Genomic DNA, 57671 nt, shown 5'->3' with positions numbered 1-57671 from the left:
GTCGCGTCTAAATACACGCATACGTAACGATTGTGCAAAGGACGGTTATTAAAGGCTTCTACCGTTTCTGAAACAGCCTTTGTCATATTCGAAATCGTTTGCGGCGTATAGTGATGCCCATACATTTTCTCAATTAATTGCGCAATTTCCGCCATCGTAATGCCTTTTTTGAACAAGTGAATGACCGTTTCTTCCAGCGTATCGTTCGAGCGCTTATATGGTACCACTGTCTGTTGTTTAAACTCACCGTTGCGATCCCGCGGGATTTGAAGCGTTAAATCGCCGTACTCCGTGTGAAGTGTACGCGAATAAGACCCATTGCGAGAATTGCCTGAGTTGAACCCGATACGATCGTATTTTTCGTAATCCAAAAATTCCGTCAGCTCTGTCGCCAGTAGCGAGTTGATCGCCATTTCCAAGTGCGAACGAAAAACCTCGGTAATATCTTGTTTTTTGACTAGTGCATCGACAATTTCTGTTGTAAACTGATTCATAGGGAAGACCTCTTTTCTAGGATTGGTTGTGGTGACTTAATTCTACCAAGAAAGGGTCTTCCTTTTTCTATGGAATTTTCTATTTACACAAAATATTTTATACTCTCCAAATTTCTCATTTCATTTATATTCTATTTAACTATTCTAATATTTTCTCCATTTACTCAAATAGAGTATATAAACCTACATCAAAACTCAGAAAAGCAACCAAAAACCTATTAATATCACAAACATAAAGGGTTCTAAATACCCATATAATTTTCATACAAAATTTACAACCCTTTAAGTTCCTGTAATAATCGAGCTGCTTCTTCAACACCTGCATCTGCCGCAAGACGATACCACTTAAGCGCCTCTTTTATATTTCGAGCAATGCCTTCTCCTTTATTATAAATATGTCCAAGCTGTAGTTTCGCCTCTGCATCACCTTGCAATGCTGCCTGTTTAAACCAATGGATTCCTTTTTCAACATTGCGTATACCTGTTAGGCCATTACTCCATATATAGCCTAAATCATAAAAAGCATCGACATGATATTGCTCTGCAGCTTTTTCATACCAAACTAGGCCACGGTTTACATCTTTCACTTGCCCTAAACGTCCTTCTAAATAAATGCCACCAAGACGATATTGTGCTACTACATAACCTGCCTCAGCAGATTTTTTGTAAGCATTAAAGGCTGCTTCTTGATCCACCGTGACACCTAAGCCCTGTTCATAGATAATCCCTAGTGTAAACATTGCCTCCGCAACTTGATGCTGTGCTGCATATTCAAACCATTTTTTGGCTAATATATAATTCTTAGGGACACCTTCTCCATTAAAGTACATATCCGCTAAATTATTAGCCGCATCCGCATGCCCCTGTAAAGCAGCTTTTTCATAAAACGACAAGGCAAGCTTCTCATCCTCTTTAACGCCAATCCCCTCAAAATAAAAATTCCCTAGCATATACTGTGCATCTACATTTCCCTGAATAGCTGCTCGTTCAAACCATTTTAGGGATTTTTCTGGTTGAAAATGTTCACCTTCTGTAGCATTATAGTATTGCCCTAGCTGATATTGTGCATCTGGGTCCTGCTCCTCAACTGCTTCTTTATATAGGTCAATCATCGTTTCGTAGTCTAATTCCTCCTCACTTAATACCTTGACTTGTGCATCACGGTGCTGACAATACCAATCAAGAATATCAAGTACGTCATCTACTACCTCATTACTGCTCGCTAACTTCTCTAATGAAGAAACCTGCCAAATAAGAATATAAATAGGATGTGGAATGACATCTCGCAACACATCATCATATTCTGCTAACAGAGTCAATACATTTTCCTGAATGGATTGCTCTGCATAGACAATTTGTAAATAACGTTGCTGCTGTTCCTTTAATAGGCCTCGGACTACCTGATACAATATTTTTTGCAAGGCTACTACATTTACTTCAGCAAATACTAATAAATTGATATTTTGAGCAAACCATGAATTTTCTGTTTGTATAAGCTTTTGCAGGGACTCCATTCGTTCTTTATTGCGCTTTGCTAATAGTTGCTCGTACATTATTCTCCCTCCTTGCACATTATGTAAAAAATGATTGACCTTTTTTTATTTCCCACTCGTCATGTAATTCCAGTCAGCTTACATTCCACAGACGCTAAACGAAAAACTGCCTTACCACTATTATATGGAAGACAGTTGAATTTTGGTTACACATCTATTCTGGATGGTAACCGCACATATAACATCAGTATAAAAACATTGTATAGCTAAATACGGCAAACGCCTAGAAGAAAAATACAGCGAAAATCATATTAATTTCATGGAAACCACTATAATACTTAGTTTTATAAGGAAACTGCAACGTTCATACAAAGCCATTTCTTACCTCTATTTTATAATTTATTGTCCTATTACCCTTGTACTGCTTTATTATTGTCACTGCTTATTCAAATTTTTTATTATCCTGTATTTCCTGACAGCGTTTATTTTATTTTTAAAGAAAATTCAGGTACTATTATTATAGGAAACTAATTTATAACCAAATGACATTGGAGGAATGTACGTAATGAAAAAAATCCTTGCCGCTCTTTTTGCAGCGACACTCATCTTTTCGACTGTAGGTGCAACATTGTTGATCTCAGATACGCCAACAGCGGAAGCAAAGAAGTCTTATAAATCAGGAAAGAAAGGCTTCACCAACAATAATAACAGCTCAAATATCCAAAAATCGCAGGATAATTCTAAGGACAATAATGCAACAACAAATAAAAGTAATACAAACTCAACAAATAAAGCGGATACAGCTAAAAAAGGCGGCTTTTTCTCTGGTGGTCTTATGAAAGGCTTGATGCTTGGTGGATTAGCAGGTTTATTATTCGGTAGCTTATTTGGTGGTATGGGGATACTTGGTAATATTTTAGGTTTATTAATCAATGTAGCAGCCATTGCTGTTATTGTGATATTAGTAATGAAAATTGTGAATATGTTTAAAGATAAAAAGCGCAAAGAGGAAACACAATGGCACAAATAATTAATGAGCAAGATATTATTAATGCTATTTGTTTATCCCAAGCTTATTATAAAAATATCCGCCCAGAGGATGTTCTTGTTGAATTAACATACGATGATGATGCTGGCTTTGGTGCTGAGGTTGATGTAAAGGGTCAAATTGAAATGCTCAATACAGCAGCCATGATTGGCGCCTTACGTGTGTGGATAAAGGATGTTTTACATGGCGACCCATTCTCAACAGGTATTGAGCTTGTGTTAGAGGATGAACAGGGCATTATTGCCATACTATCCTAAAAAAATAACCGTACAATGAGTCCTCTATAAGATTCATTGTACGGTTATTTCACTTTTCCAACCGTTTTTTCATTTCTTCTTTTTCATCTTCATTAAGGGAAAAATCAATGATAGAACGACCAAGTATTAATAGCATAATAAACATAACGCCAGTACCAACAATTAAATAGATCATGGTAAAAATTTTAGAGTAGGTAGTAGTTGGATATAGCCCTGTTTCTACGCCTGTTGGAATTAAGCTAATTACCGCAAAGTACAAGGCATCCAACCAATGCCATTTCTCCGCCCCACTGTAAAATAATGTGCCAGATAAAATAATTAAAAATAATGTGGTGAATAACGGAAGAAAATACGGACGTTTAAAGGATCGCCACAGCCCTGTTAACAATCTTTTTACAGATAATATAAACGATATCATACCTTTCCCTCCTTCTCATTGCTTGCTTATATGTACTTTACTCACAACCTGCACATAGCCTAGGAAGACTATACTTTGTTTATCATAAAGATGTCAAAAGGTAGAAGCTTTTATCGCTCCTACCTTTTTCTAGTTATTGAGTAATTAGCTGACTGATATTAACGAGGATTTTTGCTGCTTCACTACGTTTTGTTGGAGCTGCTGGTAGATATTTTTTTCCATCACCTGTTACAATGCCTAGCTCATACAGCATCTTGATTGCTTGTTGTGTTTCAGCATCATACGAAGCAATATCTGTAAAAGGTAGCTCACTTCCTGTAGCTATAGACGGTTGATTGACTTGTTGTTCATAAGCACGATAAAGCATTAATGCTAATTGAGCACGTGTCACTGGCTGTGCTGGATTGAATTTTCCATCTGCTGTCCCCTTAATGAGTCCATGTGCGTAGGCTGCTGCAATTTCTGACTTTGTTTTAGCATCATAATTCGCAATATCCGCAAATGGTGCTTGCTCGTGCGTTGTTAACCCTAAACTTCTTACAAGTATTGCTGCAGCTTGCACACGTGTTACTTGATGCTCAGGTCTAAATGTACCATCTGGATAACCATTCATAATGCCTGTAGCGGCTGCTTGTTGGATATACTCTTTTGCCCAATGTTTGTCGATATCTGTAAAGCTTATTGCTCCTTTTGTTGTAAATGTGACTTCTGGGCTTTGAACACTTTCATTACCAGCTGCATCAACCGCTTTTACCGCAACATGATAAGCTGTGTTTTCTGTTAACTTATCAAGTGTAATCGACGTTGTCAGAGCGTCCACTGTTGATGTTAGTTGGTCATTAACATAGACATGATAATTTGCCACGCCTACATTATCCGTTGCTGCTTGCCAGTGTACCTCTACCGTCGTTTGATCTTTTATATTTACGTTAATTGCCTTTGATACATCCCATAAAGGGCTTTTCTTCATTATCGGTAAAAATGCCTCATTTGCTACTGCTAAATAGCCAGCCTCACTTAAATGAATATTTTCTGGATTTGGTAGATAGCTTGGAACATCCTTTGCCACAATATCATAGGTCGGCACAAACGTTGCTCCTGCTTTTTCAACCGTTGATTTTAATGTTGAATTAAGTGTAGCCAGCAGCACTTTAAATTGCGCTTGTAGCTTTTCCTCATAATAGGGGAACGAATTATAATAGCCCATTACATACACTTCTGCTTGTGGATTCAGTTTTTTAATTTCTGTTAAAATGGTTCCAATATTTGTGACAGCTTCCTTTGTCGTCTTGATAATGGCCGCTGTATTAATGCCTGTTTGCTGTGATTCTTTTAAAATAGGCAATAAATCATTGGCACCAGCCGTTAATGTAATTATTTCAGCATTTTTAATAGCATCACGTAGCTTTACTTGCTCACTTGTATAACCAAAACCTGTCACGACTTTTTCTACATTATTGTGGATATCTGTCAAAATATTTGTCGTTGCATAGCCAGACATCGCAAAGCCCTTATTATAGGAAGCTAAGAAACCCTCATGTTGCAACGCCTGAGCTACAAAATCTGTATAGCCTAGCCCAAGAATACCTAGCTCATTTATCCCTTGAGCTAATGAATCACCAAGTGCCAGATAATCTGCTTGAACGACCCAGCTTGGTGCTATATTGTCACTTTGCTCCTCTGCATTAGCTGCTGTAGGTGCCATGAGCTGTAAAGTAAGTATACTCGCAGCTAAAAAACGAAATTTCTTTGATAATTGCATACACTTCCGCCTCCATCTATAAAAATAGTACATGTATTGACCATTTTACTAGAGAAAGGTTAAAAATGGGTTAAATAATAGCAATTTTTTAATTTCTATTCCTTATTTAGTCCGCCTGTATCTTTCCATAAATGCCACCACCTCCAACGGCAATCGCTAATTGACCTGTTCTTGCTTGGTCTATTAATATTGCAATTTTAGAGGGCACAATTTGTTCAAGCTGCTCTAGGGTTACATTGTGTAAAATATTCATCTCTGTACCAAATGCTTGGAGTAATCGTTCCAGCATCTTAGGTCCAATCCCAGGAATAAAATCTAACGGTACTTGATGAATATAAGGAGGTCTCTGTCGTGTATTCGAAAAATCCTCCGATAGCTCCTGAATGCGTGTTGCTACACCCTTTATAATTTGTGTACTTCCACAATTTGTACAGTGAATTGCTTGATTGACAAGCTGTTCACCACATTTTGCACAGACGGTTTGATGGTATTTACCAAGTAAAGGATTTAATCCATAATTTGCGATGACTGCACGACCTTGCTGTTCATGAAGAGCCTTTTTTAATTCTGCAAAATTGGCTGCTGCTAATCGGAGTTTTTGATATTCACGTGCTATTTTCCCAAGGGAATGAGCATCAGAATTACTCACAAATGTATACGCCTGTAACTCTTTTATCTGATGGACCATCATTGTATCGGAGCTTAATCCTAATTCAATGGCATCTATCATGTTCGGGTCAAATACCTCTGTTAAACTACGTTGCACACCTTTGCCAAACAGACTTTTAAAGGGTGTAAAGACATGCGCCGGAATAAAAAGTCCACCCAATTCATAAACTTTTTGCTGTAATGTCCGTCCATTACAATAGATTCGCTGTGAACTTAAATGGATATTTTTCATATGCTGAGACATCCAATTTGAAAATTGCTTCATTTGCAACAGTGTAGGAAAATAAGCAAGCACATGAATAGGACCATGACAAAATTGATCATAAATCTCAATTTCTGAACCTGGGATGAGTGTCGTATCCTGAAAACGTAGCCCTCCCTCTTCTAGTTCCGTCAACTCTCCTTGTGTTAATAACCTATTTATTTCCTCTATAACCTCGGGTGAATGGCAGTCAATAATACCTACTATATCCAAGCCTTTTCTTGTACTGGCCGTCTCTAAAATTTGTGTTAATGTTAGTGTTTTACTACCTGTAATTTTAACAGCTCGTCCACTGGTAGTACGACCAATATGAATATGTAAATCTGCATAAAATTCTTTCATGTTTAGCACTTCCTTTTGTATGGATTAAAAAGAAAAGTACCTTACATTCCTGCAAGGCATTTTATTGTTTATGATGATGTATGATTGCTGGTAGAGCTAGAATTTGCTTCATAGCCATCTGATCCTTGAGCTGGCATCGCTGATGAATCATACGCTATTAATGTAACACCTATAGCCTGTTCTAGCTCATTAATTTTTGCAAGTTGCTGCTGGTCAAGCTTGGCAAATTTCATTTCTTCCATTGTTTATCATTCCTTTCAACCATACAATTCCCCAAAACTCAGCTATCTATACAAGAAAAGGACTATCAAGAAAGTGAAAATTTTCTCGATAGCCCGTTATGTATCCAGTTACATCACCTTACGTTTACTGCACCTGCTCGGTCTCTGATATTTTTCGTAAATTGTTCTGGAACATATGTAAGATATGGCTTACCTGTCAATGCATGTGTTTGGATATCAGCATACACACCAAATACTTTTTGCAATAGCGCAGGTGTTAACACTTCCTCTGGTGCTCCATAACATACAATCCGACCATGCTGTAACACATAAATTTGATCACAGTACATGGCAGCGATATTTAAGTCATGTAAAGCAGCCACTACCGTTAAATGTAAGGTCTGAATTAAATCCATGAGTTGAAGCTGATGTTGAATATCTAAATGATTCGTTGGCTCATCTAATATTAATACCTGCGCTTGTTGGGCAAGTGCTCGTGCAACCATTACGCGCTTTTTCTCCCCCCCTGAAAGAGAGCTAAAGCTTCGTTTCTCTAAATGACATATACCCGTTTGCCTAAGAGCATCTTTAACAATTCGGAAATCTTGCTCTTGATCAAGCTCTAACAGCTTTTTATGTGGTGTTCTGCCCATACTGACTAAATCATGCACAGTAAAGTCAAATAACACAGGTGTTTCTTGACTCACAACAGCCAGGTTTTTAGCAATCGCTTTACTTGATTGCTTTAAAATATCCTGCTCATTTAACAAAATTATACCATTTTCAGGCTTTAATAAACGATACATATTTTTTAGCAACGTGGATTTACCGCTACCATTAGGACCAATTAGCCCAACAAATTGCTTTTCCTTTATGTGAATACTTACTTCATGTAATATGCGCTGATCGTTAATGGAGAATGATACTTGCTTTGCTTCCAATGTCATGTCTATTAATCTCCTTCACCGAAAGAATAATTGTTTCGACGGAGTAGCCAAATAAAGAATGGTCCGCCACAAAAAGCTGTAATAATACCAATTGGCATTTCCTGAGGAGCAATAATAATTCGAGCCACTGCATCTGCCCAAACTAAGAAAATTCCCCCTAATAAGGCACTAATCGGGATAACGTATTTATAATTGGACCCAACAATTAATCGTACAATATGCGGAATTATTAATCCTACAAATCCGATAGAGCCGCTAACAGCAACAAGCACACCTGTTAACAGCGAGACAAGTAAGACTAGCTGGATACGAAATTGCTGAAGGTTTACACCTAATGTTACGGCAGCCTCTTCGCCTAATAATAGTAGATTTAAGTTTCGATAATAGAGCCAAAGCACTATAAGTACGACGAAAAGTACGATCGCTGGCACAATAATATTCGTCCATTTAGCACCAGCTAAGCTACCAAGCATCCAAAACATTACGGCCTTTAATGCCCCCTCCTGCTTAGCCATCATTAAAATAAAATTCGAAACGGCTGTTAAAATAAAGGACACAGCCATTCCTGCCAACAACAGACGGAAAATAGAGATCCGTCCACCAACACGTGATAAGAAAAATACAAGCACAATGGCAAGCAACGACCCTAAAAATGCAGATACAGAAAGAGCATATATACCTAAAAATGAAAAAGCACCTAAAATAATAACAGAGGTTGCCCCCACCGCTGCGCCTGAAGAAATGCCTAAAATATAAGGATCCGCAATAGAATTTCGCACAAGCGCCTGAATAGCAGCTCCCGCAATGGCTAAACCTGCTCCAACAATAGCCGCTAGTATGACACGTGGCACTCTTATTTGCCAAATAATAATTTCCTGTGAGCGACTCCAATCAGGCTCTATAAAGCTTTGTATAAAAGGGAGCTTTGAAAGAATAACCTTCCAAACATATAATGGTGTTACAGATACAGACCCGACCATTACAGCAAATGTCATTGAAATAATTAATACTAGAACAAGTATTAATGAAAAAAATATAAATTTTTTATTCATCCGTTTAAACTCCTACAAATTTGATGGATGAAGCAATTAATCACACGTAGTTAAACCTGTAATAGTCGCTAACTATTTATCTCAACACCGATAAAGTTGCATCAAAATAAAAAAGGCATTCTATACAAAATTATGCATAGAAATACCCTCGATTAAACAAAGTCAGAAAATAACCAGCTATTGTCCGTAATTGCTTGCATCCTCGTGGGCATTACAGGTCTTACTAATTGGCAGGTCTCCTGGCTTCGATTCTACATCCTTATGACAGCCTTCCCATTCTTCAATAGTGGCATGAAATAGCATAGGACTCCTCGTTACAGTTGCGGGACAGCGTCGGTCTTTCACCGACTTCCCTTTTAAGTGACATAAAAAAGATGTCACACCAATAGTAGCGAATATTATAAAATGATCACGATTCTATCATACAGTTTTATAGCTGGTTAGTCTATAAGGAGCTACTATTTCACAGTCAACACTTTTGTTAACTAAATATAATTTTAAGTTGACACAAATACACTAGTTATTTACACTATCATTAATAACTTTATAAAAACTAGAGGTGAAAGCATGGCAACAGTTACAGAACACACGCATCATAAATTAAGAACCGTAGATATCGCTTATATTGGCTTATTCTCTACACTAATGATGATAGGTGCTAATATTACTTCCTTCGTACCATTTTTAGTAGTGGGTGGTGTCCCGATCACACTGCAAACTTTCTTTGCTATTTTAGCAGGACTTATTCTTGGCAGTCGAAAAGGGGCGCTTGCTTGTACCGTTTATATGTGTATCGGTTTAGCAGGAGCACCGGTCTTTGCTCTCTTTAGTGGAGGCTTTAGTAAAATTTTAAGCCCTACTTTTGGATTTATTGTGTCATATATTTTAGTGGCATTTATTGCTGGTCTTATTGTAGAACGAAGCGGCACAAAAGTGAGTTATATAGTAGCTGCATTAGTAGCATTTGTTATTAATTATTTATTTGGAACAAATTGGATGTATTTTGCGTATAAAATTTGGGCAAGTGCACCAGAAGGCTTTACTTATAAATTAGCGTGGCTGTGGATGGTTCCTCCACTACCAAAGGATATTATTTTATCTATCTTTGCAGGTATCTTCGCTCACCGATTACAAAAAACATTAAAAATCATTCCCATAAAATAACTTCATCCCTTCTTTAGTGACAGACTAAAGAAGGGCTTTTTATAATGACCTTCGATTGAAAGTTCCTGTTCATCATTTCTGCATATTTATTTGCTACAGTAAGGGCAAATAGTAAGGAGGATATGATATGACAGTTAAAGGAAGATGGTCTATTGTACTACTAACGGCAGTCATTTTGCTAGGTTTATCAGCCTGTACAGAGGATATGACAAAGCCTACATCAACTTCAAATGATCATAATGAAACGGCACAACATACAGAAATGGATCATTCTATGATGAACCATTCAAGTTCAGGAGAAGTGCCCGTTACGTTGAAAAATGCTGAAAATCCAAAATTTCCAGTAGGGAGTATAGCTATTCTTACAGATGGGCATATGGAGGGTATGAAGGGTGCTGAAGCGACAATTGTTGGAGCATATGATACAACTGCTTATATCATATCCTACACGGCAGCATCAGATGGTCGGCGAGTAGAAAAACATAAATGGGTTATTCACGAAGAATTAATTGATCCAGAGAAAGCACCGTTAGCTCCTGGTACAGAAGTAAAAACAGCTGCTACTCATATGGAAGGTATGGAAAATTCGACCGTCCTAATTGATGAGGCTATACAAACGACTGTTTATATGATTGATTACACTTCAACCACAAATAGTGAAGCCGTGAAAAATCATAAATGGGTGACAGAAGAAGAGTTAGCAATGCAGTAACACGAACAACCTCTCCCAGTATTTCTGGAAGAGGTTATTTTTCTATCTTTTATGTTTAAAAGGGTTTCTATCTACGGACTTATGCCATTTGTAGCCTATTCCCCAAACTGTTTGTAAGCAATCATCAACAGGGAAACCACTTTTCCGCAATTTTTCCCGTAAGTTACGGACATGCGAATCAATTGTTCGATCTTCAATAGGCTCATCATATCCCCAAACTGTAGCGATAAGATGCTCTCTTGAAAATACTTTATTTTGATAATCTAAAAATAATGTCAGTATGGAAAATTCCTTGGGTGTTAAAGGTATGGTCTCTTGTCGAAAATGTAATTCAAAGGATTCTTTATCTAAGCGTAGCCCTTCAAAGATGATAACCTCTTCTTTTGCTTTTGTTCTCCTTAAGACAGCATGTATACGTGCTAGTAATTCTTCCTCATCAAAAGGCTTTAATATGTAGTCATCTGCACCAATATTTAAACCTTTTACAATATCAGCATGCTCCCCTCTTGCTGTAAGTATAATAATAGGTACATCCGAAAACTTCCTTATTTCTTTGCAAACCTCCCAACCATTCATTTCTGGCATCATAATATCTAAAAGAACTAAATCTACATGCTTTTCATCTAAATAATCTAACGCTTCTTGTACAGACAATAGTGCTTTACAATGACATATGGGTGCTAAGTAAAGAGTGAGTAACTCTAACATTCTTGGTTCGTCATCTATGCATAAAATAGTTTTCATTTGATTCTACCCCTTTGAACGATAATGCGAAAATAGTCCCTTTATTTTCTTCACTACTAGCTGTCACTTCTCCTCCATGTGCCTGTACAAGCTCCTTCACAATAGCAAGCCCCAAGCCAGAACCACCTAATGCTCGACTACGGGATTTCTCTACCCGATAAAAACGCTCAAAAATATATGGCAGATCCTTCTTCGGAATCCCTTTCCCTGTATCTTGAACGATAATGGTTAATACGTCATTATGTTTTGTCACCTTGACAGAAGTCGTATCTCCTGATGCACAGTAAGTGAATGCGTTATTTAAAAGATTCATCATGATTTGTTCGAGTCTTGCTTGATCTGCCCATAAAGTTAACTCCTCTTCACAATGCACAGTAAAATGTATCTGTTTCTCTTGAAAAACAGGGCTTAATTTTTCTTTTAGGCTTGTAAAAAACGGATTTAAATGAAGACATTGTTTTTCTATAATAAAGGAATTTTCATCCATTTTGGCTAAATCAAATAAGTCTTTGATTAATCGAGACAGTCTATTCGTTTCTTCTATTATAATGGCTAAATATTTTTGACGATCCTGCTCCGGCAAATCACGTTTATAAAGAATATCCGTATAGCCCTTAATAAAGGTTAAAGGCGTGCGAAGCTCATGTGCAATGCTTGATAAAAATTCCTTTCTCTCTTGCCTTAAATGATTTAAATCACTGGATAATAGTTTTATAGCATTCGATAAATCTCCAAGCTCATCTTTACCATTCGTAGAAAGAGCAACTGTAAAATCACCTTTGCTCATTTTTAATGCAGCCTCTTTCATCTGAATTAATGGTTTGGCAAGCTTTCGAGATAAAATGATAATAACTACAATTGTTACAAAACCTGATACGATACCAACGATAAGAAAATGCTTATTTAAACGCTTCATCAAAGTATGAATAGAGTCTGTATTTTGAAACATATAGACATAGCCAATCGTCGTCTGTTGTTTTTGAATAGGACTAATAGTAGCAATAGATGCCGCCTCTTGCCAATTATCTTGTAAGACCTTCCCCTCGTAGGGAACATTTCTCTCAACCTTATTTATTATATTCTTAACTTCAGAATATAATTGAGAGGAAGCCAACACTATTCCCTCGTCATCGGTAATTACTACATCTGTATTTTCATCTGATTCCATAAGAACGACATGCGATAATGTTTCCTTATTAAAATTTTGTTCTAATATTGTTCTATGTGAGTTTCCCCTTGCTTGCAAACTCGTCAATTCTTCTTCAACCCTAGAATTGGTCAATGAAGCATGTAAAAAAAACATCATAAAAGTTTCTATACAAAATAATGTGATAAAAAAGATGATGCCTAGCTTAAGGGATAATTTTCTCATCTGTAACCACTCATTTTTCTTAAAAGTATACCGTGGAAATGTGAAGATTTCATGCAGACAAAAAATTCCCATAAGTATCTTGTATACTTATGGGGACAATTATTAATTAAATATATTTTTTTGCCCAGTCGATAAAGTTATCAATCACAACATCAAGGAATTTTACTGTACCTTCATCCGTTAAATTGCCTGCTGCATCAAACTTCGTATGCACAGCACCAACATAAACATCATTCCCGCTTAGTAATGGCGAATTGATGCCAGGAGAGAATAAAATATCACGTAAATGTAATTGTGCTTTTACAGTTCCTAAGTTCCCCATAGATGCACCCATCATGATGGATGGCTTGCCAATCATTACTTTATCTACACGAGATAGCCAATCAATGGCATTAACCATAACCCCTGGCACTGTACCATTATATTCTGGTGTAACCCAAAGGACAGCATCTGCGGCTTTCACTTTTGCTTTAAAATCCACTACTACCTGTGGTGGTTCATTTTCGATATCCTGATTATACATTGGTAAATCCTTCAAGTTTAAAACCTCAAGATCTAGCTTCTCTGCATAACGCTTTTGAATAAATTGAGCTAATTGCATATTATAAGATTCCTTACGGATACTACCAACGATGGCTACTACTTTCATGATGTTTCCTCCCAATTTCATATTAGTCATAGTATTTGCATAACTATTCTATTTTATATCACATTAATAATAAGTGGCAAATTCTTCAACTGGCTTACGATAGCCACGTAAGCGACGACTACTTTCTTTTTCTTTGCCAATCGTAATCATTAGAGCTATTTCATGTGTTTCTGGTATATTGAAAAGCTCACGCATTTTTTGATTATCAAAGCCAATCATTGGACAAGTATCCCAGCCGCGATTTTTCGCAGCTAGCATGAACAACATAGCAGACAAAGAAGCATTCCGAATGGCTTCATCTTTCATAAATCCTTCGCCACGATCTTTGTAAAACTTTGTATTCTCCGCTACAATATCCTCTAGTTCCCCAGTTGTAATTATGCCTAAATCCACCATACCTTGACTTAGCTCAGCAGTATTCTTATAGGCTTCCTTGTCTCCTAGTACAAGAATTACACCTGAAGCCGAATGCACTTTATATTGACCAAATGATGCCTCCCTTACCTTTTCCTTCATATCCTCATCCAATACAACGATATAATTGGCATGTTGTAAGTTAAACGCTGATGGTGCTAGCTTAACATCCTCTAAAATGGGACGTATATCTTCCTCCGTTATCTTAACGCCTTCTACAAAATTATTAGCAGAGCGACGCTTATTAATCAGCTTGGAAAATTCCATACATTAAACCTCCTATTACTCATATTCCTTATCAAACATAATGGAACTTCTTACAGTGTCAATCGGACGAACAAGACCTTCAATCTGCTCACGTTTTGGCTCTAAAAATGGTGGTAATGACAGTTTTTCTCCTAATGTTTCATATGGCTCATCGCCCATAAATCCTGGACCATCTGTAGCTAATTCAAATAAAATTTGCGGTGCAACTCGTGCGTACAATGATTCAAAGAAATGACGATTTACATAGCCAGAAGTGTGGAATCCAAAGCTTTCAAAACGTGCAGTCCATTCATCTAATACCGCACGATCCTCTACACGAAAGGCTGCATGATGAACAGTACCAAAACCTTGACGAGCAACGGGTAACACCGTGTTGTGTTCGACAATAATCTGGGCGCCATTTCCTCCCTCACCTACTTCAAATAAATGAAAGTCTCCTTCTTCTGCAATCTCTGTAAAGAGCATCACCTTTTCTAACACATCTTTAAAGTATTTAAAATTAGCGACACGGACAAATACTGGTCCTAAACCTGTAATGGCATATTCAAGTGGGATGGGGCCATCCTGCCAAGGCGTACCTGCTGCCACACCTGAATTGTGCTCATCAGAAATTAGCTGATAGTGCTGATTATCAAAATCTACAAAAGATAGTGTTTTCTTTCCGAACTGTTCTTTCATACCAGTATGCTTCACATTTAAACGATCGAAGCGCTTTACCCAATAATCTAAAGCAGCATCCGTTGGTACACGGAAGGAAGTCTTTGAAATTTCATTTGTACCATGTACCCCTTTTGGAATATTGGGAAAATCAAAGAACGTCATATCTGTACCTGCACTACCCTTATCATCTGCAAAAAATAAATGATAGGTTTGAATATCATCCTGATTCACGGTTTTCTTCACTAAACGCATCCCTAATACATAGGTAAAAAATTCATAATTTTCTTCAGCACTACTTGTGATAGCCGTTACATGGTGTACACCTTTTAAATGATTCATAGTATGCTCCTCCTATTTATCTCAATATCGAGATATATGCGTAAAATTTTTTATTGGTCAGTGGCGTTCTTGCCAACTTTTTTAAGTGATAAAATCATGTTGTCCAGCTCCTGAGCTTCCAATACTTCAAATATCTCATTTATTTTTTGTTCATGCTTAGGGAAAATTTCTTTCATCAAAGCCTGCCCCTCAAACGTTAGTAATGCGTACGTAACACGTCTATCTCTTGGACATGCCTTACGATGCACATAGCCTTTTTGCTCGAGCTTATCAATCACATAAGTAATACTACTGCTTGCAATTAATATTTTTTTACCAATCATTTGAATAGGTTGCTCTCCACGATGGTATAAAAATTCAAGAACCGAAAATTCAGTTTGATTTAAATCATATTGAAGTAAATCTTTTTTAGTTGCATCTTGAATCGTTTGATATGCTCGGAACAAGACCGTAAATGCTTTTAAGTTACGATTGTTTTGCTTCATACGACTCCCTCTTTTTACTTCGAATTTAATTATCTCTAATTCGAGATAATAATAACATATACATTTTTAAACAGCAAACATTTTGTTTCTTCATGTTTGCCATCTTTTCGTTCGGGTAGAAGGTAGTTGTAACTTATAAAGGAGGATTCTAAATGAAAAAAGATGTCAATCAAAAACAACAACAGCTAGAAGCATTCCGAGTAAGTGATAAAGATCAACCTCTTACAACCAATCAAGGATTAAAAATATCGGAAGATGAACATTCACTAAAAGCAGGTGAGCGAGGACCCACTTTACTAGAGGATTTTCATTTTCGTGAAAAAATGACCCACTTTGACCATGAACGAATTCCTGAACGAGTAGTACACGCACGTGGCTCAGCCGCTCATGGAATTTTTGAAACTTATGAATGTGCAAGTGATATTACAAGGGCTCAATTTTTAAATGGGAAAGGAACTAAAACCCCTGTATTTGTTCGCTTCTCTACCGTTGCAGGGTCTAAAGGCTCTGCAGATACTGTCCGTGATGCACGCGGCTTTGCTACGAAGTTTTATACACAAGAGGGTAATTATGATTTAGTTGGTAATAATATTCCTGTGTTTTTTATTCAAGATGCTATTAAATTCCCCGACTTTGTCCATGCCGTAAAGCCTGAACCAAATAACGAAATACCTCAAGCCCAAAGTGCCCATGATACGTTTTGGGATTTCATTGCAAATAATCAGGAGTCTGCTCATATGGTCATGTGGCATATGTCAGATAGATCGATCCCACGAAGCTATCGAATGATGGAGGGGTTTGGTGTGAATACTTATCGCTTTGTCAACGCCGAAGGAAAAGCCCACTTTGTTAAATTTCATTGGAAACCTGTACTTGGGGTAAAATCTTTAGTTTGGGATGAAGCACAAATCATCGCTGGAAAAGACCCTGATTTTCATCGCAGAGATTTATGGGAATCGATTGAACGTGGGTATTTCCCAGAGTGGGAGCTTGGTGTGCAACTTATTCCTGTTGAGGATGAATTTAAATTTAGCTTTGATATTCTCGATGCCACGAAAATATGGCCCGAAGAAGACGTTCCTGTACGCATCCTTGGAAAAATGACATTGAACAAAAACGTGGATAATTTCTTTGCAGAAACGGAACAAGTTGCCTTTCATGTCGGTCATGTTGTACCTGGTATTGATTTTTCAAATGATCCTTTATTACAAGGTCGCTTATTCTCCTACACAGATACGCAGTTAATAAGGCTGGGCGGGCCAAATTTCCATGAACTCCCTATCAATAAACCGATCTGTCCATTCCATAATAACCAACGAGATGGCTATGGCCGACAAACTATTAATGTAGGACAAGTTAGCTACCATAAAAATTCCTTAGCCAATAATACACCACATCCTGTTTCTGAAGCAGATGGTGGATATACGCATTATGAAGAAAAGGTTGAAGGGCATAAAGTACGTGCACGTAGTGAGAGCTTTAAAGACCATTTTTCTCAAGCAAGATTATTCTGGCTTAGTATGACAGATATTGAGAAAAAGCATATTATCAATGCCTTTAGCTTTGAACTTGGCAAAGTAAAAAGTAAAGCCATTCGAAAACAAGTTGTAGACATGTACGCTCATGTTAGCTACACACTTGCATCAGCTATTGCTGATCACATTGGTATAGTTCCCCCAAAACAAGTAGAAGTACCGCATATTCACCAAACTTCACCTGCTGTTAGCCAAGTAATCAATGCAACGGAAAGTGTCAAATCTAATAAAGTAGCTGTAATGGTGACAGAAAATAGTAATGAAAATTTAAATGAACTTATTGCTACATTTTTAAGTGAGGATATCGAAGTTGAACTAGTGAGTCATAAACAAGGCATAGTAAACGGCTATGAAATTCACGAAACATTAGCTACGACCTCCTCAGTTCTTTATGATGGTGTTTATGTTACAGGAGCCTTTCAGGATTCCTACCAGCAAACACAAGCAGAACAGTTTATTGAACAAGCCTATCAGCACTGTAAAACAATAGGTTATACAGGAAATGTTTCGTTTTTACAGCATATTGCCAATAAAAATGGTGTGACAAACGATCCACAATCTTTTATTCTTTCCCTTGCTAAGCATCGACATTGGGTACGTGAATGTAAATGAATGAAAAGCCAGCTAACGGATTGAATTCGCTAGCTGGCTTATTTCTATTATTTAATTCGTTTAAATTCCTTTTCATTTCCATCTACAAATTCGACTTCCACTTCAATGGATTGATAGTTATCTTCAATATTGAATACTTTGATTACTTGATCAATCACTTCATCATTAGGTGTTGTAGAATCAAAATTCAGCTGCTTAAATAATGGATCTAATTTTGTATATGCTTCATCACCCTGTAGCCTTATATTGTTACGATCATCCTCTAGCTTTGCCTCTATGCCAGACCTTTTATCCTCATACTCTACCTCATAAGATTCCGTAGCAGAATAATCTACATCCAATGAAAATTCTACAAAATTATAGGCTGCTTGATCTGTTACATTATCACCAGCCTGTTGTGCCGTACTTTGATCGGCAGGAGCATTTGTAGGAACATCCGTTACTTTCTCTTTATCATTACAACCAACCAAAAGACTTGCCATAACAGAAATTGTTAATAAATATTTGATACGCAATTTTTTCACTCCTTTCTGTATTAGTCTTTCCCCTTTCTATAAAAAATTAATCTAAAAGGACATCTCCTAATCATAAGAGATGTCCTTAGGTTTTGATTAATAATTGATATTAATATTATTTTCTTGAATAGCACGTGCTAGACGAAATGCTGAGATAGCTAAATCCGCATATGTGACCTTTGCTGTCGCATTAAAATTATTTTGCTGTGCATCTATTAAGCCCATCGCATTTGCTATAGCAATATAACCAGCATATTCTGGGCTAATAGAACTGGCATCTGCAAAATTCAATTTATAAATATCGTTATACTTTGCTGTATAATCTAATCTTAATAGCTTAATATACCATTCTGCAAGCTCCTGACGGCTTAATTGCTCCTGCTCTGCAAATTGATTAGCAGGCTTTAACATACCGATTTTTACAGCTTGTTCCACTACGCTATATAAAGGATGTTCTTTATCAATATTACCGAAGGATTGCTTATCCTCATCCACTCTGAAATAATGACCATATGTTAAAGAATTAAGTAAAATTTTTAATGCCTCACCCTTTGTCACAGCTTGATCTGCATTAAAGCTGGCAGGGTCCTTTACTTCTAAAATATTTTGCTGTAGCAAATAATTCAATTCATTAGCAGCTGTTGGATGTGAGATCGTGGCAACCTCTTTTGAATCATCCTCTGTTATTAACCACTTACCTGTTGTTGCATCAACCATATTATAGGAATTACCATTAAAATTCGGCGTATACACTAAATCATAATGCTGTTTATCCCCATCTGCATTTTGTTCAATATATTGTAATTTCAGTTTCAATGCCTCACTATATAATTCTTTTGCTTGTTCAGCAGGAATCACATTCTTTACGGATGGCCAATTTTGAATATTTGGGTTACTAATAAACATTGAACGTAATGAACCATCGTGACCAATAGTAACCGTTATTTCATCCCCATTCACTGGAAGTTCATTGACAACACGTGGGAATGTAAATGTATAGTCCTTACTATCACGATCTACAACTACCTCATCAATTGGCTTTGAGTATTTATGCAAAGAAGAAGGAGCATATTCTTTTAAGTAGTCAATTGCCTTTGTCAGGGCAGCATCTCTAGTGATCGTTGCTGCATTTTCATCTGACGGGGACAGTTCGTTACTTAAATCATAATAGTGAACAATCTCTCCTGTTGCCTTATCCATTTCTAAAGAAGTGCCAAAGCTATTGCCATTATCTTGTATATATGAATAATGAACAGAATAAATAATTCCACCCTTGCCATCTTCTCTTTCATCAACCATGTCAATTTCTAGCTTGCCCTTATCTGAGCTTTCTTTTAATAAAGATTTGACAAACTCTTCAACCTCAGCTACTGTCATATCCTTTTTACGTGGTGCTAATGGTTGAGCAGAGAGCTTTTCCACAGCCTTCACCTTTGGAACCTGAGAAGTGAAGCCATTTGCTGATTGCCACTGACCTGATAAAGCATGTACCCCATTAAAGCCTGATGATGGTACATAAACAAGCTTGACAACTTGCTCATCTTTTTTATAATCATAATCAATTGTATAGCGTAACTCTACTGATAAATTTTCTTGCAGTTGAGCAAGTATACCGGCTTCATCTTTTTTCTGATCAACAGGATCAAATGTAGCTTGACGAATAGGCATTGAATAACGATAGAAACTAGAAATCTCCCCATTCGCAAGAACATCAATAGAGATTTGCTTATTCATAATAGGTACATTATTATGTGTTGGCGCATACATAAAGGAATAGGTAATTGGCTCCGACAATGGTCTAGCTATATTATAGTAATAGCTATAGCCATATACATCCTGCTGTAGTTGGTAACCCTCTGTGTTTGGAAGCTTTTTCAGGAAATCATTTGCAAGCTTTTGAGCCTCTGCTTCAGAATACTTTGCTGGATAAATAGCTTCTGCTATATTTGCCGGCTGATAATAGAAGCTTTCCAGCTCTAAATCATTCCCCATAAAGGTAAAACTACCATAAAGATCTTTATCATTCACAGTTTTATGGAAGCTAAGGTCATAACGAATTGTTTTATCATTTCTAAAATAATGACCTCTTCCTAAATGAAAATCATTTTCTGTTACAAAATCAAACTTTCCTGGAAATAGTTCATGTACCTTTTTGATAAGTGTACCTTTTGTAACGTTCGTTTCTGCTGAAGCAACCTTAATTTCAATTTTTTCTGCTGGCTCTTGCACATTGGCAGAAGCCTGAGAGATTGGTGAAAGTAAGCTAACGGTAAATGCTGTAGATGTTAAAATAATCCCTAAGTTTTTAAATTTCCCCACAATAATCCTCCTACAATACGTTTACCATAATTATATTATAATTACCTAGATTTAGAAATAACCTTTCCATTTATTTCACTATTTTTTTACTACATCAAAATTTGCCCCTATTAATAGCCAATTTTGTGGGAATGGCAATCCTAGTTTCCAATAACCAATGCCTCGCAGATTATATTGCTTAATCAGATTAAATTTCGCTTGAATCGACCGAGCATCTTCAAACCACACTATATGTGCCCTCCCTTGTTCATCGTAGTATTCAAAAAATGGCGCTTGGGCTCTCCAATCAAATTGAATAGCCGCATGATAACGTTTGGCTACTTCAATGGCTCTTTGGGGACTAAGTGCCTCTGCATAAGGCCCTCCCTGGACAAAAGGCAATGTCCAATCATAGCCATATAAATTTTGGCCAAGCATAATTTTATGAGCAGGTATCTCACTAACTGCATATTTCACAACTGCCTCTACTTCAGGCAGTGGAGAAACAGCCATTGGTGGCCCTGCAGAATACCCCCATTCATAGGTCATCAGCAGCACAAAATCCACAATTTCTCCATGTGCCTGATAATCATGTGCACCTGTCCACTGTCCTGTGGTGTCATCCCTCGTTTTAGGTGCTAGTGCTGTAGATACGGTATAACCTTGGGCGTGAAACTTTTCAACAGCTCTTCTTAAAAAATTATTATAGGCTTGTCGCTGATCAGTAGGTAAATTTTCAAAATCAAAATGAATATCCTTTACGCTGCCTAAACGTTTTGCCTCTGCAACAATATTATCAAATAGTAAATCTTGGACGGCTGTACTTTGAAAAATATCTCTTGCTAGCTCTCCACTAAACGCAAAATCCTCCAGATTGGAAATAACCATTGCAAGAGAGGCTCCCGTGTCATTAGTGATTTGTGTAATACCTTGACTTGGTGGTCTCTGTAAGCTGCCATCTCGTTTCACTTCATAGCTAAATAAAGCTAAATAGGTTAGATAGGGCCCTGCTTCCCTAGCCTGCTCTAAAAGTGCATCACTAACGGTTGTTCCTCTTGGCTCTAAATAAGCCAACGTTTCGGCTGTTGTTTTTGGCGGCTGTGGAATATAGAGCCTTAGCCCCACAGATAATATTTGATTGGGATGAATACCATTTACTTGAGCAAGTGTTAGATAGTTAATACCAAAGCGTTGACCAATTGACCATAAACTATCCCCTGGCTGTACATAATAAAAACTCCCCACAATCGGAATAACAAGAGCTTGCCCCACCACTAATTGGTCTGGCTCTGGAATTTGGTTGGCATCTACAATACGTTGAACTGTAGTCCCATATGCCTGGGCAATTCCCCATAAAGACTCTCCAGCTCGTACCACATGGATTTGAATGATTTTGCCTCCTTCTAGCGTGATAAAATCATACCTATAAAGCTTATGACGCAGTAAAAAGAAAGATGCTATCGTCTAATAAAAAGAGCAGTTCTAAAAAGGAAAGGCCCATCGCTTATTGCAGTGTATGAGCCTTGTTTGTATTAATTTCTTTATAATATTTATGACATGCTCTGTAATACCATGTAAATAATAGATAAGATAGTAATTGCAGAAACAAAGCTATAAGATGAAGATGCTCTCCTATGCTTCTATCAATATTCATGGCAAATGCTTGAATGACAAATGCGCTAAGCATTAATATCATAAATCTTTGATAGGTTTTAAAAGTTTTCATTTCTAATGGTAGGTTATGATGAATATGGAGTAGCAATTGGAAAACATAATACATAAAGGCGATGAATAAAAACTGCATAAGCTGTATCCCGATTTCCCCAAACACCTTATAAGCCAGCCATTGATCTAGCTCCACAACAATTGACAGCACCATTAACATGAGCGCGAATTTTTTTGACCAACGCTTTAAGTTATGGGAAGAGGGTAACAAGTGAATACCAATGGCAAAAGAAAGATAGCCAAGAAAATCTGCTAGGATATCTGGTAAGCCAAATAAACTCATATCAAGAAAAACAAAGCCTAAACCAGTCACTAGATAAGCATAAGGATTCTTAAAATCAGTCATTGCCCTTCCCTCCTTTTGATTTTCTCTTGAACCTCGTTTAGCGGCACTTGCCCTATTAAAAATCGATCAACTGAAGCATCCTTAATTTTATCTAATTCATACAAAAATAATAATTGGCTATGGGCTTCATCAAAAAAATCGCTATGGCTTGGTTGCATCGCAGGATCATCTAATGGCTGATGCTCTGCATAGATTAGGTTCCCCACCCAGACGATAAAGGACAACGAAAAAGTCATATAGACTAGCTTTCCTTTTGTATATCCCTTGTGATATACAAATGCAATAAAGAGGATTACCCCAAGCATTAAAACAATGCACAATACATTTGAGAAGATATGCCCTTGATTGTCGATTACCTGTGCTGCTTGTTTGAGCTTCAATGACTGATCAGTACTAACTATCACTAAAAAAATAATCACAACGCATGTGACTAGCATGGTGACAGTCGTTGTCATAGTAAATCGTTTAGCCGTTTGAGGCTGCTTTTTTAAGAGTTTTTCCCGTAGCTGATATGAAAACTTTCTATCTGGCTCTTTATCAGGACGACTTTTTAGTGTCTGAAATAATTCACTTTGCCGTTTCTCCATCAATCAACCCTCCCTACTTTTTTTCGAAGTCTTGCCATCGCTCGATGAAAATCCACTCGCACCTTCACTTCCGAGATGCCCAATATCGCTGCTGTTTCCTGAATCGTGTAGTCCTTTAACATGCGACAAATAATAATTGTTCGATCATGCGATTTTAATGTCATTAATGCCTCCTGAAGAAATAGCCATTGTTCATGCTGTTCGACCATTTCCAAAGGCTTAGGCGCTTCTTTTATAGGTGGTTGCCAGCTAATTTTCTCGATTAACAGACGCTTTATTTTTTGCTTTCTATGTATATCTACTGCTGTATTACGAGCAATGGATAAAATCCAAGTTTTTACTTTATCTTCATTCTTCAGCTTATCCAATTGTTTAAGCACCTTGAAAAATGTTTCTTGTGTAATATCCTCCGCTTCCTCCCGACTATTTGTATAATAAAGAGCAAAATGATATACATCTCGATGATACAATTCGTATAAATGTTCTATTTTCAATCTATTCTTGTGCAACGCTTCACCCCCTTGTTACCTTACAAATAAGTCGCAGCATGATCTTTTTTGTTACACATTTCCTAAAAGTTTTTTTCGTAACCAGCGTCATATACTTTATGCTGTTTATAATGATGTAACATTCTGTTAGAGGGTTTTTCGGGGATTTAAAACAAAAGAAGCCCTTTCGTATGATGTTTGAATGTCAACAGCCATTGACTCATCCATCTATAAAAGGACTGCATTTTATGAATTCTAATAAGTATATATAAATTATTCAGCAATTAGCTGGCTATTCTTCAAATCTAATTTATAGTACCCTTTGTTTGTATCTTTTTCGGATGAACCCGCTCCAACAGGAGGATAAACCTGTAATATGTCATCCTTTACAGTAGGAAATGGGCTTGCCTCACCGTAGAGAAGTGTTTTAGATTTCCCTTCATTTTTAACAATATTCACATGAAAAGCATCTCCATTCGTCTTATCAATTGCAAATACATACCCTTCAACCCCATGCCCTGTTTGATATTGTGGAGTCAGGATATGAACATCTGCATCAGAAAAGCTCAGCTGCTCAAAGATTAGTTTTTTATCAGTTGGCTGGACAAACAAATAAGCGGGTAATTCCAATAATACTTTCTCTTTTTCTCCTTGCTGATAGATAATGGAGTAGTTACTTTGGAAGGTCTGGTCACCCTCTTGTCCAAGCGTACTTGAAACAACCAAATGACCACGCTCTTCTTTCCCATTAGCAATCATTAGTAACGTTCCCTTGCCTACCTGTTGTTCTGCTCGAACTGAATCACCTTCACTGACTGAATCAATGACAATCGATGCTGTTAGTTCTGATGTAGGAAACATACTAGAAATTTCTTCTTTTAAAGTATTTTGCTCATCCTGAGATGCAGCAAGCTTTACATTTTGTTCATCACTCTTACAACCAACAACCACGCTACATAACACTGCTGCTAAAATCACTAGCAATATATTTTTTTGATAATATTCCTCTCGCTTCTATAAATATTTATATAAAAACAACATTCACTAATCCCTTAATTTAAGGCTGATCTGATATTGCTATACTAGGCTAAAGATCTCCTTATAATCTAAATTTCCTTGCAACATGCTGTAGCTCCATTGCCAGTTCTGATAGCGCTACTGTTGATGACAGGACTTCTTCCATTTTTGCAAGCTGTTCCTCTGTAGAAGAAGTCACCTCTAGTAAGTTTTGCTCTGACATATTCACAAGTTCTCCCATAATCTCATTCATGATAGCCACAACTTCTTGTGTGCCTGCTGACATTTGTTCTGAAGTAGCTGAGATTTCCTCCATTTCAAGACCAAGGTTTTTCATGCTTTCTAAAATCCGTACAAACTTTTGTGCTGTTTCTTCTGTAACGTGAATACCATGCTCAACATTTTCATTTACTACTCTCATCGCTTTCACCGAATTCATCGTATCCTTTTGAATGGTTGCAATAAGCTCTGAAATTTGGATAGTTGAAGCTCTGGATTGTTCAGCTAACTTTTTTACTTCTTGTGCAACTATTGCAAATCCTTTACCATGCTCGCCAGCTCTCGCAGCTTCAATTGAAGCATTCAATGCTAGTAAATTCGTTTGTTCTGCAATATCTGTAATCATGCTAAGAATATTGCCAACTTCTTGAGAGCGGTCACTTAATCCTTGAATGATTTTACTAGACTCTGAAACAGTTGCCTGAATAGTGGTCATCTGTTCAACTGTTTTGGTAACAGATTGATTTCCATCAATCGCATAACTTTCCGTTTCTTTTGTTAATGCCGTAATATGATTACTGTTTTCAGCAATCAGTTGAATACCATCAGACATTTCTCCCAATGACTGTGTGCTCTCAATAATACGTGCTGTTTGCACTTTTGTTCCATTGACCACCATTTCAATCGACTCTGATACGTGTTCAATAGATGCTGTTGTCTCCTCAGCACTCGCTCGTAACTCCTCACTAGATGATGCAACATACTCTGAACTTACTGTGATTTCCTTAACCAGTTCATTCAAACTTTCAACCATCTTATTGAATGAAATTTCGATACTGTGCATCTCATCCTTCGTATGAAAAGAAACAGTCGTAGCTAAATTTCCGTTCGCTACATCACTTGCTGCAATTCCTAACTCATTCACAACTTTTTTAATCATCATATAAAGGGCAACAAACATATATAATGATAATAATAAAATACTAGTTATAAAAGATAACATAAGTATGCGGTTGAATTTAAGCTCTTCTAACTGACTTGTCAATGTATCACTTAAAAACGATAAACTATCTTCGTACAATAGGAGACCCACATCAATCGTAGTCGTAGCAATATCCCAGTATTGGTCTGGTTCCATAGAAATTGTACTAGTCAACAACATTTCTTCCGTTACTACATTTAAAAAATAGTCACTTTGTTTGCTAAATGAAAGATAGTTCTCCTCAAGCGCAGATTTCATGGAAGGATTACCAAAAGCAATATTTAAGTCTGCTTCAATCTTTTTAAGGTTTTCTGTTGTCTGAATAAATAAATTATTGAGCACCCTATATTGCTCATCTGTCATGCTCTTACTACCAGCAATCTTCATGCCATTAGCACGCATCTTCCCTAAGCTCTCTGTTAAATTTGGAATTGTACTGCTCACACTATTGATTAGATTATAGCTTTCCTTCGTATCTGCTAGTAGTAATCCTGTATTATTTGTGACAATATTCATCGCGCCAATGATTTGCTCTGTTAATGCAGAATAGTTAGTTAACACTTCATTGTCATTTTGCCAATTTTTTGATTTGATTGTGGACCACTGACTTTCAATCTTCTTCATCTGTTCTTCCATTCCGTAGCTATTTGTTAAATTTGCTTCAAATTCATGTAGCTCTTCTAACGTATTCGTGATCTGGGTATGCCTGCTGGTAATTTCATCTTGCACTGACGTATTTCCGCTGACAAAGCTTACAGTTAACCCACGCGTTTGTTGTACTACTTTTAGTAGATCCTTCAAAATAAGATTGTATTCTATCCCCTCATTCCGCATAGTCATTTGCTCAATTTTACGGTTAATATCTATCGTCAACATTGTGGAGGTAAAAATAATAGGTATAGCAAGTATACCTCCAATCAAAATAAACTTCTGTGCATACTTCATTTTATTAAGTAGTTGACCAATGGGAACAAAAAGTCTAAACATATTTCCTCCTACTAAGTATGGCATTATTGGATCAGCTTCACTTCACAAAATAGTTTAATACCTTATTCAAGCTGTAAAACTTTATGAAAGTGGAAAATCTTAAGTAACTATTTTTAGAAATTTTGATATAATATCCTCTTTCTGAGACTACTAGATTAAAAGCTGCATGAAATTCCTAGTCAGCTAAAGAAATTAAATTCCTTCAACTTTAGATAGTAAAGTATTACTTATAATTATCATATTTTTGATATTTCAGAAATTTTTAATTATTTATATTCTATCACTCCTTTCACATAAATAAATTATATATTTCGAAGCACGAAGCAAAAAATTATATGGAAGCTCCTTCTGCTAAGTGAAGACATAAACACAAAAACACAGTCCTATTTTTAGTGCACTAAAAAAGGTGACGAGATCTATGCCACCTTTCTTATTGTCCATTCGTTTTAATCATGTCAAATAATAATGGTACATTCGTACCTCGCTGCAAGGAATGACAACCTTCCATTAAATATCTCCAACTTTTTCGCATTTTTTCCTTATAAGGTAGGTTTGGATTAACGGGAAGATAGGCTTGTAAATAGTCCTCAATCGTGCCTGATAAATTTTCGATAAATGCATCTGCTTTTTGGATTTTTTCTGTTGCAATTTCGTTACGCTCATCCCATAATACATGCTCTAAGTTTGTAGAGAAATAAAAAAGCTGATAAGGCACTTTAAAACGTTGAATGCTAAAATGGTCATGGGCAATTAAAATCTTAGCGTTCTTTGCCTTCATTTCATTGCGCTGCTCAATTTGCTCCTTGCGCTTAGCTGACTTTACCAATATCGCATCCTCTGTATAAAACAAGCTTTGCTCGATACCCCCATCTACCTTGACATATTCAGGCGCAATAAAACAGCCATCTGCGTCTGTAATATGCACAACTGCTGTTAAATCCTTTGCTAAAAACTTATATTTTTCTAAGTAGCTTTGAATCGCTTGTACAACACTATTTTTTATATTGGGTATGCGCTTATGCTTATCCCATTTTGTTAACATATCCTCACGCTGTACATCAAAGCGTATGGTTGAATTTGCAAAATGGGCATCTAAATAATCCTCTAAAATAACTTGCTCTGTTTGTCCTTCAACAATAATTAATAGCACCTTTTTAATCATGCTGCACCCCCGCTTTACGAAAGGCACGCTTTATTTTAAATGCTTTTGTTTCCTTATAAATCTCCTCATCCTGCCCACCAAGCTGAATAGCACGAAGGTAAGCATCTCTTGCATTATTTGCTTCTTTCACACCTTTTAACTGCATATACCGATGATTGTCATTAGTTGTGGTAAACCATAGATTGTTAATAGCTAACACCTCTAATACACGTAAATTGTGGGATGTAAAAATAAGCTGCCCTTTCCCATCCTCATCAATTACTGTTAACAGTTCACCTAGTAAATATTCAAAAATGCCCGAATCTAATTCATCAATCACCACACAAGCGTTGGGATTATTATAGACAGCGATAAGCACACTAAGAATGGAAATAATTTTTAAAATTCCCTCTGACTCTGTACGCAAAGGTAATGCTTGCTCCCCACGCTGCGCTAAAAACTCAAAGCGAATTCCTTGTTCACCATTATCCATCGTCTGCTTCGTAATCGCATTAATCTTTATCGCTAGCTCCGGAATAATAGCCGATAACACACGATTACTTTGCTCAATTACTTCACAGAGGGTATAAAATGCAGCCTCTGGCAATAAGGCAGGTCCCTTTAAATCATAAGGAATAAGACCTCTTGTTTTTTCCAGATGAATGCTAAAGGGCATCATTCGCTCCTCAAATAGCGGTGCAATACTTTGGGTATTCACAACATGTAAATCACGCTTAAAATCCATTGCAATATTGTGCAATAGCTGCATTTCCTGTTCAGAAAGCCGTTCCTGTACCAAGGGCTTTAAATCTTTATGGAATAGTAAAGATTGATATTGCTTTCTTGCTAATTGTTGAAGGACAAGGAGTTGAATACGTGCCGCTTCATTCATATTCGTTAAACTCGATTTTCGAATATGCACATCTTTCTCTGTTGCAGTCATCAAAATCTTAGAACGTTTACCCTTCGCATTTTCTTTATAGGAAAGTCGCTCTAACGCTGGATAGAGTCGATGCTGATCTTCCTGTAGCTCCACATAGTAGTATAAAAAAAATGTGCCAAACTGATTCTCCACTAAAAACTCAAAATCAAGGCTTGCCACCTGCTCTCCTGCCATAATCAAGCGCTTGTCCTGTGAAGGTAGCTTTTTATCACCTGAAAGAAGCGTCTTTAATAAAGCAAATGCATCCACAATGGTTGTCTTACCCGACCCATTTTGTCCATATAAACCAACAACATTTGCCTGTAAAAATGTGTCGAAATTCATTGTAAGAATAATCTCACCATGCCTTACATTTCGTACATTCTGTAGTGTTATTTTTTTAACTTTAATAATTGCCATCCACTAAACATCCTTCAGCTTTTTTCTCCCTAGTATAGTGAAAATCAGAAAGTTTTATAACAACGCTAGCCTTTAGCCTATAACAATCACCAGCATAGGCATATGTTAGAAAAAATGAAGAAAGGTGTGTTTTATTGGTTTATCCTAGATTAGCTCCTGAAGATTTTAACAGTCAATTCCATCCAGGTATGAAAATATGGGTGACACTTCCAACAGGTACGTATTCCGGGACATTGATTCGGACATTTGGAGCAAGAGGCAGAACGGCTGAAATCCAGTTAGATAATGGCCAAATGGTTACAGTTGATGTTAGCCAAATCACGGCAGCAGGTACAGGCGCACCACCTGGTAGCTCCTTTCCACCTCCATACCCACCACGCCCCTATCCGCCGCACTCCTACCCACCTCAACCTTATCCACCCCAGCCGCCAAGACCCTATCCACCACATCCATACCCAGGTGGACAATATCCTGGGCAATTCCCTAATTATCCACCTCCACTAATACCAAGATTGCCAAATATACTGCCAGGAATCTTTGGCAATCCAAGATAATGTAAAGAAGGCTTTCCTTTCGTTCAACATTAGAACGATGAAAGCCTTTTTTCATTAGACACGTCACCCTAAAGAAGGATGATAGAACATTTGTTGTCCATTGTATCTAGCCCTGATCCAGAAAAATTTATTGAAGCCAAATCTAGTTAGAGCTATAAACATAACACATTAAGTTCTAAGAAGAGCTATTCCAAAAATCAAAATAAACAACTTTATGAAATAGCTTTTTCGTCCATTATTTAAATAAATCTGGATACATTTCTTTTGCTAAAGCTTCCATACCGTCAATTGTGTTATAGCCGTAGCCAAACATATAATTATAATCGACAATATAGATTTGTTTATTTTTAATAGCCTTCATGCTTGAAAGCTTAGGATTTGCATAGATTTCTTCACGTACCTTTGTTAAATCAGAGCCGTCCCAATTTGGTAAAATTAACACATCTGGATCTGCTGCAATCAATGTTTCAACACTTACATCACCAGTTTCATCTTTGAAAATATTATTTAGTTTCACCATGTTGAAAGCATCATTAAAGAATGTTTCATCATGTGCTGGATAAACAAAAAGCTCTTTTGGATCATTTGTATGCAAATAAGCAAATGTTTTTTCCTCTTTAATACTTTCTAATTTTGAGGCAATATTTTTTTGGCGATCTTTTAATTCTTTTATAAAGTTGTCTGCTTTGTCTTGCACATTAAAAATTTCACCAATATTTTCAATATCCTTATAAATAGAATCATATGTGCCGCCTGTTACTGATGACTCTAAAACATATGTTTTAACACCCATTTCATTAAGAGAATCTACTGTTCCTACACCCCATTCAGCATTATCAAATAAGCCGCCACGACCGAATACTAAATCTGGATTAGTACCCAATGTAACCTCTTTGCCAACATATTCATCACTTAAAATGGGTAGCTTTGCGTATTCCTCCTCTACTGATTGATCAGGTGCACCAAAGTTCGCCCCAACACCTACGATTTTATCGCCTAAGCCTAGATGTAATAATAATTCTGCTGCCGGACGTGTATTTGCCATAATTCTTTCAGGTGCTTTATCAAATACCTGATCTTTCTTTTCCCATGCTGATCCACCTTCAGCCTTTGAAAAGTTTTCAACTGTCAGTGGATAATGCTCCTTTGTTTGTGTTTTCTCAGTTGTGTCCTTTGATGTGTTACCGCAGGCTGTTAATATTAACAAAGCTGCTAAACCAATTCCTAATAATAATTTCTTCTTCATGGTTTTCCTCCTATAGTCCATATGCAAAGCCTAAGCCATTTGTCACTGGATTCGTAAACGTTTGACATTTTATATGATATAAAGTTTCTATTGTTTCTGGTGTTAAAACCTCTTGTGGTGTACCATGTGCATAGATTCCACCATCTTTTACTGCATAAAGATAATCACAATAATGTGCTGCCATCTCTAAATCGTGCAGTGCTGCTAATACCCCAATATTTAAATCTTTTACACAGGATAATATTTCAATTTGATAGCGAATATCTAAATGGTTTGTCGGTTCATCCAAAATCATAAATTTGGGCTGTTGGGCAATCGTTCTCGCTAAAATCACCCGTTGCTTTTCGCCACCAGATAGTGACAGAAAACTACGCCCCCTATATGATTGTAGGTTTGTGCGTGTCAATGCCTCCTCTACAATATCAAAATCCTTTTGATTATCTGACTCTAGCATTTTTTTATGCGGTGTTCTGCCTAACATCACCATTTGCTGCACAGTTAAATCAAAGTGCATTTCATTGAATTGTCCAACTACACCTAAGTGCTGAGAAATCTTTTTTTCAGGACTTTTTAAAACATCTAAATCATCTAAGAAGACCATCCCTTTTTGTGGCACGAGGCTTTTATAAATACTTTTCAATAAAGTTGACTTTCCGCATCCGTTTGGTCCGATTAAGCCCACAAATTGTTGCTTATTCACATGAATGGATATGTTTTTTACGATTTCCTTTTTGCCGATTTTTACTTCTATTTCCTTTGCTACTAATTCCATTGTTCTACCCTCCGAAGTTGTAACCTTTTTTTACAATCATATAGATAAATAATGGTGACCCAATGACAGAAGTAATAATTCCAATCGGTAATTCCACATTTTGGATTAATGTTCGAGACAGAATATCTGCCCAAATCATGAAAAGTCCTCCTAAGAGCAATGTTCCTAACATTAATCGTTTATGGTCTGCACCGAAAATACCTCTCGTGATATGTGGAATTATTAAACCAACAAAACCGATCATACCTGCATAAGCGACCATCGTTCCTGTAATGAGCGAGGTAAGAATCATATACAATTTACGATAAGCACTTAAATTGATCCCTAATGTGATCGCTGATTCATCCCCAAGTAGCATTGTATTTAGCACACGATGCTGGAAAAGGAATAATGCAGCTCCAAGTACAATTACAATTGTTAAAATCGGTGTTTTGTCCCAGCTAGCAGAGGCTAAACTCCCCATAGACCAAAACGTAACGGTTTTGATTCCTTCTGCATTATTGGCAAAAAAGATAATAAGGCTTGAAAACGAACTACATAATGCACCGATGACAACCCCTGATAACACAAGCTTTACTGAGGTTGCTTTACCTCCAATGCTGGATAAAATAAGCACCGCCATAGAGGTAATCATCGCCCCTGCAAATGCACCAAAGGCTACCCCAAATTGTGCGAGCAATGCGCTACTGCCAAAACCAACTAGGATGGCAAAAGTGGCACCTAATGACGCTCCTGAAGAAATACCAAGTATGTATGGATCAGCAAGCGGGTTTTGCACAACTGCCTGCATGACAGCCCCACACAATGCAAGTCCGACACCAATCAATAAGGCAAAAACCACACGGGGCATTCTGACCTGTAAAATAATATTCAAATAGGATTCACTATCCACACTATCAAGCGTGCCCACCTTCCCATTAGTTAGCGTATGTAGCAAAATATCCATTGATTGCTTGAAAGGTATGCTGACTTGTCCTATTGATACAGAATAAACGGCAGATATTATAATGGAGCCTATTAACAGCAAAATAATAACGTAATAAATCTTGCCCATTCCTATTCTGCTCACGTCCTGTTTATCCAAGATTTCACCTCTATTATACAAAATATAGTTGATAACGATTATCATTATCATTTTGTATTGTAAGTGATAATCTGTCGAAAAACAACACAAAAATTTTTTCATTATTAAAAAGATAGAAGCTGTCAGGAAAATTTCTACTTTCCTGACAGCCCCTGATTTTAAAAGAAAAAATATCAATACATCTTCTCAGATACTTACTAGTCATTGTTTTACTAAATATAAAAGATTCAATGTTAGTCGTTATTTTGAGCAATATTTAAAAAGGATTCTCGATATTGTGCATCTATCCCATAACAACTATATGATTCATCACCATCTTCTGCATATAATGAATACTCATAGCTCGCTATATTTCTTCCTCTCGTAAAAAAAGATTGACTCACCGCTGTATGCTGAATATAGGGCACTAAAGTAATCATATGAAACGCCTCTAACCAATGATAGCCCGAATGTCGAATATACTTTTCATCTACCATCAAACCTGCATGCTTCCAACGCATATATCCTACATATAAATAAAATATTAATAACCATAAGCCATACAAAAAACAAGGATGAATATACGCTAAACCACAACATATGACAGTAGGAAACCAAATTACCTTTAATAAATAATCTGGTAACACAGATGCTTTTGCCCTTTCTTGGATTGATTCCACTTGAAAGACAGGTAATTGCTGTTGAATAAATGCTGCTACCCGTTGTTGCTTTATAATAGGACATAAAAGTATACTTCCATCATTTCCAATGACATCCACTCTGATCTGTGCGTATCCAAATAATTGAAAAATCACAGGCTGTAAAATTTGCACAGACCGCACTTCATGTAAAGGTATTTGATCAGATTTTTTATTCAACAAACCATAAGATGTATGTATATACCGCCCCGCATTTTCACTATGAAAGTTCCAATATGTGATCATCATATAAATCGCTAGTATAAAAATTGCTAGTATTGCAAAGGCAAAGAATATCCATGCTAATGGGAGTATATCCTGCCAAGAAAGCTCCTTAATAGTTTGGAAAGCTTCTGTAAACCCCATTTGACTTGCATCTGTCTCCCATTCCTCTACCCAAAAACCTACAAGCTTAAAAGAAAAATTCACCAAAATCATAGTAATGGATAATGAGGCAAGGAACAATTTCCAATCAGTTGTTGCGAGTAATAAACCCTGAAAAAAGGATAGACGTTGTTGTGATTTTTTAGGTTGTACGAAATCATAAGAAGGAAAAAAAGTATTTTTAATTCTTACAATTTCTTTATTGGTTAAAACAAAGGAAATTTCATCTCCCCCGACTAATTCAATATTAAAATTTGACACACCCACTAGGCGCTTTAATAATGAATCTGAAATCCAAATAGATTTCACTCGATTAATGGGAATTTCATGATACTTTTTAGCAAATACACCTTCCGTAATAACAATTTTTTGCTTGTCAAAGGAAAAGATTTTATGATACCACAGCAATATAGAACATACAATAATCAACACACAAAGCAATAAAAATCCTATATTTAATATTTTTTCATAAAATTGATGAACACCAATCAAGCTAAGAATCAACATAAATATAGGATATATTCTCTCTTTAATAATGGCATAATTGATATATATAATTTCAAGAACATGATCTCTTTTCTTGCTCATCCTGATCAATTCCCTTCTCAATCAAGAACCTTGTAATATCCTCTTTTAATTTCTCTGCTACATCCTTTTTGATAAATTGGATGCTATGGTAACCGCCAGCCGTATATATGCCTATACTATATAAATTAAATAAACGTGAATAAAAATTTTGAGTAATATTTACATGTTGAATACGCCGAATTGGGATGGTATTATGCCTAACAGTGAGCCCTCCCTTGATTAGTTGAACTCTTTCTTTCTCCTCTATATATCGGAAATTTTTATAATAAAAAATATTGATAATCCCTTCATAAAGAAAATGCACTATATAATAAATAGTGACAAGTATACAAATTTTTCGCATTAACTCATACTCTTGAAAAAAATAATACACTAGTCCAATTACAAATAATCTTGTTACATAATATTGTAAATCATCTAAAAGCCATATGATAATTGATGCTTTTTCTACTTTTTGCACAACTCCTCACCTCCATTACTCATATAAAGTATAGAGCTTATTACTTTTTCTGTAGCAGCCTCTCTTCCTCGTAACAAGCTCTCGTATATTACAGGGAAATTGTAATCGCATCCTAAATTTTAATATCTACCGCTGAGCTTGAAGTATCTGTATTCAAAACCTCATGGCCATCAGTGCTCCCTTCATTCGTTAAACCTGTTGAAGAGGTATGTTGCTGCTCCTCCTCATCCTCAGATAATTGCTTGTGCTCCTTAGGGTCCTCTTTTGATATACGCAATGTAAGCGATTTGCCATAGAGGGCAGGATCATGTTCAATTAAATATTTATGATCCTTCATTGGAACTTTATCACCAGCTGTAATACGCCTTGCAATTTCCAAACAGGTCATATAAATTTTTAGTGCATCTTTCTCCGCCTCCATTTGTTTTTTAGTAGCCTCTGTTTCTCTCTTTAGTTGCTCTGCCATCTTCTCTTGCCTTTTTAACTCCTGTTCCCGCTCTTGCTGCTTCTTCAATTGTTTTTCGTCATCCATTGCTTGCTTTGATACCTGTGCTTGAACTATAGATGACTGGGGATAACCGTTAGCTTCAATACGCATCTGCCTTCCTCCCTCTCATGTAAAAGAATGTCTTAATATATTATTCGGTTAAAATACTGACAAATGAACTATAAATTTACTTATAAAAAACCTCTTATGATGTTGATTTATCATAAGAGGTGCTGATTTTAAAGTTCTTTAATGGTTGGATAGTGGAAATTTTCTTGCTCATTTAACTATGCTACAATTGCTAAATATTTTATACTCTCAAAGCTTCTTAAGCATGAGAATGAAACAGTTAAAAGCTCCATATCTATTATTTCTTCTGTTTTTAGTAATATATACTATTTCACTTTACTTGCAGCTCGTTCTGAAAAGCGTTTCCCATCGACAATAAATCGTTCATGTGTATCACGACTAATAATATCTATTCCGTCATTTGCCTCTACATCAAATTCTAATCGACGTCCATCTACTTTCGTCAGCTTCACTCGCACAGTTACTTCAAGTCCTGGTGGTGTTGCAACTTCATGATTTACATTAATATGCGTACCGAGCGTCAATTCATTCGGAAAATCAAGGTGAGGATTAATCGCTTGCATACACGTCCATTCTAAAAGACCAACAAGGTAGCTGTCGCAAATCCCTCTGGCATCGCGCAAACTCTTCTGATTCTGGGTAAAGGTTCGGTACAGTTTTTAATTGTGGTACAACAAACTTCATATCATGCTTAGTACCCGCTTGGAGTGATTTATTCATGTTAAATCCTCCTCATAGTATATTTATTTGAATGAAATTTTTTGGTCTTTAATAGAAAGAGATAGCGTCAATGATTTGAAATACCATTTAAGTGCATTCGTATATAGTATTTTATCAACAGCCTGTTCATCAAAAAGTTTTTGAATCAATTCGATATCTGCAACATCAAAAGGTCTTTTTGCTCTTGTAGATGGTAAATCTGTGCCAAACATAAGGGCATCTGGATTAATGGCATAAATCGACTTTAAGGCATTTTCAACATCCAATTCTACACGCCCAAAGCCAGTAGCTTTTACATGTACCCCTTTATCTACTAGCTTTAATAAATGAGGTAAGCCTTCTTCCGATAAGCCTAAATGGTCAATTGAAATAGCAGGTAATTTTTCAATGGTTGATGCGATTTCAGCTAGCTCTTTTGCATCAATATAAAGCTCGCTATGCCACCCCACTAAATCATGCACCCTTCTAGCAAAGTAATCCAGCTTCGATAAATCTTCTGAACCACCTCTTTTAATATTAAAGCGTAACGCTTTTACCCCATTGTCATTTAGGTTTAGTATTTCTTCGTCCGTCACTGTATAAGGTAATTGTGTTACGCCACAAAATGTTGGACCTAATTGTTTTAATGCCTTTACTAAATAGTTTTGGTCAAACCCTTGGAATGATCCAGATACGATAGCCCCACCTAATACATGTAAGTCAGTAGTTGCCTGTTGATAGTCTTCTGCAACATAACTAGGCGGTAAATAGCCTTGGTTTTCGATAATTGGAAAATCAAAATCAATAATATGAAAATGTGTATCAAAAATTCTCATTCTAATCCTCCATTCTTTTTCAATATACCAGTTCTATTCCATAAAAAAAATATAGGTTATTTATAAAAATCCATAAGTTTTTCTTATTTATTGTATTTTTGAAACGTCTATCTGCAATAAAATCCTCATAAGTAAATTTTAAAAACATAAAAAACCACCTCTCATAATTTTTAAAAATTATGAGAAGTGGTAGTTGCTTTATGACATACTATTTCTTAAAAAGATGTAGTTTTTAATTTTATCATCTAACTAAAAGCTGTCTAATTCCTTGTTACATAAAGAATTACATCATGCCAGGCATTCCCATTCCACCCATGTCAGGCATACCACCGCCTGCACCTGCTGGCTCTGGGATATCTGCTACTACTGCTTCTGTCGTCAAGAATAAGGCTGCTACAGATGCTGCGTTTTGTAATGCTGAGCGTGTTACTTTGGCTGGGTCTACTACGCCTGCTTCTATCATGTTTACCCATTCACCTGTAGCTGCGTTGAAGCCTACACCGATTTCTTCACGTTTTAAGCGGTCTACAATAATAGAGCCTTCGAGACCAGCGTTATTAGCGATTTGGCGAACTGGCTCTTCTAAAGCACGTAGAACGATTTTCACACCTGTAGCTACATCGCCTTCTACTGACTCAGCCGCTTTTTCAACCGCTGCATAGACGTTAAGAAGGGCAGTACCACCACCTGATACAATACCTTCTTCAACTGCTGCACGCGTTGAGTTCAATGCGTCTTCAATACGAAGTTTGCGTTCTTTTAGCTCTGTTTCTGTTGCAGCACCAACTTTAATTACTGCTACACCACCTGCTAATTTAGCAAGTCGCTCTTGTAATTTTTCTTTATCGAATTCAGAAGTTGTTTCAGCAAGTTGTGCACGGATTTGACCAATGCGTGTCTCGATTGCATCTGCACCGCCTACACCTTCAACAATTGTTGTATTGTCCTTTGTCACAACAACTTTTGCTGCACGACCAAGAGCAGAAATATCAGCTGATTTTAGGTCTAAACCTAGTTCTTCTGTAATCACTTGACCACCAGTTAGGATAGCGATATCTTCAAGCATTGCTTTACGACGATCACCGAAGCCAGGTGCTTTTACTGCTACAGCATTGAATGTACCACGAAGCTTGTTCAGAACAAGTGTTGCTAGTGCTTCCCCTTCAACATCTTCAGTAATCATTAATAGTGGACGACCTTGTTGTACCACTTGTTCTAACAATGGCAATACTTCTTGAATGTTTGTGATTTTTTTATCTGTGATTAAAATATATGGGTTTTCAAGCACTGCTTCCATTTTATCTGTATCTGTTACCATGTAGTGTGAAGCATAACCACGGTCGAATTGCATACCTTCTACTACATCAAGCTCTGTTGTGAAGCCTTTTGATTCTTCAATTGTAATAACACCATCGTTACCAACACGCTCCATTGCTTCAGCGATCAGTTGTCCAACTTCATCATCAGCGGCAGAAATAGCAGCAACTTGTGCAATTTCTTCCTTATTGCTTACTGGACGAGAAATCGCATGTAACTCTGTAAGTGCTGCAGTCACTGCTTTATCGATACCTTTGCGGATACCTACAGGATTTGCGCCAGCCGTAACGTTTTTCAAGCCTTCACGAATAATTGCTTGTGCCAATACTGTTGCTGTAGTTGTACCGTCACCAGCGATTTCGTTTGTCTTAGAAGCAACCTCTGCTACTAATTTTGCCCCCATGTTTTCGTATGGATTTTCTAGCTCAATTTCTTTTGCGATTGTCACACCGTCATTTGTAATAAGCGGTGAACCAAATTTTTTTTCTAAAACAACATTGCGTCCTTTTGGCCCTAATGTAACCTTTACAGTGTCTGCTAATTTATCTACACCTTGTAACATTAATGAACGAGCGTCTTCTGAGAATTTAATATCTTTTGCCATGTGAATTTACCCTCCTGAAATGGAATATTCGTTAAGCTTTATCAATATGTTTATATTAATTTTAGCTTAGTATAAATTGTCAGTATGTTGACAATAATCATAAGCATTTACCTTATTGGTGCGTAAAATCTTAGTTTATTCAATAACTGCAAGAATATCGCTTTCGCGTAAAATTAGGTATTCATACCCTTCATATTTAACTTCTGTACCAGCGTATTTAGAGAAAATAATACGGTCGTCAACTTTAACGTCAAGCTCTACACGTTGCCCATTCTCTAAAACACGCCCTGTCCCAACTGCGACAACTTTACCTTCTTGTGGCTTTTCTTTTGCTGAATCAGGTAACACAATACCGAATGCAGATTTTTCTTCTACCTCGATTAGCTCAATTACAATACGATCTCCTAGTGGTCTTAACAAGTGAAACAACCTCCTAATAAATTAAATAATAATGAATGTTTTATTAGCACTCAATCACATCGAGTGCTAACACATTTATTATGATAATCAATCACTCTTTTTTTTGCAAGTCAGAACTTCTAAAAATTTTGTTTTCTTTCTATATTCCTCTACAATAGAAAGAGAAGCTTATGAATGGAAAGGATTTTGATTGTGACAAATTCTCAAAAAATAAAGAAACACAAGAAAACAGCTCTGTATGTTTTACTAATTTATATTCTTATGCAAATCTCAGGGCGATGGTTGCTCTTACCGTTTCATATGTTTATTCAGAAGATAACAGGTCTATCTCCTGAACAAGCTGCACCTATTACGCAAGGCTGGTATATTGCTCTTAGCTTTGCCATTGCGCTTATTTTAAGCCTCATCCTAACCTCTCGTGATAAAGACTTTTGGAATGTTTATCAAGGAAAAAAGGAAACCATACCCCTTACAATCGTTTGGGGAATTGTTGGCTTCTTTCTGGTGTTCTTTGGTCAAATGATTGGTGCTGTTATTGAAATGACCCTGTTTGGTGTTGAAGGAGGTTCCCAAAATACCGCAGATATCGTTGCACTTGCGAAAGGCGCTCCTATTGCTATAGTAGCCATTGTTGTATTTGGCCCAATCTTAGAGGAATTTGTTTTCCGCAGAGTCATATTTGGATCGCTTGTCCAAACAACAAATTTCTGGATTGCTGCTATTGTCAGTGCTATATTCTTTGCACTTATACATTTCGACTTTTCCCATATCCTGCTTTATACGATATGTGGCTTAATTTTTGCCTTTTTATATCACAAAACAAAACGCATTTGGACTTCCATTATCGCACATATTATGCTGAATGGTTTTGTGACACTTGTACAATTCTATGCAGAACCCTTGCAAAAGTTTCTTGAAGAACTAGAAAAAATGCAATAAATTTTTTGTAAGGCTCTAATATAATGAAAAAGCTCGACGCCAAAACTTAGGCATCGAGCTTTTATCATTACTGTTGATTCAAATCTTCTATTTGGCGTCGTTGTTGCTCAAGTGCCTCTTCAACTAGGCGCTTTTGCTCAGCTTCTTGTTCTTCTTTCAACCGCATTTCCTCTGATTTTAAATATTTACGATAGCCTATTTTTGCTACCCAAACACTAAATTCATAGAGCAAAAACATTGGTACTGTTACGATTAAATGACTTATTAAATCTGGAGGTGTAATCATAGCTGCTATGACAAAAAGAGCGAAATAAGCATATTTTCTATTTTTTGTCATAATTTGCGGATTTAGAACACCCAAACGTGCAAAAAATAAAAGTATAATCGGCAATTGGAAAATGAATCCAAAGGGTATAGTAATTTGGAACAAAAATGAGAAATATTCATTAATCCCAATTGTTAACTTTACACCTAGACGTTCAGATAAATCAATCATAAAGGTCAGTACGTACGGGAATAAAATAAAGTACGAAAAAACAATTCCAGCTACAAATAAGATAAATGTAAAGGGTATATAGCTTAATGTTACCCTACGTTCCGTTTCATATAGCCCTGGTGAAATAAAAGCCCAGAGTTGGTATAGAATAATAGGAGACGTCAATAATAAAGCTATATAAAAAATCATTTGAAAATAAATTTTGATAGAATCTGTAATTTTGAACGCATTTAAAGAGAAGCTCTGTGCAGTATCACTGCTTTGTAAAAAATGAATAAGCGGCTCTGCCAAAAAAAACGCTCCAGCAACCGCAATAACAAAGAAAACGACTATAAAGTAAAGTCGTTTCCTTAATTCTTCTATATGCTCAATGACAGTTTGATTGTTTGCACTCATATTAGAAAGACATCCTTTAATTACTTATCATCGTTTTTTACTTCGATGACTTTCTTTTTATCGTTATCATCATCATCATCTGCTAACCCTTTAGTAGCATTTTTAAATTCACGCAGTGTAGAACCCATAGCTTTCCCTAACTCTGGTAACTTTTTGGGGCCAAATATTAAAATTGCTACAATTCCAATAATGATAAGGCTCATAGGACCGATACCCATTACAGCCACCTCCTCTTATATATTTTTCATTTTAACTCAATTTCGACAGTTTGGCTAACTATATTATGTGAAAGTTTTACGTCAATCTACTCACCACAGCAGCCTACATACGCTAATGTAAAGATTCAATCTTCCTGATTACGAATTAAATAAATAAGTGCTTGCAACTCTACTGATAGATCAATTGTTAATAACTGCATTCTATCAGGCACAGTTAAACGCTCAGGCGTGAAGTTTAAAATACCTTTTGCATTCATCGCAGCTAAGCGATCAGCCATTTTCTGAGCCGAACGTGAAGACACCGTTAAAATGGCAAGCTCCGCGCCGTATTCTGCATATTTTTCCTCTAGTAAATCTGGATGAAACACAGGGATATTACTAATCATTTTTCCATCTTTAGGGGCTTTTGAGTCGAATGCCACAACAATATGAGTATTATGATTTTTTTGAAAATTATACTTTAGTAAGGCACTACCTAAATTCCCCACGCCAATTAACGCAACCTTTGTCGTTTCATGCTGATCAAGCGTTTGACTAAAAAATTGTAATAGATGCTGGACATCATAACCATAGCCCTTTTTGCCAAGAGCACCAAAATACGAAAAATCACGGCGAATGGTTGCAGAATCTATTTTCATCGCTTCACTCAGTTCCTTTGAGGATATGCGCTCCATACCTTCCTGTGCAAAGTTTTGAATAAATCGATAGTAAAGAGGAAGTCTTTTTGTAGTGGCCTGTGGAATTTTTAATTCTTGTTTCAAACTTTTTCCTCCTCATAGTATACCTAATCCAATTTTACTGTATTTAGCTATAACTATATACAAATATTTATGACCCACTAGCGTATTTCTCTTTAGTTAATAGCGCTTTTTACGCAACTAACTAAAGAGAAATCGTTTCAATCTTACATGACTACTTGGAATAAGTAAAGCACTGACATTGCATGCAAATCGTTCATCCATTACACTAAGGTAGAATTGAGGTGTCAAGAATGATTGTTTTACAGGTCAATCAACTATCGAAATCCTTTCTTGCAGATGAAATTTTAAGTGGTGTTAAATTAGAGGTACAACACCGCGACCGCATTGCCTTAGTAGGGCGCAACGGTGCAGGTAAATCCACGTTATTAAAAATCATCGCTGGTCAAATGTCCTATGATTCAGGCGATATTATTATTCCTAAAGGTATACAAATTGGCTATTTAGAGCAACATGCTGGATTAAACTCTACCTTAACTATTTGGGATGAAATGATGACTATTTTTGCAGCATTTCTCGCGCAGGAACAAACCCTCCGCTCCCTTGAACAACAAATGGCTGACCCGAATGTTTATGAGAATGCTACTGTCTATGCAAAAATTATGTCTGAATATGATCAATTACAGCATACATTTAAGGATGCGGGCGGCTATCAATATGAGTCGGATATACGCTCTGTGCTTCATGGGATGCAGTTTTATCCTGAAGACTATGAGAAGCCTATCAGCTCACTATCTGGTGGACAACGCACTCGTTTAGCACTGGCAAAGCTCCTACTGAGTAAACCAGACCTTTTAATTCTCGATGAGCCGACAAACCATTTAGATATTGAAACACTCTCTTGGCTAGAATCCTATTTAAAGGGCTATGAAGGCGCTATTTTAATTGTTTCACATGACCGTTATTTCTTAGATCAGGTTGTTTCAATTGTCTATGAGGTTTCTCGTCATCGTGTCTCAAAATACACAGGCAACTATAGTGCTTATTTAAATGAAAAGGCTAAAAATTATGAGCGTGATTTGAAGCTATATGAGCGTCAGCAAGATGAGAAAGCAAAGCTTGAAGACTTTATTCAAAAAAATATTGCACGTGCCTCTACAACAAAAATGGCACAGAGCCGTCGGAAAATGCTAGAGCGAACAGAATGGATGGAATCGCCAGAGGGTGATGAAAAATCAGCTAGCTTTGGCTTCACCATCGAACGCCAAAGCGGTAATGATGTTTTATCTATTGACGATTTAACAATTGGTTACAGTCATCAAGCCATATCAAGTGGTATTACCCTACGTACGTTTCGTGAGGATCGTATAGCGCTGGTGGGCCCAAATGGCGTTGGTAAGTCAACTTTACTCAAAACAATTGTAAAGGATTTAGCCCCGATTGCAGGCGATATTCGTTATGGCACAAATGTACAAATTGGCTACTATGATCAAGAGCAGGCAAAGCTCTCCAGCAATAAAAGTGTGTTAAAAGAGCTATGGGATGAATGGCCATTGATGAATGAAAAGGATATACGCACTGTATTAGGACGTTTTCTTTTTAGTGGAGAGGATGTAGACAAAGCTGTCTTCTCTTTATCTGGTGGTGAAAAGGCACGCCTGGCACTTGCGAAGTTAATGATGCAAAAGGCTAATTTTTTAATTCTCGATGAGCCGACAAACCATTTGGACTTAGACAGTAAAGAGGTATTGGAAAATGCATTAATTGATTATCCAGGAACACTTCTTTTTGTATCACATGACCGTTACTTTATTAATCGTATTGCCACAAAGGTAGTGGAGCTATCTGGAACGGGCTCCTTCGAATATTTAGGCGACTATGATTATTATTTGGAGAAAAAACAGGAGCTATTAGAGCTTGCACAATTGAAGGCAGCTACACAGCCTCAAGGATCGCAAGAAATAGCTGAAAAAGCCTCCACCTCTAGGATTGATAAAGAGGCTAAAAAACGTGAACGGCAAATTAGACGTGCCGTCGAGGAATTAGAAGAAAAGATGCAAGAAACAACTGCTACTATTGCACACTTAGAGGAAGCTCTTTGTGATCCCACAATTTTCACAGACCATGAAAAAATTACGGCGCTTCAAGAGCAGCTAACAACTGCTAAAGAACAGCATGAGCTATTGGAATTAGAGTGGCTGGAGTTAAATGAAGAGCTTGAAAATATTCATCTATAAGGCTGGTTAAGACCGAACTATCCACGGAACCTTTATTGTGTGGACTAGTTCGGTTTTGCTTTACTCGCCATCATTTTTCATATATATTGGTCAAGCGCTATTTTTCGACAAAAAATGCCCACAACTTTATACACATCATAAATCTAGCTATATCAACATATCAACAGAGTTTTCCACATTGTCCACAGATAAAAATTATTTTATCCACATTTCTTCTTACAAAATCTACTACTATATATAGAATAATCACAAGTTATACACAAGTTATCAACATTTTGTGCATAAGTACGCCTGTTCGCTGTTTTATTTATCCTCATACCTGTGGATAATTTTCTGAAAAATTTGTCAATTACTACTCCTTATCTCTTGCATTTATCAACAATTTTTTCAACATACAAAAAGAGGCGTCTTTAAAAAAGACACCTCTTCTCTATACTAAACCCAGGATTTTAGCTCCATACCTGGACGTCCATTCATCATTAAGTTCCCACGAACACCTGCTTCATACATTGGCGTTGCTGCTGCGCCAATCATTGCCGCATTATCCGTACATAATTTAAGCGGCGGTACAAAAAATGCAATACCTTCCTTTGCAAATACTGCCTCTAATGATGCTCGCAAGCCTTTATTTGCCGCTACACCACCTGCTGCAATCACTTGTTTTACCTGATAGGCTCGCGCAGCACGCAATGTCTTTGCTGTTAATACCTCTACAACACTTTCCTGAAAACCTTTAGCAACAGCCGTTGGAGAAATTTCTCCTCCTCTTTGGTCCATGTTATGCTTATAATTAATCACGGCTGATTTTAAACCACTAAAGCTAAAATCATACGAATCTTCCTCCAGCCAGACCCTTGGGAAAGTTACAGCCTCTTCCCCCTCATGAGCTAGCTGATCAATACGTGGTCCACCTGGATATGGCAAATTTAAAACACGTGCAACTTTGTCGTAGGCTTCACCTGCTGCATCATCTCGCGTCTCACCGATCACTTCAAATGAACCGTGCTCCTTCATATAAACAAGCTCTGTATGTCCACCTGATACAACAAGCGCTAATAATGGAAACACCATTGGCTGAACAAGTGCATTGGCATAAATATGTCCTGCAATATGATGAACACCAACTATTGGTAAATTATGCGCAAATGCAAAAGCCTTCGCTGCATTAATACCAATCAATAATGCACCTACAAGCCCTGGTCCCTCTGTAACAGCAACCGCAGCTAAATCTGCTGGCTTTACATCTGCTTGTGCTAAAGCCTCCTCAATCACCATTGTTATTTGCTCCACATGATGACGTGACGCAATTTCAGGAACAACACCACCAAATCGCTTATGACTTTCTATTTGTGAAGCCACAACATTTGAAACAATTTCATGGCCATTTCGAATAATGGCTGCTGCTGTTTCATCACAGCTTGATTCTATTGCTAATATCATTGTATTTTTCATTATAACTTCACCCACATGACAAGGGCATCCTCCCCATTATCAGTATAATAGCCTTTTCGTATGCCACCATCTTGAAATTGCAACTTGCGATAAAGATTTTGGGCAACCGTATTTGTTACACGCACCTCTAACGACATCATTTCCATTCCATGTAAACGAGCTATTTGCATTGCCTCACGCATAAGTCTTTCACCAATCCCTCTACCACGCACCTGCTCCACCACAGCTACATTCGTAATTTGGGCTGCATCAATGACCATCCACATCCCACAAAAGCCAATAATGCTCCCATCTATATCCTCGGCTAATACATAATGTGCATATGGATTTTCATGTACTTCATAATAAAAGGAATCTAATGTCCACGGCATAGGAAACGTGGCAAGCTCAATTTCATAGACTGCTGGCACATCATCAGAAACCATTTTACGATACGTTACATTACTACTCATATGCCTGCTCCTTTTGTTCCTTTAGCCAATTTGCTTCCGCCTCAGCAATGCGCTTATATTGCGGAACAAAATGATGGGTAGCCTCTACGCTTGGAAGTGCTACCTCCGTTGCCAAACGAATAACTTCTGTTGCGTGTGGTAAATCATAGCTAAATGGCGCACGTACTGCAACATCACCAAGTACAGCACCAATTTTCTCCCAAAATATATCAACATCTGTTCCCACAAATAAAATAGGTGCTTCAAAAGCCTTTAAACGCTCTAATAGATCATCGATATGTGTATGGTAATCCTCAACAATAGCTTCTAGTGCCATCCCTTGATAAATAGCTGTGTAAACATTCCCTCTACGTGCATCGAAAATAGGACAAATGAAGCCATTATACAACGCAGCATTTGCAGCTAATACCTTTAAACTAGAAATGCCCACTAAAGGCTTTTGCAATGTCCATGCTAGCGTTTTAGCTAATGTTACACCTATACGAACGCCTGTATAAGAACCTGGGCCCTCAGATACTGCAATTGCATCTAGGTCGCTTGGTTTTAAGCCTACTCGCGTTAAAACTTCCTCAATCGCAGGCATAGCACCTGCTGAATGTGTTAATTTTATATTTTGCATCATCTCAGCAACCATCTTTCCATCCCTTACAACAGCAATAGAAAGTGGTGTATTTGCTGTTTCTATTCCTAACCAAATCATTTCATTAGCTCCTCACATAGTGCCTCATAGCGTTTCCCATGGGGTATTAATACAAAGCGTCGTTCCTGCTCTCCGATTCGGTAAATCTCTATCGCTAAACGCTCCTGTGGCAAATCTGGCTCAATTAAATGCGCCCACTCTATCACTGATACTGCATCACCATAGAATAGCTCATCCCAACCTAAATCCTCAACGCTTTCTGCTAAACGATAAACATCTAAATGATTGAAGGGTAGCCGCCCCTCGTACTGCTTCATAATTGTAAATGTTGGACTGTTTACCGTTCTTGTAATACCCAGCCCCTGTGCTAATGCTTTTGTAAATGTTGTCTTGCCAGCACCTAAATCACCTTCTAATGTAATCATGTCTTGTGCTTGCAATAAATTTGCCAACTTCAATGCGAATTGTTCTGTCTCATCCTGTGAATACATGATTTTTTCGTATCTCATCTCATATTCCTCTCTTAGCAACCTTACGTCTAGTTTACCGAAACAATCTGCAATATTCAAAGTATCTACTAATTTTTTAACGTTTGAATAATTAGAACACCACTTCTTACTAGGAGACAAAAAAATAGAGCCAATCAATAGCTCCATCAACAGTTTCTTAAAATATAGCCGTTTGAACTGTCAATATGGCTGTTATTAGCTCCATTTATAAAATATCAATCCATGTTTTAATAGCGGTCCCTAATATTAAAATAGCTAAAATCATTTGTAATACCTTCGTATTGAGCTTACTGCTTATTTTGGCTCCTAATGGGGCAGCGATAATACTGGCAATAATCATCACCGCCGCAGGTACATAATCCACTTGACCTGTTGCTACCTTACCAATCGTCCCTCCTATCGAGGATATAAAAGTAACGGCTAAGCTTGTGGCAATTGTCATACGTGTTGGGATATGCAATACAGTCAGCATAATTGGGACTAATAAAAACCCTCCTGCTGCACCAACAATACCCGAGCCAATGCCTACAAGTAATGCTAATCCTGCTGCTAACGGCTTATGAAATGTCACCTCATCCATCGGTTTATCATCCACCTGCTTTTTAGGGATAAACATCATAATTGCAGCTATTAAAGCTAATAAGCCATACACGAGATTGATGTTTTTTTCTGATAGTAGGCTTGAACCTAAGCTACCAAGCAAACTACCAATTAAGATCGCTGACCCCATATAAAGAATTAATGCTTTATTGAGAAGACCGCCCTTTCGATAAGCCCAAACACCTGCTATCGAAGCAAAAAATACTTGCACTGCACTAATTCCAGAAACCTCATGGGCGCTAAACGCTGCTAAACCGAATAACGGTGGAATATATAGTAGCATAGGGTATTTAATAATAGAACCACCTACACCAACCATGCCAGATACAAACGATCCAATAAATCCAATCAAAAAAATAACAACGATGAAGGCAAAATCCATCATGCCCACCTTCTCTCTAATACTTTTAAATCTGTATCGAAATTAACCAAAATGCTTCTTTCATTCGTTTATCATTATTTTTAAAGCCCTTAATTTATATAAATTCCGAAAAGCTATTTAAGAACTTTTCTACATCAGGAAATATATTTATTGGTAATCGCATATTGTACTAACTCTGCTTTTGTCTTTATATTTAATTTTTGCATAATATTCGATTTATGATTTTCAACCGTTTTAATACTGATGAAGAGTTTATGACCAATTTCAATATTCGAATAACCTAAGACGGTTAAGCGTAAAATATCCTGTTCCCTCGTTGATAAAATATCTATATTTTTTTTACCCTTCTTTTTAAATAACTTCTCCATCTGCTCTCTTGGTAAACCTACCTCATAGTACAGCTTTCCTAAAAAAACACTATTAATTGCTTCGATAATTTCTCCGCTTTTACTATTTTTTAAAATATAGCCATCTGCTCCTACTTCCCTAGCTTTTTGTATATAGGCAATTTCATTATGCATGGTTAGCATCACTATTTTTACATCAGGTAAGCCTTTCTTCAGTTCCTTGGTTACAGTAAATCCATCCATACCATTTGGAATCGAAATATCCATAAGAATAACATGTGGCTGTAGTTGATAGGCTAGTTGCATTGCTTCTTCTCCATCACTGGCTTCTCCAACAACGACTATTTTTTGGTGATTTTCTACCAGTAATGCAATGCCTTTTCGAATGAGGATATGATCATCTACTAGCAATACCTTAATCATTTTTTGGCCTCCAACGAGGAATCACAATTTCTATCGTTGTTCCTCTTGCTAAATTAGATATTATTTTACATGTACCCCCTAATTGATCTACACGTTCCTCTATATGCTTTAACCCCAAGCCTTCACTTTGAATACTATTTCTATCAAAACCTATGCCGTTATCTTTAATGGTCATATAAATATGTGTATTATCTTTGATAAGATCAATAACAACAAGTGTCGCTTGTGCATATTTTGTAATATTATGTAAAGCCTCTTGTATGATTCTATATAAATTGATTTCTACTGCTGGATCACATCGACCTAACCCTTGCGTATTCATCTGTATTTCTAAATTAGGCACTTTTCTTTGTAATAAATCAATCAGATATCGAATTGTTGGCTCTAATCCTAGCTGATCTAAACTTTGTGGGCGAAGCTGATATGCATAGCTTTTTACGTCATTCATTACCTTTTGTAATTCCTCGCGTACCTCATCAATGTAATCAATTAATTTGTCATTTTGCTGTACAAAGGATTCAATTGCCTGCAATGCTAATGATACCGAAAATAATGACTGTCCTACTCCATCGTGCAGCTCTTGGGCAAGGCGTTTATGCTCTTCCTCTTTTGCTTCAATCAATGCTCGAATCATTTTTTTACTGATAGCAGCTTCTCTCACTTGCTTATGTGTTTCATGATCTCGCAGCACAAGCATATATTCCGTTTGGCTTGTTTCCTTATTCACATAAATAGCCGCTACACTCATTTCAACATCGATTTTATCTCCCCGATATGTTGGCATTTTGGATAGTAACCCTAAAACATCCTTATTGGCAATTAGATAGCAACTAGGCTTATGATGTGTTCCTGCCTGCTCTGTACAATAGGAGCAATAGGGTACAAAGCCTCCCTTATGCCAGCCTGTTAGATTTTGGCCAGCTGGATTAATCATAATAATTTCACGGTTTTCCTTCATAAGGATAATGCCATCTTTCATATGGTGATATATTTGCTTTAAATATTCATTCTCACTATTTGATTGCATATAGTAACCTCTCCTCAAGCATGTAAATTTAAATTATGCTATTTAGATCATAACGAAGAAAAAATGAATAAAATAGTTTTGAATAAATTAGGTTAGCTAAAACTATTTAATTTTAGATCAGCATCAAGATATATACAATGAAATAAACTAGCTTCCACCTCTATAGATGGAAGCTCTGTTAAATAGTTAATGCTACACTTCTACTGCTATTTCTTTCACCCATTGACCATAGCCACCCGCTAAATTCACTAGCTCATCAAAGCCATTCGCCTTTAAAATACTTGCTGCTATTGCAGAACGTCCACCTGCTTGGCATTGCACAATTAGCTTTTTCCTTGGTACTTCATCTAAACGATTTTTTAAGGTACCAAGCATAATATGAACAGCGCTCTCAATATGTCCTTCATTATATTCTGTTAAATTTCGAACATCTATTATTGCTATATCCTCATTTTCCAGCATCTCTTTCGCTTCTTGAGGTGTTACATTTTCATATGTTTCTAGTTCATTCGCTTGCTCTAATACTTGTGAAATATCTGCATAGCCGACAACATTATCAATACCAATTGAACGCAATGCCTCTAGCATATCCTCTAATTGTTGAGGATCTCCTAATAAATAGAGAGGCTGCTCGTAATCGACAATCCATCCCATCCAATTTGTAAAGGCCGTATTGTAAGGAACATTGATGGTTCCCTTGATAAATCCTTGTGCAAAGTTTGCTGTGCTTCGTGTATCGACTACTAGCTTACCATCAGCAATCAAATTATTTATATCCTCTAACTGTGTAATTTGAATTACTTGTGGTAAATTTTTAATGAGCTCAATCCCAATTTTATTCACTCTTTTCATCACTGCAAAATAATAGGGCGGTTCTGGTTGGCCATCTAATAATGCTTTTATAAATGGAGCCTCTTGGTCAAATTGCATTGCCCAGTTAAATTGTTTTTCATAGCCAACTGTTGTCGATGGTACAGCACCTAAAGCTTTACCACATGCACTACCAGCACCATGCGCTGGCCATACCTGTAAATAATCAGGTAATTGCTTGAAGCGCTCGATAGACTGATACATCACCTTTGCTCCAGCATCGGCAGTTCCTATCATTCCCGCTGCTTTTTCCAATAAATCTGGTCGTCCAATATCCCCAGCAAATACGAAATCTCCTGTAAAAATACCGATTGGCTTGTCCGCAGCAGCCCCATCCGTTAATAAAAATGAGATGGATTCAGGTGTATGCCCTGGTGTATACATCACCTCAAACGTTAATCTTCCTAATTCAAATTTATCACCATCTTTTAAAAGCTGATGAGATATTCCGTCCAAATTTTGATATTTCCAATTTTCATCTCCTTCATCTGATATATACATCGTTGCCCCGAAGCGATCTGCCAATTCGCGGGAACCTGTCACAAAATCAGCATGGATATGTGTTTCTAATGCACCTGTAATATTCATATTTTCCTTCTTTGCAACTTCAATATAAGGTTGAATATTACGCATTGGATCAACAATAAAGGCTTCTCCTTTTTGTTGACATCCTACCATATAAGAAGCATGGGCTAATTTCTCATCATAAAAATATCGTAATAACATGTTTTTCTCTCCTTCACTCTTATTTTTTTAATACAAGCAATGTCGCTTGTATGTATTTCAACATTTTCTGTACGGATGGGTCTTTCAACCAATTTATAATTGTAAATAGTTTAATAGGCTCTGTTTGAGCTTCAGCCTGCTCTTGAATTTCCTTCAGCAAGGATACTTTCGAGAATACAGGTTCTGCGTATGCCTTTAAGCTATTTGTTGCTACTTCCAATGTTTTCTCATCCTTTAGGACAGCCGATATAAAATCAGTTATATCCTCTAGTTGCTCTAGCAACTGAACAAGCCTTGGTAATTTTTCTAGTAATTGAATAAGAGCCTCGAAAGTTTCGAAATCTATATTGTAGCTTCTCACTAATTCATCATATTTTTGAATCGCCTGCTGATCTGTTAAAGCAGCCTGTCCAAATTCAATGACGTTCCCTAACGTTTCCAAATTTTTCTGGTAAGTAGGTAAATTGGCTAATAAAGCAGCAATAGCTTGTTGTGTTTCAGGTTGTTGCAGCTGCATTTGTATCGGATTTGTTTCCATTGTTTCCATTCATAAACACTCCTCTACATTGTGCCTTTTAACATGCCGTCCCAGTACATGATGGGCAGTAAGTCTTTTTTCATCATATACATACTTGGTCTTTCTACAGCTTGATTAAACGGCATTGATTCTACAGGCTCCTTTGTATAATCAAATTCCGCTAAAATCAATTTGTTATAGCCCGTTACAATCGGACAAGATGAATAACCATCATATTTACTCTGCACCGTCTGTCGGCGCATACTTGCTAAAATATTTTCGGCTACGACTGGGGCTTGTTTGCGTATAGCGGCTCCTGTTTTAGAGGTCGGTAAGTTGGCATTATCGCCAAGTCCAAAAACATTCGCATATTTTTTATGCTGTAATGTATACATATCCACGTCTACCCAACCATTGCTGTCTGCCAACGAACTTTGGGCAATAAATGCTGGTGCGCCCATATATGGTGCAACATGAATCATGTCATATTTTATTTCACTGATTTCGCCCGTATCTAAATTTTCGAAAACAGCTATTTTCTCATCTGCTTTAATTTCAATTAAATTGCTACGAAAGCGGGCATCGATATGCTTTTTTTCGATTACTTTCTCTAATGCTGTTCGATATTTTACAACATCAAAAATCGCTGGATTAGCCGAGCCAAAGATAATATCAATATTTTTACGAATACCCATTTTACTGAAGTAATCCTCAGCTAGATACATAATCTTTTGTGGGGCTCCCCCACATTTAACTGGGGAATTTGGATGCGTAAACAGGGCTGTACCACCTTTAAAGTTACGAATCGTTTCCCACGTGTAATCTACATGCTCAAATGAATAATTACTACATACACTATTTGTTCCTAATGCTTCTTTCAATCCCTTAATAGCAGACCAATTTATTTCAATACCACTTGCCACAACTAAAAATTCATAATTTAATGTGACATCATCATCTAAAACAATTTGACTTTGCTCTGGATGAAAATATTTCACAGCATTTTGTAACCAAATTGCTCCTTCAGGAATAACGGAAGCCATATCTCTTTCTGAATCCTCTTTTTTAGAGGCACCTCCGCCTACTAATGTCCAAAGAGGCTGATAATAATGTTTTGATGCCGGATCAATAATAACGATTTCATTCTCTAAACCTTTGGATTTTCTCAGAAGACGGGCTGCCACAGATATACCCGCTGTACCTCCCCCAACAATAACGACTTTGAAGAAATTTCTCATCGTGTTACCTTCCTCCCTTGAAGTTTAAGAACCTTATACCGTCATCATAATGAAATTAGAGGCTCAAAAATATAGGGGATTTCCCCTAAAATTATCTAATTTTTTTAATTATTAAGCATAATTATGTAGATTTTCTCGTTTAGGAACTATTTTAAGGAAGTGCTCTTTACGATTTAAGAGCTCTAAAATAATATGTGTGAGGAAAAATTACAGATATACTTGATAACTCGAGGGATACGCTGCACTCTATTAACAAGTGCTTTGATAAATTGTATAGGAATAGTTGATCTCACTAGCATCGCATAAATGTTAACTGAAACTTCAGTTTTATTATTTTTCGACATTCGAAGAAAAACAAAGACACGTAAACAAAGGTAGTGAACATCCATTTTTTACTATAACCTTTGACGATGGTAACAGAGACGAAAAATTCTTTATGGTACACATTTTTCGAAGCCAAATGTGGGCAGATTTCCACCAAGACACTTTCAAAAAACGACCGATTTCTAAATATGTATACGAGCTGTTTGTGTGGAGCTGTGTCAACACGTTCAAGCAATAGACAATCATCGCGATCTACACTTGGTTATGCACCGCCTGCTCACTGTGACCGTAGAATTTCTTACTATTCAAATGTTGTTTCATCCATTTGAAAAATAATTCGATCGCCCAACGTGACTTGTACAATTCAGCGAGTTCATCTGCATCTAAGTCGAACCGATTCGTTAGGAGTTGTAGCTCATTCCCTTTTGAATCGATTACTTTCAATAAGCGAAAGGCGTTTTCAGCGCGATTTTGCGTCGTACCAATGACAACCATTTCATCCGATAAAACCAATGAATCCTCGGGTAATTTGAGCGTTTCCATGACGCGTGTTACTGCATTTTTACGCAAGCGCGAGACAAAGAAATAGCCGTCATCGGTCATCCGATCAAAACGCTCATAATCTAAATAGCCTCGGTCGAATACGTACATGCACTCCTTATCATCGACCAACACTTCCAGCTGTCCGCGATCATGTTCTATCGCATTCGTGAGCACCGTCTTGTCGGGATAAGAACAACCCTTTTCCATGTAGACGAGGCGTAAATGCAGTTTGACACCCGATTTGGTTTTGCGGAACTTGGCCCACTTATGATTGTTCAAATTCAGTGGCAGCGTACTGGAATCAATGATCTTTAATGGCGTCGATATTTTCCGGCGTTGCTCAAATTCAGTTTTCGTATGAATTTGCGCCACCAAATCGAGAAAAATCTCTTGAAAGAATTCAGTTGGTACCTGATTCAATCGGCGTCCTAATTGCGAGTTGCTAATCGAATCTAAATCGGTGAGCTGCTGGAGTTCTTCTGAAAACATCGCGTCACGTACAGCGCGCATACTTTCGGTTTCGTTCAACTGTGCATACAAGAGTATTTTTAGAAAGGACGCCATATACAGCTTCTTTGTATAGTAGTTTAACTGCTGGCTTTCCACATATTCCTGCATTTTTTCTGTTGAAATCGGTGAAAACCAGTGTTCAAATGATGTTTTTCGTGGTATCTTATCCATGAGATTGGTCCTTTTTATTGGATTTGGATAGGTATCTACCATCAAGCCATTATAAAGGACTTTTTTGTGCTTATATATAATTACAGAAAATTATGATTAATTCGAATGAGACATTTTTTTAATACGATGCTAGTGAGTTGATCTATAAATATAACAAAGCTGTCTCCAAATCCTTTTTATAAAATTTGGAGACAGCTTTAGCCCACAACAACCCCACAGCTCTCAAGCAAACATTAGAGAAGGGATCGTTATAAGCTCTACTTACAGGCTACTTCGTAAATACAGTCTTTCAATAATGAATTAGACAATGGATACAGCTCAAACCCATCAGCCAAAGAGGTAGTTCAAAGAAAAGCTGAATGAACCCTAATCGTGTAAACACATTATCAGTCGTTTATATAAACATAAGATAGATTTTAAAGAATTATCTATAGCCGTTCTTCGTCAAAAGAACAATGTCAGAAATCTCGTAAAACAAGAGGTTACTACTCTATTAGCACATTGTTCAAAAAAATCATAAGCTTGATTGTTTCAGAATGTGAACAAGCATCCAACGTTCATTTAAATACACATAGCGATATTTTATATAATAGCGGATGGGTTTTACGTAAAGGAGAAGAAGCGGGTATAAAAAATTAATGAGAGTGAAGAAATTCCCCTATTCACTTTACATTAGATATTCAAAAAGAGTGAAATAGTTAAGTTGAGTTTATGGATACATGCTCTTGAAAACGAGGTTATTTTATCGCGTGGGTTTAATAAAATTCCATCAAGTACTAGCTGTTGAGATGAAAACGGCAATAGCAGATGTTCAAAATGGAACAGTTGCATTTATATTTTTTGGAACTGCTACACTTCACTAACGCTTGAAACAGGAAGCTCCTAGCGAAAAATGATAAAAAAAATTCCTTATGATTATATAAATCATAGGAATATCTTATCTATAAATTATTAATATGGCGGTCCCGACCGGGATCGAACCGGCGATCTCCTGCGTGACAGGCAGGCATGTTAACCGCTACACCACGGGACCTCTTAAAGACATTCATAAATATACCATAGAAAAAGAAGAGAAGCAATAAGATTTTTTTAAATAATAATTTTATCTATTTTTTATATGAGCTGCACTAAGTAAATTAGCTAATCTTTGGATAAACGATTTTTATTTGAATAATTTGTACAGTTGTACTAAAATAAGTACATGAATAAAAAAAACAAACCGATTAACCAAAGAGAAATGACGTTCATCGAAAAAGCCCGTAGAACTCAAATTGTAGAATGTGCGATTGAAACCATTGCAGAAGTAGGTTACGCCCAAGCCTCTTTAGGACAAATTGCAAAGCGTGCAAAGATCAGTAAGGGGGTTATTTCTTATCACTTTGCAAATAAAGGAGAATTATTAGAGCAAGTAATTTATGATTACTATACAACCTGTCAAGCCTATATTGCTCCACTAATAGAAAGTCAACAATCACCTAAAGAGATGCTTAGCGTATACATTGAATCCAATCTTCGGTTCATAAATGACAATCAACGACACATGTTCGCTGTTATAGAAATTGTTTCTAATGAAAGAACCGCTGATGGTAAACTTCGGTTTGCAGCAGATCATGATGATACCATTTTTCTTCCAATCGAGAATATACTCCAGCTAGGGATGCAGGATGGGATTTTCCGTGAGTTCACCAAACTGTCAGCAAGAGTGATGGCGTTAACAATAAGAAATGCTATTGATGGGTTCACCATTGAATTAATGAGAAATCCTCAGTTAAATGTACAGGAGTATACTAGAGAGCTGATTACAATCTTTGATAAATCAACTAAAAAGTAATGTGTCACAACTTAGGAGGATAGCAATGTTTTACTATGAGGTAATTTGTTCTAGCTGTAAAAATAAATTCAAAGTATATGAGGGCTCACTAAGATATAGACAGTTAAAGGAAGGAAGCAATAAGATTTTTCGTTGTGAAGATTGCAATCATAAAATACGTATGGATGCAATTAAAAATTTCTTTAGGGATAGATTATAAAATATTGAGGAAGACTTCAAAAAGCCTTATTACATTCTGTACATAATAAGGCTCTTATCTTGTTAGCTAAAATTCAATAATAGAGATTTTAAATAACAATCATAAAAAAACAGCCAGCTAAATGCTGACTGCTTTCCTTTTTA

At 36.9% G+C, this 57671-nt stretch carries 58 protein-coding genes, 1 tRNA gene, 1 pseudogene and 1 riboswitch (1 of these 61 running past the window's edge); of the genes and pseudogenes, 10 read left to right on the top strand and 50 right to left on the bottom strand.

The window, feature by feature from the left end; all coding sequences use genetic code 11:
* Positions 1 to 494, bottom strand: the start of a protein-coding gene (locus tag ADM90_RS12425) for an IS256 family transposase (protein ID WP_053993757.1). It extends 703 nt beyond the left edge of the window; 494 of the gene's 1197 nt are visible here — the first part of the coding sequence; it begins with the start codon at positions 492 to 494; its stop codon lies off the left edge, out of view.
* Positions 495 to 766: 272 nt separating this feature from the next.
* Positions 767 to 2047 carry an SEL1-like repeat protein gene (locus ADM90_RS12420; protein WP_053995324.1) on the bottom strand — a complete coding sequence of 427 codons (1281 nt, stop codon included), beginning with the start codon at positions 2045 to 2047 and terminating at the stop codon, positions 767 to 769.
* Between the two features lie 505 nt (positions 2048 to 2552).
* Between ADM90_RS12420 and ADM90_RS12415 the strand changes: the two genes are divergently transcribed.
* Together ADM90_RS12415 and ADM90_RS12410 are read left to right on the top strand one after the other, a co-directional pair.
* Positions 2553 to 3017 carry a hypothetical protein gene (locus tag ADM90_RS12415; RefSeq protein WP_053995323.1) on the top strand — a complete coding sequence of 155 codons (465 nt, stop codon included), beginning with the start codon at positions 2553 to 2555 and terminating at the stop codon, positions 3015 to 3017.
* Entirely contained in the window at positions 3005 to 3292 is a 288-nt protein-coding gene (locus ADM90_RS12410) for a DUF2653 family protein (protein ID WP_053995322.1), read from the top strand. Before ADM90_RS12415 ends, ADM90_RS12410 begins: the two co-directional genes overlap by 13 nt.
* Before the next feature lie 49 nt (positions 3293 to 3341).
* Here ADM90_RS12410 and ADM90_RS12405 read toward each other — a convergent pair whose 3' ends face one another.
* The 6 genes from ADM90_RS12405 to ADM90_RS12385 form a co-directional block, all read right to left on the bottom strand.
* A complete protein-coding gene (locus ADM90_RS12405) occupies positions 3342 to 3710 on the bottom strand; it encodes a potassium channel family protein (protein WP_053995321.1) in 369 nt (122 codons plus the stop codon).
* Positions 3711 to 3843: 133 nt separating this feature from the next.
* Positions 3844 to 5472: an S-layer homology domain-containing protein gene (locus ADM90_RS12400; protein ID WP_053995320.1), complete on the bottom strand. Its 1629-nt coding sequence runs from the start codon at positions 5470 to 5472 to the stop codon at positions 3844 to 3846.
* Between the two features lie 106 nt (positions 5473 to 5578).
* The gene (locus tag ADM90_RS12395) at positions 5579 to 6745 is read right to left on the bottom strand and encodes an endonuclease Q family protein (RefSeq protein ID WP_053995319.1); all 1167 of its coding nucleotides are present in this window, start codon (positions 6743 to 6745) and stop codon (positions 5579 to 5581) included.
* Positions 6746 to 6813: 68 nt separating this feature from the next.
* The gene (locus tag ADM90_RS24705; RefSeq protein WP_162838605.1) at positions 6814 to 6987 is read right to left on the bottom strand and encodes a hypothetical protein; all 174 of its coding nucleotides are present in this window, start codon (positions 6985 to 6987) and stop codon (positions 6814 to 6816) included.
* Between the two features lie 113 nt (positions 6988 to 7100).
* Positions 7101 to 7913 (bottom strand): ABC transporter ATP-binding protein, encoded by an 813-nt coding sequence (locus tag ADM90_RS12390; protein WP_053995318.1) that lies wholly within the window; start codon positions 7911 to 7913, stop codon positions 7101 to 7103.
* Between the two features lie 5 nt (positions 7914 to 7918).
* Entirely contained in the window at positions 7919 to 8965 is a 1047-nt protein-coding gene (locus tag ADM90_RS12385) for a FecCD family ABC transporter permease (protein ID WP_053995317.1), read from the bottom strand.
* Positions 8966 to 9177: 212 nt separating this feature from the next.
* A riboswitch (cobalamin riboswitch) is annotated at positions 9178 to 9367 on the bottom strand.
* A 165-nt stretch (positions 9368 to 9532) separates the two neighbouring features.
* On the opposite strand from ADM90_RS12385, the gene ADM90_RS12380 reads away from it, so the two are divergent.
* Both ADM90_RS12380 and ADM90_RS12375 read left to right on the top strand, forming a co-directional pair.
* Positions 9533 to 10129, top strand: coding sequence for a biotin transporter BioY (locus tag ADM90_RS12380; protein WP_053995316.1), 597 nt, complete (start codon positions 9533 to 9535; stop codon positions 10127 to 10129).
* A 127-nt stretch (positions 10130 to 10256) separates the two neighbouring features.
* On the top strand, positions 10257 to 10841 hold the full coding sequence (locus ADM90_RS12375; RefSeq protein WP_053995315.1) for a YdhK family protein: 585 nt from the start codon (positions 10257 to 10259) through the stop codon (positions 10839 to 10841).
* A 42-nt stretch (positions 10842 to 10883) separates the two neighbouring features.
* On the opposite strand, the gene ADM90_RS12370 is transcribed toward ADM90_RS12375, so the two are convergent.
* The 6 genes from ADM90_RS12370 to ADM90_RS12345 form a co-directional block, all read right to left on the bottom strand.
* Positions 10884 to 11585, bottom strand: coding sequence for a response regulator transcription factor (locus ADM90_RS12370; protein WP_053995314.1), 702 nt, complete (start codon positions 11583 to 11585; stop codon positions 10884 to 10886).
* A complete protein-coding gene (locus ADM90_RS12365; RefSeq protein WP_053995313.1) occupies positions 11560 to 12957 on the bottom strand; it encodes a HAMP domain-containing sensor histidine kinase in 1398 nt (465 codons plus the stop codon). Before ADM90_RS12365 ends, ADM90_RS12370 begins: the two co-directional genes overlap by 26 nt.
* Positions 12958 to 13063: 106 nt before the next feature.
* The gene (locus ADM90_RS12360) at positions 13064 to 13606 is read right to left on the bottom strand and encodes an NADPH-dependent FMN reductase (RefSeq protein ID WP_053995312.1); all 543 of its coding nucleotides are present in this window, start codon (positions 13604 to 13606) and stop codon (positions 13064 to 13066) included.
* Positions 13607 to 13669: 63 nt separating this feature from the next.
* Positions 13670 to 14287, bottom strand: coding sequence for a nitroreductase family protein (locus ADM90_RS12355; RefSeq protein WP_053995311.1), 618 nt, complete (start codon positions 14285 to 14287; stop codon positions 13670 to 13672).
* Positions 14288 to 14302: 15 nt separating this feature from the next.
* Positions 14303 to 15286 (bottom strand): ring-cleaving dioxygenase, encoded by a 984-nt coding sequence (locus ADM90_RS12350; protein WP_053995310.1) that lies wholly within the window; start codon positions 15284 to 15286, stop codon positions 14303 to 14305.
* Positions 15287 to 15336: 50 nt separating this feature from the next.
* Positions 15337 to 15771, bottom strand: coding sequence for a MarR family winged helix-turn-helix transcriptional regulator (locus ADM90_RS12345; protein WP_053995309.1), 435 nt, complete (start codon positions 15769 to 15771; stop codon positions 15337 to 15339).
* Positions 15772 to 15923: 152 nt separating this feature from the next.
* On the opposite strand from ADM90_RS12345, the gene ADM90_RS12340 reads away from it, so the two are divergent.
* Positions 15924 to 17918: a catalase gene (locus ADM90_RS12340; RefSeq protein ID WP_053995308.1), complete on the top strand. Its 1995-nt coding sequence runs from the start codon at positions 15924 to 15926 to the stop codon at positions 17916 to 17918.
* A 47-nt stretch (positions 17919 to 17965) separates the two neighbouring features.
* On the opposite strand, the gene ADM90_RS12335 is transcribed toward ADM90_RS12340, so the two are convergent.
* The 10 genes from ADM90_RS12335 to ADM90_RS12290 form a co-directional block, all read right to left on the bottom strand.
* A complete protein-coding gene (locus ADM90_RS12335; protein WP_053995307.1) occupies positions 17966 to 18433 on the bottom strand; it encodes a YusW family protein in 468 nt (155 codons plus the stop codon).
* 96 nt (positions 18434 to 18529) lie between these two features.
* Entirely contained in the window at positions 18530 to 20752 is a 2223-nt protein-coding gene (locus ADM90_RS12330) for a YcdB/YcdC domain-containing protein (RefSeq protein WP_053995306.1), read from the bottom strand.
* A 78-nt stretch (positions 20753 to 20830) separates the two neighbouring features.
* Positions 20831 to 22003: a glycosyl hydrolase family 18 protein gene (locus ADM90_RS12325; RefSeq protein WP_412176988.1), complete on the bottom strand. Its 1173-nt coding sequence runs from the start codon at positions 22001 to 22003 to the stop codon at positions 20831 to 20833.
* A 232-nt stretch (positions 22004 to 22235) separates the two neighbouring features.
* The gene (locus ADM90_RS12320; RefSeq protein WP_053995304.1) at positions 22236 to 22802 is read right to left on the bottom strand and encodes a hypothetical protein; all 567 of its coding nucleotides are present in this window, start codon (positions 22800 to 22802) and stop codon (positions 22236 to 22238) included.
* Positions 22799 to 23389 (bottom strand): hypothetical protein, encoded by a 591-nt coding sequence (locus tag ADM90_RS12315; RefSeq protein WP_053995303.1) that lies wholly within the window; start codon positions 23387 to 23389, stop codon positions 22799 to 22801. Before ADM90_RS12315 ends, ADM90_RS12320 begins: the two co-directional genes overlap by 4 nt.
* Positions 23389 to 23898 carry an RNA polymerase sigma factor gene (locus ADM90_RS12310; protein WP_053995302.1) on the bottom strand — a complete coding sequence of 170 codons (510 nt, stop codon included), beginning with the start codon at positions 23896 to 23898 and terminating at the stop codon, positions 23389 to 23391. Before ADM90_RS12310 ends, ADM90_RS12315 begins: the two co-directional genes overlap by 1 nt.
* 252 nt (positions 23899 to 24150) lie before the next feature.
* On the bottom strand, positions 24151 to 24828 hold the full coding sequence (locus ADM90_RS12305; RefSeq protein WP_152928019.1) for a hypothetical protein: 678 nt from the start codon (positions 24826 to 24828) through the stop codon (positions 24151 to 24153).
* A gap of 148 nt (positions 24829 to 24976) precedes the next feature.
* Complete coding sequence (locus ADM90_RS12300) at positions 24977 to 27082, bottom strand: methyl-accepting chemotaxis protein (RefSeq protein WP_053995300.1); 2106 nt, start codon at positions 27080 to 27082, stop codon at positions 24977 to 24979.
* 430 nt (positions 27083 to 27512) lie between these two features.
* The gene (locus tag ADM90_RS12295; protein ID WP_053995299.1) at positions 27513 to 28244 is read right to left on the bottom strand and encodes a hypothetical protein; all 732 of its coding nucleotides are present in this window, start codon (positions 28242 to 28244) and stop codon (positions 27513 to 27515) included.
* Positions 28237 to 29565 carry an AAA family ATPase gene (locus ADM90_RS12290; protein ID WP_053995298.1) on the bottom strand — a complete coding sequence of 443 codons (1329 nt, stop codon included), beginning with the start codon at positions 29563 to 29565 and terminating at the stop codon, positions 28237 to 28239. The genes ADM90_RS12295 and ADM90_RS12290 overlap by 8 nt, the downstream gene beginning before the upstream one ends.
* A gap of 134 nt (positions 29566 to 29699) precedes the next feature.
* Here ADM90_RS12290 and ADM90_RS12285 point away from each other — a divergent pair, with 134 nt between their 5' ends.
* The gene (locus tag ADM90_RS12285) at positions 29700 to 30119 is read left to right on the top strand and encodes a hypothetical protein (RefSeq protein ID WP_053995297.1); all 420 of its coding nucleotides are present in this window, start codon (positions 29700 to 29702) and stop codon (positions 30117 to 30119) included.
* Positions 30120 to 30354: 235 nt separating this feature from the next.
* Here ADM90_RS12285 and ADM90_RS12280 read toward each other — a convergent pair whose 3' ends face one another.
* From ADM90_RS12280 to groES, 11 genes are all read right to left on the bottom strand, one after another.
* Positions 30355 to 31365: an ABC transporter substrate-binding protein gene (locus tag ADM90_RS12280; protein ID WP_053995296.1), complete on the bottom strand. Its 1011-nt coding sequence runs from the start codon at positions 31363 to 31365 to the stop codon at positions 30355 to 30357.
* 10 nt (positions 31366 to 31375) lie between these two features.
* Entirely contained in the window at positions 31376 to 32137 is a 762-nt protein-coding gene (locus tag ADM90_RS12275; protein WP_053995295.1) for an ABC transporter ATP-binding protein, read from the bottom strand.
* Between the two features lie 4 nt (positions 32138 to 32141).
* The gene (locus ADM90_RS12270; RefSeq protein ID WP_412176987.1) at positions 32142 to 33191 is read right to left on the bottom strand and encodes a FecCD family ABC transporter permease; all 1050 of its coding nucleotides are present in this window, start codon (positions 33189 to 33191) and stop codon (positions 32142 to 32144) included.
* A gap of 263 nt (positions 33192 to 33454) precedes the next feature.
* A complete protein-coding gene (locus ADM90_RS12265) occupies positions 33455 to 34870 on the bottom strand; it encodes a PH domain-containing protein (RefSeq protein ID WP_053995293.1) in 1416 nt (471 codons plus the stop codon).
* The gene (locus ADM90_RS12260) at positions 34842 to 35330 is read right to left on the bottom strand and encodes a PH domain-containing protein (protein WP_053995292.1); all 489 of its coding nucleotides are present in this window, start codon (positions 35328 to 35330) and stop codon (positions 34842 to 34844) included. Before ADM90_RS12260 ends, ADM90_RS12265 begins: the two co-directional genes overlap by 29 nt.
* 112 nt (positions 35331 to 35442) lie before the next feature.
* Positions 35443 to 35928 (bottom strand): hypothetical protein, encoded by a 486-nt coding sequence (locus ADM90_RS12255; RefSeq protein ID WP_053995291.1) that lies wholly within the window; start codon positions 35926 to 35928, stop codon positions 35443 to 35445.
* 284 nt (positions 35929 to 36212) lie between these two features.
* Positions 36213 to 36470: a thioesterase family protein gene (locus tag ADM90_RS24855; protein WP_200908555.1), complete on the bottom strand. Its 258-nt coding sequence runs from the start codon at positions 36468 to 36470 to the stop codon at positions 36213 to 36215.
* Complete coding sequence (locus tag ADM90_RS24850; RefSeq protein WP_200908554.1) at positions 36457 to 36627, bottom strand: hypothetical protein; 171 nt, start codon at positions 36625 to 36627, stop codon at positions 36457 to 36459. The genes ADM90_RS24855 and ADM90_RS24850 overlap by 14 nt, the downstream gene beginning before the upstream one ends.
* Positions 36628 to 36650: 23 nt before the next feature.
* Positions 36651 to 37442 (bottom strand): amidohydrolase family protein, encoded by a 792-nt coding sequence (locus tag ADM90_RS12245; protein ID WP_053995290.1) that lies wholly within the window; start codon positions 37440 to 37442, stop codon positions 36651 to 36653.
* Between the two features lie 283 nt (positions 37443 to 37725).
* Positions 37726 to 39363: a chaperonin GroEL gene (gene groL, locus ADM90_RS12240; RefSeq protein ID WP_053995289.1), complete on the bottom strand. Its 1638-nt coding sequence runs from the start codon at positions 39361 to 39363 to the stop codon at positions 37726 to 37728.
* A gap of 135 nt (positions 39364 to 39498) precedes the next feature.
* Positions 39499 to 39783 carry a co-chaperone GroES gene (groES, locus tag ADM90_RS12235; protein ID WP_053995288.1) on the bottom strand — a complete coding sequence of 95 codons (285 nt, stop codon included), beginning with the start codon at positions 39781 to 39783 and terminating at the stop codon, positions 39499 to 39501.
* A 174-nt stretch (positions 39784 to 39957) separates the two neighbouring features.
* Between groES and ADM90_RS12230 the strand changes: the two genes are divergently transcribed.
* Positions 39958 to 40722: a CPBP family intramembrane glutamic endopeptidase gene (locus tag ADM90_RS12230; protein WP_053995287.1), complete on the top strand. Its 765-nt coding sequence runs from the start codon at positions 39958 to 39960 to the stop codon at positions 40720 to 40722.
* Positions 40723 to 40789: 67 nt separating this feature from the next.
* Here ADM90_RS12230 and tatC read toward each other — a convergent pair whose 3' ends face one another.
* The 3 genes from tatC to ADM90_RS12215 form a co-directional block, all read right to left on the bottom strand.
* Positions 40790 to 41614, bottom strand: a complete 825-nt coding sequence (tatC, locus tag ADM90_RS12225) for a twin-arginine translocase subunit TatC (protein ID WP_053995286.1) — start codon at positions 41612 to 41614, stop codon at positions 40790 to 40792.
* Positions 41615 to 41634: 20 nt separating this feature from the next.
* The gene (tatA, locus tag ADM90_RS12220) at positions 41635 to 41832 is read right to left on the bottom strand and encodes a twin-arginine translocase TatA/TatE family subunit (RefSeq protein ID WP_053995285.1); all 198 of its coding nucleotides are present in this window, start codon (positions 41830 to 41832) and stop codon (positions 41635 to 41637) included.
* Between the two features lie 125 nt (positions 41833 to 41957).
* Positions 41958 to 42593, bottom strand: a complete 636-nt coding sequence (locus tag ADM90_RS12215; protein WP_053995284.1) for a redox-sensing transcriptional repressor Rex — start codon at positions 42591 to 42593, stop codon at positions 41958 to 41960.
* Positions 42594 to 42823: 230 nt separating this feature from the next.
* On the opposite strand from ADM90_RS12215, the gene ADM90_RS12210 reads away from it, so the two are divergent.
* Positions 42824 to 44767, top strand: coding sequence for an ABC-F family ATP-binding cassette domain-containing protein (locus ADM90_RS12210; protein WP_053995283.1), 1944 nt, complete (start codon positions 42824 to 42826; stop codon positions 44765 to 44767).
* 435 nt (positions 44768 to 45202) lie between these two features.
* Here the strand turns inward: ADM90_RS12210 and tsaD are convergent, their stop codons facing one another.
* The 12 genes and pseudogenes from tsaD to ADM90_RS12150 form a co-directional block, all read right to left on the bottom strand.
* Positions 45203 to 46219 carry a tRNA (adenosine(37)-N6)-threonylcarbamoyltransferase complex transferase subunit TsaD gene (gene tsaD, locus ADM90_RS12205; protein WP_083448542.1) on the bottom strand — a complete coding sequence of 339 codons (1017 nt, stop codon included), beginning with the start codon at positions 46217 to 46219 and terminating at the stop codon, positions 45203 to 45205.
* Positions 46219 to 46671, bottom strand: a complete 453-nt coding sequence (rimI, locus tag ADM90_RS12200) for a ribosomal protein S18-alanine N-acetyltransferase (protein ID WP_053995556.1) — start codon at positions 46669 to 46671, stop codon at positions 46219 to 46221. The genes tsaD and rimI overlap by 1 nt, the downstream gene beginning before the upstream one ends.
* On the bottom strand, positions 46664 to 47371 hold the full coding sequence (tsaB, locus tag ADM90_RS12195) for a tRNA (adenosine(37)-N6)-threonylcarbamoyltransferase complex dimerization subunit type 1 TsaB (protein WP_053995282.1): 708 nt from the start codon (positions 47369 to 47371) through the stop codon (positions 46664 to 46666). Before tsaB ends, rimI begins: the two co-directional genes overlap by 8 nt.
* A complete protein-coding gene (gene tsaE / locus ADM90_RS12190) occupies positions 47368 to 47820 on the bottom strand; it encodes a tRNA (adenosine(37)-N6)-threonylcarbamoyltransferase complex ATPase subunit type 1 TsaE (RefSeq protein ID WP_053995281.1) in 453 nt (150 codons plus the stop codon). The genes tsaB and tsaE overlap by 4 nt, the downstream gene beginning before the upstream one ends.
* A 205-nt stretch (positions 47821 to 48025) precedes the next feature.
* On the bottom strand, positions 48026 to 48802 hold the full coding sequence (locus tag ADM90_RS12185) for a sulfite exporter TauE/SafE family protein (protein WP_053995280.1): 777 nt from the start codon (positions 48800 to 48802) through the stop codon (positions 48026 to 48028).
* A 134-nt stretch (positions 48803 to 48936) separates the two neighbouring features.
* Positions 48937 to 49572, bottom strand: a complete 636-nt coding sequence (locus ADM90_RS12180; RefSeq protein ID WP_053995279.1) for a response regulator — start codon at positions 49570 to 49572, stop codon at positions 48937 to 48939.
* On the bottom strand, positions 49565 to 50599 hold the full coding sequence (locus ADM90_RS12175) for a sensor histidine kinase (protein ID WP_053995278.1): 1035 nt from the start codon (positions 50597 to 50599) through the stop codon (positions 49565 to 49567). The genes ADM90_RS12180 and ADM90_RS12175 overlap by 8 nt, the downstream gene beginning before the upstream one ends.
* 192 nt (positions 50600 to 50791) lie before the next feature.
* Positions 50792 to 52195: an MBL fold metallo-hydrolase gene (locus ADM90_RS12170; RefSeq protein ID WP_053995277.1), complete on the bottom strand. Its 1404-nt coding sequence runs from the start codon at positions 52193 to 52195 to the stop codon at positions 50792 to 50794.
* 19 nt (positions 52196 to 52214) lie between these two features.
* On the bottom strand, positions 52215 to 52742 hold the full coding sequence (locus tag ADM90_RS12165; protein ID WP_053995276.1) for a helical membrane plugin domain-containing protein: 528 nt from the start codon (positions 52740 to 52742) through the stop codon (positions 52215 to 52217).
* Between the two features lie 14 nt (positions 52743 to 52756).
* On the bottom strand, positions 52757 to 53950 hold the full coding sequence (locus ADM90_RS12160; protein ID WP_053995275.1) for an FAD/NAD(P)-binding oxidoreductase: 1194 nt from the start codon (positions 53948 to 53950) through the stop codon (positions 52757 to 52759).
* 444 nt (positions 53951 to 54394) lie between these two features.
* Positions 54395 to 55498: pseudogene (locus ADM90_RS12155) on the bottom strand (IS4 family transposase); the annotation flags it as partial.
* 957 nt (positions 55499 to 56455) lie between these two features.
* Positions 56456 to 56531, bottom strand: a tRNA-Asp gene (locus ADM90_RS12150).
* Between the two features lie 168 nt (positions 56532 to 56699).
* Here ADM90_RS12150 and ADM90_RS12145 point away from each other — a divergent pair.
* Both ADM90_RS12145 and ADM90_RS25090 read left to right on the top strand, forming a co-directional pair.
* On the top strand, positions 56700 to 57329 hold the full coding sequence (locus tag ADM90_RS12145; RefSeq protein ID WP_053995274.1) for a TetR/AcrR family transcriptional regulator: 630 nt from the start codon (positions 56700 to 56702) through the stop codon (positions 57327 to 57329).
* A gap of 25 nt (positions 57330 to 57354) precedes the next feature.
* Positions 57355 to 57528 (top strand): DUF2197 domain-containing protein, encoded by a 174-nt coding sequence (locus ADM90_RS25090; protein ID WP_083448541.1) that lies wholly within the window; start codon positions 57355 to 57357, stop codon positions 57526 to 57528.
* Positions 57529 to 57671 lie beyond the last annotated feature (143 nt).

Source organism: Lysinibacillus macroides (assembly GCF_001281525.1).
Classification (GTDB): Bacteria; Bacillota; Bacilli; order Bacillales_A; family Planococcaceae; genus Lysinibacillus; species Lysinibacillus macroides.
This window is presented reverse-complemented; position numbering and strand designations above follow the sequence as displayed.

Excerpts from the sequence above, each read along its gene's own strand:
- ADM90_RS24855 (WP_200908555.1), bottom strand. The coding sequence starts at position 36,470 with ATGCAAGCGATTAATCCTCACCTTGATTTTCCGAATGAATTGACGCTC.
- tatC (WP_053995286.1), bottom strand. The coding sequence starts at position 41,614 with ATGAGTGCAAACAATCAAACTGTCATTGAGCATATAGAAGAATTAAGG.
- ADM90_RS12315 (WP_053995303.1), bottom strand. The coding sequence starts at position 23,389 with ATGGAGAAACGGCAAAGTGAATTATTTCAGACACTAAAAAGTCGTCCT.
- tatA (WP_053995285.1), bottom strand. The coding sequence starts at position 41,832 with ATGGGTATCGGTCCTATGAGCCTTATCATTATTGGAATTGTAGCAATT.
- tsaB (WP_053995282.1), bottom strand. The coding sequence starts at position 47,371 with ATGATTTGGTTAGGAATAGAAACAGCAAATACACCACTTTCTATTGCT.
- ADM90_RS12170 (WP_053995277.1), bottom strand. The coding sequence starts at position 52,195 with ATGTTATTACGATATTTTTATGATGAGAAATTAGCCCATGCTTCTTAT.
- ADM90_RS12300 (WP_053995300.1), bottom strand. The coding sequence starts at position 27,082 with ATGTTTAGACTTTTTGTTCCCATTGGTCAACTACTTAATAAAATGAAG.
- ADM90_RS12230 (WP_053995287.1), top strand. The coding sequence starts at position 39,958 with ATGGAAAGGATTTTGATTGTGACAAATTCTCAAAAAATAAAGAAACAC.
- ADM90_RS12160 (WP_053995275.1), bottom strand. The coding sequence starts at position 53,950 with ATGAGAAATTTCTTCAAAGTCGTTATTGTTGGGGGAGGTACAGCGGGT.
- ADM90_RS12395 (WP_053995319.1), bottom strand. The coding sequence starts at position 6,745 with ATGAAAGAATTTTATGCAGATTTACATATTCATATTGGTCGTACTACC.
- ADM90_RS12270 (WP_412176987.1), bottom strand. The coding sequence starts at position 33,191 with ATGGGCAAGATTTATTACGTTATTATTTTGCTGTTAATAGGCTCCATT.
- ADM90_RS12255 (WP_053995291.1), bottom strand. The coding sequence starts at position 35,928 with ATGCGTATTGAAGCTAACGGTTATCCCCAGTCATCTATAGTTCAAGCA.
- ADM90_RS12320 (WP_053995304.1), bottom strand. The coding sequence starts at position 22,802 with ATGACTGATTTTAAGAATCCTTATGCTTATCTAGTGACTGGTTTAGGC.
- ADM90_RS12420 (WP_053995324.1), bottom strand. The coding sequence starts at position 2,047 with ATGTACGAGCAACTATTAGCAAAGCGCAATAAAGAACGAATGGAGTCC.
- ADM90_RS12290 (WP_053995298.1), bottom strand. The coding sequence starts at position 29,565 with ATGGCAATTATTAAAGTTAAAAAAATAACACTACAGAATGTACGAAAT.
- ADM90_RS12280 (WP_053995296.1), bottom strand. The coding sequence starts at position 31,365 with ATGAAGAAGAAATTATTATTAGGAATTGGTTTAGCAGCTTTGTTAATA.
- tsaD (WP_083448542.1), bottom strand. The coding sequence starts at position 46,219 with ATGAAAAATACAATGATATTAGCAATAGAATCAAGCTGTGATGAAACA.
- ADM90_RS12415 (WP_053995323.1), top strand. The coding sequence starts at position 2,553 with ATGAAAAAAATCCTTGCCGCTCTTTTTGCAGCGACACTCATCTTTTCG.
- tsaE (WP_053995281.1), bottom strand. The coding sequence starts at position 47,820 with ATGAGATACGAAAAAATCATGTATTCACAGGATGAGACAGAACAATTC.
- ADM90_RS12275 (WP_053995295.1), bottom strand. The coding sequence starts at position 32,137 with ATGGAATTAGTAGCAAAGGAAATAGAAGTAAAAATCGGCAAAAAGGAA.
- ADM90_RS12385 (WP_053995317.1), bottom strand. The coding sequence starts at position 8,965 with ATGAATAAAAAATTTATATTTTTTTCATTAATACTTGTTCTAGTATTA.
- ADM90_RS12345 (WP_053995309.1), bottom strand. The coding sequence starts at position 15,771 with ATGAAGCAAAACAATCGTAACTTAAAAGCATTTACGGTCTTGTTCCGA.
- ADM90_RS12180 (WP_053995279.1), bottom strand. The coding sequence starts at position 49,572 with ATGATTAAGGTATTGCTAGTAGATGATCATATCCTCATTCGAAAAGGC.
- ADM90_RS12145 (WP_053995274.1), top strand. The coding sequence starts at position 56,700 with ATGAATAAAAAAAACAAACCGATTAACCAAAGAGAAATGACGTTCATC.
- groL (WP_053995289.1), bottom strand. The coding sequence starts at position 39,363 with ATGGCAAAAGATATTAAATTCTCAGAAGACGCTCGTTCATTAATGTTA.
- ADM90_RS25090 (WP_083448541.1), top strand. The coding sequence starts at position 57,355 with ATGTTTTACTATGAGGTAATTTGTTCTAGCTGTAAAAATAAATTCAAA.
- ADM90_RS12380 (WP_053995316.1), top strand. The coding sequence starts at position 9,533 with ATGGCAACAGTTACAGAACACACGCATCATAAATTAAGAACCGTAGAT.
- ADM90_RS24850 (WP_200908554.1), bottom strand. The coding sequence starts at position 36,627 with ATGAATAAATCACTCCAAGCGGGTACTAAGCATGATATGAAGTTTGTT.
- ADM90_RS12295 (WP_053995299.1), bottom strand. The coding sequence starts at position 28,244 with ATGATTAAAAAGGTGCTATTAATTATTGTTGAAGGACAAACAGAGCAA.
- ADM90_RS12165 (WP_053995276.1), bottom strand. The coding sequence starts at position 52,742 with ATGGAAACAATGGAAACAAATCCGATACAAATGCAGCTGCAACAACCT.
- ADM90_RS12210 (WP_053995283.1), top strand. The coding sequence starts at position 42,824 with ATGATTGTTTTACAGGTCAATCAACTATCGAAATCCTTTCTTGCAGAT.
- ADM90_RS12390 (WP_053995318.1), bottom strand. The coding sequence starts at position 7,913 with ATGACATTGGAAGCAAAGCAAGTATCATTCTCCATTAACGATCAGCGC.
- ADM90_RS12175 (WP_053995278.1), bottom strand. The coding sequence starts at position 50,599 with ATGCAATCAAATAGTGAGAATGAATATTTAAAGCAAATATATCACCAT.
- ADM90_RS12375 (WP_053995315.1), top strand. The coding sequence starts at position 10,257 with ATGACAGTTAAAGGAAGATGGTCTATTGTACTACTAACGGCAGTCATT.
- ADM90_RS12265 (WP_053995293.1), bottom strand. The coding sequence starts at position 34,870 with ATGAGCAAGAAAAGAGATCATGTTCTTGAAATTATATATATCAATTAT.
- ADM90_RS12400 (WP_053995320.1), bottom strand. The coding sequence starts at position 5,472 with ATGCAATTATCAAAGAAATTTCGTTTTTTAGCTGCGAGTATACTTACT.
- ADM90_RS12185 (WP_053995280.1), bottom strand. The coding sequence starts at position 48,802 with ATGGATTTTGCCTTCATCGTTGTTATTTTTTTGATTGGATTTATTGGA.
- ADM90_RS12405 (WP_053995321.1), bottom strand. The coding sequence starts at position 3,710 with ATGATATCGTTTATATTATCTGTAAAAAGATTGTTAACAGGGCTGTGG.
- ADM90_RS12360 (WP_053995312.1), bottom strand. The coding sequence starts at position 13,606 with ATGAAAGTAGTAGCCATCGTTGGTAGTATCCGTAAGGAATCTTATAAT.
- ADM90_RS12355 (WP_053995311.1), bottom strand. The coding sequence starts at position 14,287 with ATGGAATTTTCCAAGCTGATTAATAAGCGTCGCTCTGCTAATAATTTT.
- ADM90_RS12340 (WP_053995308.1), top strand. The coding sequence starts at position 15,924 with ATGAAAAAAGATGTCAATCAAAAACAACAACAGCTAGAAGCATTCCGA.
- ADM90_RS12410 (WP_053995322.1), top strand. The coding sequence starts at position 3,005 with ATGGCACAAATAATTAATGAGCAAGATATTATTAATGCTATTTGTTTA.
- ADM90_RS24705 (WP_162838605.1), bottom strand. The coding sequence starts at position 6,987 with ATGGAAGAAATGAAATTTGCCAAGCTTGACCAGCAGCAACTTGCAAAA.
- ADM90_RS12370 (WP_053995314.1), bottom strand. The coding sequence starts at position 11,585 with ATGAAAACTATTTTATGCATAGATGACGAACCAAGAATGTTAGAGTTA.
- ADM90_RS12245 (WP_053995290.1), bottom strand. The coding sequence starts at position 37,442 with ATGAGAATTTTTGATACACATTTTCATATTATTGATTTTGATTTTCCA.
- ADM90_RS12350 (WP_053995310.1), bottom strand. The coding sequence starts at position 15,286 with ATGAATCATTTAAAAGGTGTACACCATGTAACGGCTATCACAAGTAGT.
- ADM90_RS12365 (WP_053995313.1), bottom strand. The coding sequence starts at position 12,957 with ATGAGAAAATTATCCCTTAAGCTAGGCATCATCTTTTTTATCACATTA.
- rimI (WP_053995556.1), bottom strand. The coding sequence starts at position 46,671 with ATGAGTAGTAATGTAACGTATCGTAAAATGGTTTCTGATGATGTGCCA.